The organism is Nonomuraea sp. NPDC005983, assembly GCF_040614375.1.
In the GTDB taxonomy this organism is placed as follows: Bacteria; Actinomycetota; Actinomycetes; order Streptosporangiales; family Streptosporangiaceae; genus Nonomuraea.
This window is the reverse complement of the sequence record NZ_JBEXUP010000082.1, coordinates 1-41239: the sequence shown is the minus strand read 5'-3', so window position 1 is coordinate 41239 and position 41239 is coordinate 1. Positions and strand designations below refer to the sequence as shown.

Sequence of the window (41239 nt, the reverse complement as noted above, 5' to 3'; positions counted from 1 at the left end):
CGGCGACCAACGGCTCGCCTCCGAAAGTGGCTCGGGTCGGTCATCGTGGTGGTGCGCGAGGCTGCCCGCGCTCGGGCCCCGAGGGCCGGGGACTCTAAGGTTCGGCCGGGCGTTCTTGCAGGATCCAGCCGTTTCCGTCGAGATCGCTGAAGAACACGAACGAGTTCCACGGGCCGCCCTTACCCTCGACCTGGCCGCCGTCCTTCTCGTAGTGCTGGATCGCGCTGACGGCGACGCCGCGCCCGGCCAGCTCCGCCCGCGCCGCCTCGATGTCGGGCACCACCAGGTGCACGCCCTGCACGGACCCGGGAGGCGTGCCGGCCGCCCCCAGCACGATCGAGCAGGCGGACCCGGACGGGGTCAGCTGCACGATCCGGGTGTCGGCGCTGACCTGGGTGTCGTGGTCCACCACGAACCCGACCTGTTCGCCGTAGAACTGCTTCGCCTTCTCCACGTCCGACACGGGAATGGGGATCACCTCGATCTTCCAGTCCATGATTCGCTTCCCTTCGCTCCGATACGGCTGTCTCTATGAGTAGCGTCGTCTGTCGGCACCCCGGATCGACACAGAAAGCAGGAATGTCGGGGGCATCGCGAGAGACATTCCGCCAGTGCCGCCGTAGTTGACCCAGAGTAAGGCTGTTCTGACTGTCGGTGGCCACGTTCCGTGACTCGGGTCCGATCGGGGAGGAGTCCGGCCTGGCACGTCGCTCCACGGTTTCGTGCGCCGCCAGGAGTCGCCGCCCTACGTGTGAGCGGAGGTTTCAGCATCTGCCGGAAACGATTACAGCATGTCCGAAAGTTCGGATAGCTGGATAATTTGCCCGATTCTTGCGACTTTGATCTCGACCGTTGCGCCGTAATTCGGAAGACCGGATTATCGTGATCATCAACATCTCGGCTGAAAGGCCGGAGAGGAGAGATCATGATCGGTCTCGTCGATCGTCTGCTGGCACGGGTCGCGCACAAGGCGACCGTGGAGGCGGGCTGCAGCAACGTCTACTACTGCTCTGGTGGTATTAAGTACCTCCGCCAGTGCTGCCTGGACCAGGGTTGCCAGACGGTCAAGGTCGGCAGGTGCTAACGCAGTCGATCTAGCATCCGGCGGGCGGTGGGCTGCCACCGCCCGCCGGCGGTGGAGGTAAACGGATGGACTACGTGCGGATCGGATGCGCCTGCCTGGCGGGCCTGGTCTTCGCGGTCACGGCGGTGTCGAAACTGCGAGACTTCGACGGATTCGCCCAGTCGCTTCCCGCGCTCGTCCCTGTGCCACGCCGAGCCCGCAGGCCGCTGGCGGCGCTGGTGGTGGCGCTGGAGGCGCTGGTCCCGATCCTGGTCGCGGTGCCGGCGGCCACGCCGTACGGGCTCGCGCTCGCCGGCGGGTTGCTGGTCGCGTTCACAGCGGCGATCGCCGTCGCGCTGGGACGTGGACAGCATGCTCCGTGCCGCTGCTTCGGCGTGTCCGCCGCGCCTCTGGGCGCCCGTCACCTTGTCCGCAACAGCCTGCTGATCGCCGCCGCCTCGCTCGGCGCGCTCCTACCGGACGGCTCGCCGGCGCTCGCCGGGACGGCCTTGGCGCTGGGCGCGGGCCTGATCGGGGCGATTCTGATCGTCTCTTTCGACGACATCGTCGATCTCTTCGCGAGGAACACCTGATGCCTTACCTGACCGCCGCGGTCGTGATCATCGGCTTGCTGTGCGTGTTCAACCTGCTGCTCACCCTCGCCCTCATCCGCCGGATGAGACAGACGGGCGCAGGCACCGCCCCGTCCGCCGGTCCCCCCATGGCGTTGAGCGCCGGCTCGCCCGTCGGCGAGTTCACCGCCGAGACCGTCAACGGTGAGACGATCTCCCACGACACGGTCACCGGTCTGGTCGGGTTCTTCTCTGCGGGGTGCGAACCCTGCCACAAGCTGCTCCCCCGCTTCGCCGAGCACGCCCGCACCCTCGGACGGGAGAACGTGCTGGCGGTGGTCGCAGGGGATGACCCGGAGGCGGTCACCGCGCTCGAACCGGTGGCCCGCGTGATCGTGGAGGACTACGACGGCCCGGTGGCCGGCGCGTTCCAGAACACCTGGACCCCGGCGCTCTACCTGCTCGGTTCCGATCACCGCGTCGTCGCCGCAGGCGGGCGCCTGGAGGACCTCTCCGTCGCGTCGCCGGCATGAGCGCCCCCGGGACGATCCGGCAGGGCGGGGTACGGGAGCTGGCCTCGGCCGCCGCGGCGGCCCTCTCGCTGACCTGGCGGTCGGCGCCGGGAGGGGTGGCCGGCCACGTCGTCGTGACGGTCGCAGAGGCTACGGCCCCTGTCGCCACCGCGTGGCTGACCAAATCCGTCCTCGACCGGTTGGCCTCGCCTGACGGCGCGGTCGCCGGGATCGCCCTCGGGCTGGCCGCGGCGGGTCTGGCCGCCGCGGCGCTGCCGGGGGTCGGCCGCTACCTGCGCGCAGAGACCGGGCGCCGCGCCGGAGCAGAGGCGACCGACAGGCTGTTCGCGGCGGCCGAGCGGCAGGTCGGTCTCCGGCGTTTCGAGGATCCGGTCTTCCTCGACCGCTTACGGCTGGCTCAGGAGGGGGCAGGGACCACCGGCGACCTCGTCAACGGCGTCTGCGGCGGCCTGCACGGCATCCTGGCACTCGCCGGATTCGTGGGCTCGCTGCTCATCCTCAGCCCCGCCATGACGGCGATCGTGCTGCTGGCAGCCGTCCCGGCGCTCGTCGCCGAACTGCTGCTCTCGCGGCGACGGGCCGCCATGCAGTGGGACACCGAACAGATCCACCGCCGCGAGTTCTTCTACAGCCGGCTGCTCACCGGCGTCCAGGCCGCCACAGAGATCCGGCTGTTCGGCATCGGCGCGTTCCTGCGCGCCCGGATGATGGCCGAGCGACGCGAATCGAACGCCGCAGAGACCCGGATGGACCGCCGCGAACTGGCCACCCAAGGCGGCCTCACCGTGCTGAGCGCGGTGGTCGCCGGCGCCGGGCTGTGGTGGGCGATCATGGTCGCCCGCCAGGGCTCGCTCAGCGTCGGCGACGTCGCCATGTTCGTCGCGGCCGTCGGCGGCGTGCAGGCCGCGCTGGACACGCTCATCTCCTCGATCGCATCCGCCCACCAGCGACTGCTCGCCTTCGCGCACTACGTCGCGGTGATCAGGGCCGAACCGGACCTGCCGAGCGCCGACGAGGGCACGGCACCCGCCCTGCGCCGGGGCATCGAGCTGCAGGACGTCTGGTTCCGCTACAGCGACGAGCACCCCTGGGTACTACGCGGGGTCGATCTGACGGTTCCGCACGGCCGATCGGTGGCCCTCGTGGGGCTGAACGGCGCGGGCAAGAGCACCCTCATCAGGCTGCTGTGCAGGATGTACGACCCGACGCGCGGCCGGATTCTGTGGGACGGCGTGGACCTGCGGGACATCCCTCCCGCCGCGCTGCGCGAGCGGATCAGCGCCGTATTCCAGGACCATATGAACTACGACATGTCCGCCGCCGAGAACATCGGACTCGGCGACCTGCCCGCTCTGGGCGACCTGGCCCGCATCAGGGAGGCGGCCGTCCGCGCCGGCGTGCACGAGACGCTCTCGGGGCTTCCCCGCGGGTACGACACACTGCTCACCCGCATCTTCTTCTCCGAGGCCGACAAGGGGGACGCAGAGACGGGAGTGGTGCTGTCCGGCGGGCAGTGGCAGCGCCTCGCGCTGGCCAGGGCCCTCGTCCGCGACGGCAGGGACCTGATGATCCTCGACGAGCCGAGCTCCGGCCTGGATCCGGAGGCCGAGCACGAGGTCCACACCCGCATCCGGGAGCACCGGGCGGGCCGTACGAGCCTGCTCATCTCCCACAGGCTCAGCGCCGTACGGGACGCCGACCTCATCGCCGTGCTGCACGAGGGGCGGATCGCCGAGCAGGGACCCCACGAGGCGCTGCTCGCGGCGGACGGTCACTATGCCCGCCTCTTCCGGCTCCAGGCCGCCGGATACCAGGAGGTCCGGTGAAGCGGGGCAAGCTGCTGCTCCCGGTGTACGGCGCGCTGGCGCTGGGAGCCTCGCTGTGGTGGATTCGCCGGAACTACCTGGTCGCCACCGTTGAGGGCCCCAGCATGGAGCCCACGTTCCACTCCGGCGACAGGCTGCTCGTCCGCAGGGCGAAGCGGGTCCGCACCGGCCAGATCGTGGTCGTCCGGATTCCCGACCCGCCCATGCTGTACGAGCCGCCACCGGGCCTCGAACCGGGCACCGAGGCGGGCACCGAACCGGGCACCAAGGCGGAGCTGCCGGAAAGGGACCATCTCGGCTGGCGGCTGCTCGTCAAGCGGGTGGCCGCGGCGCCCGGCGACCCCGTGCCGACAGAGCGCTTCCCGGCGCTGCGCGACGTCCTGGAGACCGTCGTGCCTCCGCGTGCTCTCGTCGTGCTGGGCGACAACCCGGACACCAGCTGGGACTCCCGGGCCTTCGGCTTCGTGCGGAGCGACCAGCTCGTCGGCGTCATGGTGCGCCGCCTGCCACCGTCGGCGTCGGTTCGTCGCAGCCCTGATCATCCGGCCCGCACCTGATCCGCGAGGGCCCGGGCGATCAGGAGGCCGTCAGGGCGGCGGCCCTGGCCCGCGTGGTCCTGGTGACCCCGTTCGCGGTCTCGGGCGCGCCGGTCACGGTCAGGTTCGCCACCCTGGCGTCCGACGGCCGTTGGGAGTCTCAGGGTTGGTAGGCGCCCGCGTCGGGGGTCGCGGGAACGGGGTCACCGCCGAACCACCCGGCGCTGAGCCGCGTTCCCCTCCCCCGGGCCGGGGAGGCGGGACGCAGGTGCAGGTCGGTGCGCGAGACGAACTTCGGGTCGGCCTTGACGGAGCCGGGGCCGAGCTTGAAGTGCGCGGTGCGGCTCTGGTAGACGCTGGACCCCTCGTCGGCCCCCTTGCCGTCCTCGTAGCCCGCGTCGCCGCCGACCTTGATGACGTTGTTGCGCAGCTTGAGGATCGCCGGGGAGCAGCCCGCGTGGCAGGACCAGCCGAGCGTGTCGCGGCCCGGCAGGTAGACGGAGTTGTTCACGGCGACCGTCCCCTTGACCGGGCCGACGACGTGCCGGGGCCCCCGGGTGATGAGGAAGGAGCCGCGGTTGAGCGAGGAGGTCACGACGTTGAACGCGAACACGTTGCCGGTGGCGCTCTCGCCGGCCCGGGCGCCGAGTTCGGTGAAGGTCTCGTTGTCGCGGGCGACGTTGTGCGTGATCCGGTTGCGGTCGCCGTTGAAGATCTCGACCGCGGCCCCGTCGACGCCGTAGTCGTAGCTGCGGGCGTGGCTGCCGGTGATGGTGTTGCCGGTGACGAGGTTGTCGTCGCCGTGCAGCAGGATGCCGAACGCGCCCGAGTCGTTGTCGCCTCCCTCGTCGTTGACGCTCATCCGGTTGTTGGCGGTCAGCCTGCTGTCGCGGATGGTGTTGCGGGAGCCCGACGGGGTGACCCACGCTCCGGCGACGTTCCCGTCGGCCTGGACGCCGACGAGTTCGTTGCCGTCGCCGTCGATCTCGAACCCGGCCCACTGGCAGCGGGAGGCGCGCAGCCCGCTGATGCGCCAGTGGTCGCCCTTGACGACGACGCAGTTGCCCGAGTCGCCGCTGATCGTGGCCAGCGGCCCGGTTCCGTACGGCTGGATGACGATGGGTTTGGACGCGGTGCCGTCGGCGGTGAGGGTGAGCGTGCCGGTGAAGCGGCTGCCCCGTTTGAAGCTGACCGCGTCACCCGGCTTCAGGTTGGCGCCGCTGACCTTCTCGAGCGACTTCCACGGCTTGGTGGCGCTGGTGCCCGCCGCCGCGTCGTCCCCCGACCTGGAGTCGACGTAGTAGGTGGTGCCCCCGAGGGCGGAGGCGGGGGCGGCGGGCAGGAGCCCGGCCATCACGGCGACGGAGAACAACCACATGCGAACGCACCACTGTCTGGTCGGGCCCCGAACCGGTGAGGCGCCAACGGTAGCGTGTCAGCGCGCGAGACGGAAGATCCGCAGCGAAGGTCCGTCGCCCGGCAGCACGTCCCCGTCGGAGGCGTTGTAGACGCCTTCTGCGCGGGCGCCGATGGGCAGCGGCGCACCGGGCGCCCGCCGCGCGCACACCAGCAGCGTCTCCTCGGCGCTCTCGCGGGCGAACACCAGGCAGTCGGCGTCGGCGTGCAGCCAGCGCAGGCCGCCGTGGCGCAGCGCGGGCTCGGCGCGGCGCAGGCCGAACAGCTCCCGGTAGGCCGCCAGCGTCGTCAGGTCCTGGTCGCCGGGGCGCTTCCACGGCATCGGGGTGCGGGAGTGCTCGCCGTTGACCCCCGTCAGGCCGAACTCGCTGCCCGCGAACACCATCGGCGTGCCGGGCAGGGTGGCCTGCAGGCCGAGCGCGACGAGGTGGCGTTCGCGCGAGCCCGTCACGGTGCGGACGCGCGGCGAGTCGTGGGAGTCGAGGAGCTGCCAGGAGTGGGTCAGCGAGCGCCACGACATGTGCGAGCCGAACGCGCGGAAGGTGGCCAGCGTGTCGAGCCCGTCTTTGGACGGCACGCCGCCCGGCACCCCGAGGAAGTGCTCCAGGTCCAGGTCGGGGCCGCGCAGCCAGGACCAGACCGGGCGGGTGAAGCCGCCGTAGTTCATCGTGCCGTGCCAGCCGTCGCCGTCGAGGTCGAGCGAGGCGTCGTGGTTGTGCTCCGCGATGAACGCGGCCTGCTCCGGCAGGGCGCGCCGGAGCAGGGCGGCGACCTCGTGGTTGTAGTCGTCGGCGCCGCGCCTGCCGGTCATGTTGGCGACGTCCACGCGCCAGCCGTCGAGCGGGCCGAGCCACCGGTTCAGCACGGCGGGCACGCGCTCGCGCACCAGGTCGCTGCCCCAGTTGAACTTGGGCAGCGTCTTGACCCCCCACCACGACTCGTAGTCGCCGGTGTCGGGGTCGAAGTAGAACATCTCCCGTTCCGGCGCGTGCACGTCGGAGACGGCGGCGGTGAACCATTCGTGGCTGTCGCCGCAGTGGTTGGAGGTGATGTCGCCGAGCAGCCGCATGCCGCGCTCGTGCAGCGCGCCGGACAACCGGTGCAGCGCCTCGTCGCCCCCGAGCAGCGGGTCGACCCGGTCGAAGCTTGCGGCGTCGTAGCGGTGGTTGGAGCGGGCGGGGAAGATCGGGGTGAGGTAGACGGTGTCGGCGCCGAGCGCCTGGACGTGGTCGAGGTGCTGGACGATGCCGTCGAGGTCGCCGCCGTAGAACTGCTCGGCGGTGCCGGGGCCGCTGGGGATGACCGGGTCGCGGTCCCAGTCGCGCGGCAGCGCCCAGCCGGGCAGCTCGCGCATGGGCCCGGAGCGGGCGAAGCGGTCGGGGAAGATCTGGTAGACGATCGCGTCGGACATCCAGGCAGGGGGCGCCTGGTGGGTGACCAGGCGGAAGTCGCTCGCGTCCGGCACGTCGTGGGTGACGGTCCCCGCCGCGGTCAGCCACGACGTGCCCCGGGAGGTGCGCAGCAGGAACCGGTAGCGGGTGACCGGGTTGACGGCGACGATCTCGGCCTGCCACCAGACGTCCGTCTCGCCGTACCCGCTGACCTGCCGCGACACCGGCGAGGCCGCCACGTAGCGGGGCTCGCCGTCGTGGACGGCCCGGACGTGCACCTCGGTGACGCCGGCGGCGCGGGGCGCCCGCATCCAGACCGTCACCCGCGAGCCGGGCGACGGGGTCTGGGTGGAGACGTAGAGAGGAGAGCCGTCGTGGTGCGGCTCGTCGGCGTAACGCAAATGACCTATCCCTTGACAGCTCCGGCGGTGAGCCCGGAGACGATGTACTTCTGCAACCACAGGAACACGCTCACCGTGGGTACCGCGGTGAGCAGGGTGGCCGCGGCGAACATGCCGAAGTTGGCGTTGCGCTGATCCCCCGCGATCATGCCGTACATACCCACGGCGAGCGTCTTGCTCCCGGAGTCGCGCAGGAACACGCTGGCCATGATGAACTCGCTCATGGTGCCGATGAACGCCAGCAGCGCGGTGACCGCGAGGATGGGCGTGACCAGCGGCATGATGATCCGCCAGAAGATCTGCGCGTGCGTGGCGCCGTCGACGGTGGCGGCCTCGTCCAGCTCCTTCGGGACGGTGTCGAGGAAGCCCTTCATCAGCCAGGTGTTCACGCCGAGCGCGCCGCCCAGGTAGAGCAGCATGAGCCCCCACACGGTGTCGAAGCCGAAGGCGGGGTACAGCTCTGTCACCCTGGTGAAGATCATGAAGATCGTCACGACGGCGAGGAACTGCGGGAACATCTGGATCAGCAGCAGCGCGAGCAGCCCGACCCGGCGCCCGCGGAAGCGCATCCGGCTGAAGGCGTAGGCCGCGCACATCGACAGCAGCAGGCTGGCGAACGACGCGGTCAGCGCGATGAACACGGAGTTGAAGAACCAGCGGGCGAACGGGTAGGTGTCGGAGGTGAACAGCTTGCCGAAGTTGTTCAGGCTCGCCCCGGTGGGCAGCAGGTCGGTGGAGGCCAGGGTGCCCAGCGGGTTGATCGCCGCGGAGAGCACGAACAGGATCGGGATCACCGCGAACGCGCACACGACGAGCACGAAGGCGTGCCTCAGCGCGAGCTTCATGCGTACACCTCCTCCTGCTTGCGGGTCCGCCTGAACGCCACCGCGGAGATGACGGCCACGATCGCGAAGATGAACACCGAGATCGCCGCGGCGAAGCCGAACTGCGCGCCGCCGGTGCCGAACGCCAGCCGGAACGTGTAGGTGATCAGCAGGTCGGTGGCGCCCACCTGCGTGCTCTCAGGGGGGAACGGGCCGCCCTCGGTGGTGAGGCCGATCGCGTTGAAGTTGTTGAAGTTGTACGCGAACGACGAGATCAGCAGCGGTGTCAGCGCCACCAGCAGCAGCGGCAGCGTCACCTTGCGGAACCCGGCCATCGGCGAGGCCCCGTCGATGGCGGCGGCCTCGGTCAGCTCGCGCGGGATCGCCTGCAACGCGCCGGTGGTCACCAGGAACATGTAGGGGAAGCCGAGCCAGAGGTTCACCAGGAGCACCGCCAGCCGGGCGGTCGTCGGCTGGCCCATCCAGTCGACGTCCAGGCCGAACAGCGAGTTGATCAGCCCGAAGTCGCGGTTGAACATGTCACGCCAGACCAGCAGCATCGCGAACGCGGGCATCGCGTAGGGCAGGATCAGCACGATCCGGTAGATCCGCGTCCCCTTCATGCGGGGGTGGTGCAGCGCCAGCGCGACCGCCATGCCGAGCGCGAACGTGCTCGCGACGGACACCAGCGCGAACACCACGTTCCACCCGAGCACCCCCAAGAAGTATCCGGAGATGGTGGGGTCGGTCAGCGTCCGGGTGAAGTTCTCGAACCCCACGTTGACCTGCCAGCCCTGCGCCAGCCGCGCGCCCTGGGCGTTGACGAAGTAGCCCTGCCCCTCGTCGGCGGTCCACCTGTCGCCCTCGCCCTGGACGCAGTCGCATCCGGCGTCGTAGACGAGCGTCGCCCGGCCCTCGACGGCGCGGCTCAGCCCGTTGGCCTTGATCAGCCCGCCGGAGGTGGGGACGGCCAGCGCCGAGATCTGCTGCGCCCTGGCCGCCGCCTCGGGCGCGGTGAGCACGGTGAACCCGGGCGCCCGCAGCACCTTGCCCGTGACGCCGACCTGGGCCCCGGCCAGCGGTGACAGCCCCTGTTCCGTGCCGACCCCGGCCTGCTTGGTCTTCGGGTCGACGAGCAGGAAGACCAGCTCGCCGTCCTTCAGCGCGGCCGTCAGGTTGTACTCGGGCGAGCCGGGCGCCTGCCGCACCGAGCCCGTCTCGATGGCCGTGATGGCCGCCTGCTTGTCGCCGCGGTGGCCGTCGCCGAAGTTGGTGAACGCCGTGCTCACCGTGTACAGGACGGGGAACACCTGGAACGCCAGCAGGAAGACGGTGCCGGGAACCAGGTACTTGGCGGGGATGAAACGGCGGGTCAGGTAGAGGTAGGCGATGAGCGCGGTGGCGGCGCACAGCAGCGCGAGGGCCGGCCACGATCCGGCCGCGACCAGCGGCGGCACGGCGTAGAGCAGGATCGCGGCGGCCACGGCCAGTACCGCGATCCTGCTCACCAGATAGCTCGTGGTGACCTGCCGGCTCCGCCGTGGAGGGCTTTCGGCCTCCGCGGCCTCGCGGACGTCCAGAGCCATGACGTCAGTTCTTGAGCGAGCTGTCGATGGCCTTCTGCGCGGCCTGCGCGGCCTTGGCCGGGTCGCCGCCCTTGACCACGGCCTCCTCGGCGATGCCGAACGGCTCCCAGACGGCCTGCATCTCGGGGATCGCGGGCATCGGGAAGCCGGACTTGCCCGCGTCCATGAACTTGCCCGCGTCGGCGTCGGTGGCCTTGACCGCGTCGAGGGCGACGGTCAGCGCCGGGGGACGCGGGTCGGCGGCGTAGAGCGCCTTGGCGACGTCGGCGTTGGTCACGTAGTTGGTGACGAACTCCTGGGCGAGGGTCTTGCTCTTGCCCTTGGACGCCACGAAGAACGACTGCACGCCGACGAACGGGGTGGCGGGCTTGCCGTCCTTGAACGACGGGACGGGCGTGACGTCGTAGCTGAAGCCGCCCTTCTTCACATCGCCCATCGCCCACGGGCCGGAGATCAGGAAGGCGCACTTGCCGCCCGCGAAGTTGGCGATGTAGTTCTCGTTGGTGATGGACGTCTTCAGCGCGCCGTCACCCTTCTCCCCCAGGTCCTTCAGCTTGCCGAACGCCTTGACCGACTCGTCGGAGCCGAGCAGCACCTTCTTCGGGTCGGGGTCGCCGGTCGCGGTGGCGCCGAACAGCGAGCCGCCGCCGGCGGCGAAGATCGGGTAGACGTGGAAGGCGTCGCCCTTCTGCCCGACGGGCAGGCAGAGCACCTCCTTGACCTTGCCCGCGGCCTTGAGCTCCTTGCCCTTCTTGACCAGGTCCTCCAGGGTCGCGGGGGCGTCGGGCGCGAGCTCGGTGTTGCGGATCAGCGCGATGTTCTCGACCGCGTACGGCGCGCCGTACACCTGGCCGTTGAAGGTGACCGCCTTGATGGCGATCTCGGAGAACCCGGCCTTCTGCTCGTCGGTGAGGTTGACGGGGTCGATGGCGCCGTTCTGCACCAGGTTGCCGATCCAGTCGTGCGCGCCGATCATGACGTCCGGGCCGCTGCCCTGCTGGGAGGCGGTGAGGAAGGTCGCCTGGTTGTCCTTGCTGATCTCCTTCACCTCGACGGTCACGCCGTTCTCGGTGCCGAACTGCTCGGCGAAGGGCTTGAGCGCCTTGACCCGGTTGGGGTCGGCCCAGATCACGAGCTTGCCGCTGCCCTTGTCGGCGGCGGGGGCGGACGCGGACCCGCTGGGGGCCGCCGAGGGGGTGGCGGGTTCGGAACCGCCACAGCCCGCGGCGGCGAACGCCAGGGTCGCTGCGGCGGCCACGCCCAGAGCTCGCATGCGCATGGGACCTCCTGAGGTCACGGAGGGAGCGGCGGCACGTCCACGCGCGGCCGCTCGAGAAGCCGTTATCGGCCGCTTTCGCGGCTTACGTCTCCGGGACGCTAGCGTTTCTTTGCAAGAATTGGAAGAACTTGCGCAAGAGCGTTACCTGATCCAGACCCTCCGGGTACGCCCTTGACCTCGTGAACCCGGTGACATCCCGGCTCATGGGCCGAACTGAAACTTTCCGCAACTTACACTTGACCATCCCCGAGCGGTCGCGCGATCCTGCACGGGACATCAGTGCACATCCCCGGAAAGGACCCCCATGCTCGGCAACGACGACTGGTGGCGGGACGCCGTCGTGTACCAGGTCTATCCCCGCAGCTTCGCGGACGCGAACGGCGACGGCATGGGCGACCTGCCCGGTGTGCGCAGCCGCCTGGGATACCTGAGCGAGCTGGGCGTCGACGCGATCTGGCTGAGCCCCTTCTACACCTCCCCGATGGCCGACGGCGGCTACGACGTGTCCGACTACCGCGACGTCGACCCGATGTTCGGCAACCTCGCCGACTTCGACGCGCTGATCGAGGACGCGCACGCGCTGGGCATCAGGGTGATCGTGGATGTGGTGCCGAACCACTCCTCCGACCGCCACCCCTGGTTCCAGGCCGGGCTGCGCGACCGCTACATCTTCCGCGACCGGCCCAACGACTGGGAGTCCATCTTCGGCGGCTCCGCCTGGACCCAGGTGGCCGACGGCCAGTGGTACCTGCACCTGTTCGCGCCCGAGCAGCCCGACCTGAACTGGGACCACCCCGAGGTCCGCGCCGAGTTCCGCGACATCCTGCGGTTCTGGCTGGACCGGGGCGTCGACGGGTTCCGCATCGACGTGGCGCACGGCATGGTCAAGGCCGCCGGGCTGCCGGACGTCGGCCCGAAGGAGGGCCGCCAGGCGGAGATGCTGGGCGACGAGCAGCTGCCGTACTTCGACCAGGACGGCGTGCACGACATCTACCGCGAGTGGCGGCCGATCCTCGACTCCTACCCGGGCGGCCGGATGGCGGTGGCCGAGGCGTGGGTGTCGTCGGCCGAGCGGCTGGCCCGCTACATCGGGCCCGACGAGCTGCACCAGGCGTTCAACTTCGAGTTCATGATGGCGGACTTCCACGCCAAGTCGTTCCGGGCCGTGATCGAGAAGTCGCTGGCGGAGGCGGAGCTGGTCGGCGCCCCGACCACCTGGGTGCTGTCGAACCACGACAAGCCCCGCCACGTCACCCGGCACGGCGGCCTGGCCCGCGCGCGGGCGGCCACCCTGCTCATGCTCTCCCTGCCCGGCTCCGCCTACCTCTACAACGGCGAGGAGCTCGGCCTGCCGGAGGTCCTCGACCTGCCCGACGAGCTGCGCCAGGACCCTGCGTTCCGGCGGATCGGCGAGAGCCGCGACGGCTGCCGCGTCCCGATCCCGTGGACCAGCGCGCCCGGCTGCGGCTGGCAGGACCCGTGGCTGCCGATCCCCGGCTCATGGGCGGAGCTGTCGGCCGAGGCGCAGCAGGACGACCCCGGCTCGACGCTGAACCTCTACCGGGCCGCGCTCGCGGCCCGCAGGTCCCACCCGGCGCTCGGCGGCGGAGCGCTCACCTGGCTGGACTCCCCCGGCGACGTCCTGGCGCTCGAACGCTCCTCGGGCGACGGCGACACGCTGGCCGTGGTGCTGAACGCCGGCGACGAGCCCGTCACCCTGGGCGAGCTGGGCCTGTCGGGCGAGGTGCTGCTGTCGAGCGGCCCCCTGCCCGAGGACGGCTCGGTCCCGCCCGACACCGCGATCTGGCTCCAGCCGCGCTGACGCGCCGGCGTGCCGGCGTGCTGGCGCGCTGGCGTGCTGGCGTGCTGGCGTGCTGACGGCGGCCTGAGCGCGCGACCATCCCGGGCGCCGGTAGGCCCTTCGCGGGAGGGCTCACCGGCGCTGTCGCCTTTGGAACAAACTTTCCTTTCAGCCGACTTTTGGCGGCTATCGCGGTTAGTAGCCTTCGGTGCGTGGTACGCCTGTGGGCGAAGTCCCTTCGCGGCCGCGTCACGCTCATCGCCACGATCGTCGCCGTCCTCGTGCTGATCCCTGCGGGGATCGGCGGTGTCGTCGTGTCCAGATCCATCATCACGAACAACGTCTGGAAGAGCACCTCGCACACCGCCACCCAGGTGGTGGCCGAGGCCCGCAACGGGCAGCTGCCGCTCGGCTCCGCGATCCCGGTGCCCGACCCCGACGTCGACCTGATCCAGATCGTCGCGCCCGACGGCCAGGTCCTCGCCGCCAGCGACGCGGCGCGCAACCTGCCGCGGCTCAGCGACGTCCAGCCGCCGCCGGACAACCCGATGAGCAACACCACGAACTGCCTGCCCACCGAGTGCGTCCATCTGACGGCCGCCAGGATGACCTCCGCGGGCGACTCCTCCACCGTCTACGCGGGTTTCAGCACGCCGGCCGTGCTCTCCACCCGGGTGCTGGAAGTGGTGGTGTTCTCACAGATCGCGGTGCTGATCGCGCTGGCGGCCTGGGCGACGTGGCTGGTCACCGGGCGGGCGCTGCGGCCCGTCGCGGAGATGCGCAGCGAGCTGGACGAGATCACCGCCAGCGATCTGAGCCGCCGCGTGACCCAGCCCCAAGGCGCGGACGAGGTCGCCGAGCTCGCCAGGTCGATCAACGGCACCCTGGCCAGGCTGGAGCTTTCGACCCGGCAGCAGCGCCAGTTCGCCTCCGACGCCTCGCACGAACTGCGCACCCCGATCGCCGGGCTGCGCGCCCAACTGGAGAGCGCCCAGCTCTACCCGCACGACACCGACCTCGACGCCCTGGTGAAGAGCGCGCTGCGCGACACCGACCGGCTGGAGGCGATCATCACCGACCTGCTCCTGCTGGCCAGGATCGGCTCGGGGATGGACGCGGTCAAGGAGCGCGTCGAGTTGTCGGATCTGGTCAGGGAGGAGCTGAGCGTCCGCTCCGACAGACTGCCCGTGCGGGTGCAGGCACAGGACGACGTGGCGGTCTGCGGGATCCGGCTGCAGCTCGCCAGGGTGCTGACGAACCTGCTGGACAACGCCCAGCGGCACGCGGAGAGCTACGTCATGATCGTGGTGGCGCGGGAGGGCGACGACGCCGTCCTGGCGGTGGAGAATGACGGGGTGGAGATCGCGGAGAGCGACCGCGAGCACATCTTCGAGCGCTTCACCCGCCTGGACGCGGCGCGCAGCCGCGACCTGGGCGGCACCGGCCTGGGCCTGGCCATCGCGCGGGACGTGGCGCTGGCGCACCGCGGGAGCGTCGAGGTGGACGACTTCGAGGGCGGGGCGCGATTCGTGCTGAGAATTCCGGCCGTTTGACCCGCAAGACGGCGAAATCGGGAATCATGGGGCCCATGACCGAGCAGGCTCCCAGTGGTGTGGACCCTCACGTTCCGAACGCCGCGCGCATGTACGACTACTTTCTCGGCGGCAAGGACAACTTCCGCGCTGACAGGGAGCTCGCTGAACGGGTGCTGAGCGTGCTGCCCGAGACGCGCGACGGCACCAGGCAGAACCGCGCGCTGATCGGCCGGTTCGTGGAGTACCTGTGCCGGCAGGGCATCACGCAGTTCCTCGACCTGGGGTCCGGGCTTCCCGCGCAGGAGAACGTGCACGAGGTGGCCCACCGTTTCACGCCCGACGCCAAGGTGGTGTACGTCGACAACGACCCGGTGGTCTGCGCCCACGGCCGGGCGATGCTCGCCAGCCCCGAGCGGGTGGCGATGGTGGAGGGCGACGTCCGCAGGCCGGACGAGATCCTCGCCGACCCGGACGTGCGCGGGCTGCTCGACTTCGACCGGCCGGTCGCGGTGCTGATGATGTTCCTGCTGCACCTGATCCCCGACGAGGAGCGGCCCGGCCAGTTCGTCGCCGCCTACCGCGACGCCCTGGCACCGGGCAGCTACCTGGCGATCTCGCATGTCGGCAGCGACGTCCTGCCTGAGCGCATCGCCCCGATCGTGCAGTACTACCGCCAGGCCAACTCGCCGTTCTGCCCCAGGCCCGGCAGGGAGATCGAAGCCTTCTTCGGCGACTTCGAGCTGATCCCGCCGGGCCTGGCGAACGGCAGAGGGCCGGAGGTGGTGTGGCCGTTCACCGACCCCGACGCGGTCGTCTTCCTCGACGCCGAGCTCGCCCGCCTGGGTTACGCGGGCATCGGCCGCAAGCCCTGACGCCCGCCCGCTAGGCCGGAGCCAGTTCCTTCTCGGTTCCCGGGGCGGGCGGCTCCGCCTCCTCGGGCTCGTCGAGCAGCGTGGCCTCGTCGAACGGCACGCGTCCCGCCAGCACCTCGGCGGCCCGCTCGCGGTCGAAGTCGCCCGTCCACTTGCCGATGAGGATGGTGGCGACCGCGTTGCCCGCGAAGTTGGTCAGCGCCCTGGCCTCGGACATGAACCGGTCGATGCCGACGATCAATCCGACGCCGTCGACCAGTTCCGGCCGGTGTGACTGCAGCCCGGCCGCCAGCGTGGCGAGGCCGGCGCCGCTCACGCCCGCCGCGCCCTTCGAGGCGATCATCATGAACAGCAGGAGCGTCACCTGCTCGCCGACCTGGAGCGGCGCCCCGGTGGCCGAGGCGACGAAGAGCGTCGCCATGGTCAGGTAGATGGCGGTGCCGTCGAGGTTGAAGGAGTAGCCGGTGGGCACCGTGATGCCCGCCACGGTGCGGCTGACGCCCAGGTGCTCCATCTTGGCGATCAGCCGGGGCAGCGCCGTCTCCGACGACGACGTCGACAGGATCAGCAGGAACTCGCGGCCGAGGTAGCGCAGCAGCGACCAGAGGTTGATCCGGGCGAACACCCACAGGACCGTGCCGAGCACCACGCCGACGAAGAGCAGGCAGGTGAGGTAGAAGGCGCCCATGATGATGCCCAGGCTCTTGAGCGCCTCCAGGCCGGTGGCGCCGACGAGGGCGGCGATCGCGCCGAACGCGCCGACGGGTGCCGCCCACATGACCATCGACAGGATGCGGAACACGAGCCGTTGGATGTGCTCGACGCCGCGCAGGATGGGCTCGCCCTTGGCGCCCATGGCCTGCACGGCGAACCCGGTGAGCAGCGCCACCAGCAGCGTCTGCAGCACCTGCGACGAGGTGAAGGCCGAGACCAGGGTGGCCGGAATGATGCCGAGGACGAAGTCCACCAGGCTGCTCTCGCCGCCCTTGGCGGCCTCCGCCTCGGCGGCCTGCTTGCCCGCGTCGGTCAGGTGCAGGCCGGCTCCCGGGTCGATCAGGTTGCCGACCAGCAGGCCGATGAGCAGCGCGAACGTCGACATGACGATGAAGTAGCCGAGAGCCAGCCCGCCGACCTTGCCGACCTTGGCGGCCTTGTTCACCGAGCCGATACCGAGCACGATCGTGCAGAAGATGATCGGGCTGATCACCATCTTGATCAGCGCGACGAAGCCGGTGCCGATGGGTTTGAGTTCCTTGCCCACGTCCGGCCAGAGGTATCCGACGAGGATCCCGAGCACGACCGCCACGATGACGGCCAGGTAGAGGTAACGGGTGCGATCACGCATGGGGGGCACTCTCCGGCTTTGAGAACAGTGCTGACAGTGCAAATATGCGGACCATAGTGATCCAGGTCACTATTGCGTAAGTTTCGTTCATGGAGAGGCGCACATGCGACGCTGGAGCCTGGCCGGACAGATGTTGGTCCTGCAGCTGCTGGTGGTCGCCGTCACGCTCGCCGGCGCCACCGTGGCCGTCTCGGTCCTGGCGAACCAGCTGGTCGAGGCCGAGGCGATGGCCTCGGCCAGGGCGGCGGCGGCCAGCGTGGCGGCCTCGCCCGACGTGCAGACCGCACTCGACGACCCGTCGCCCACGCTGCGGCTGCAGCCGTTCGCCGAGCGGGTGCGGGTCGACGCCGGCGTCGACTTCGTCACCATCATGAAGCCCGACGGCACCCGCTACACCCATCCCAACCCGGCCGAGATCGGCAGGCCGTTCCTCGGCCACATCCAGCCGGCGCTGGAAGGCCGCACGTTCACCGAGATCTACACGGGCACGCTCGGCCCGTCCGTGCGTGCGGTCGCCCCCGTGCGCGCCGGCGAGAGGGTGCGGGCGCTGGTCAGCGCCGGCATCAAAGTCGACAGGGTGAGCGCCAGGATGCGCGGGCAGCTCGCCTGGACCGGGCTCATCGCGCTGCTCGGGCTGGGCCTCGGCGCGGCGGGCACGTGGCTGGTGACGGCGCGGCTGCGCCGCCAGACCCACGGGCTGGGCCCGGTCGAGCTGGGCCGCATCCACGAACACCACGACGCGGTGCTGCACGCCGTCAGAGAGGGCCTGCTGCTGGTCGGCAGAGACGGCGAGCTGACCCTGTGCAACGACGCCGCCCGGCTGCTGCTCGACCTGCCCGCCGACGCCGAGGGGCGGCACGTGGCCGAGCTGGGCCTGGCCGAGGTGCTGTCGGCGAGCGAGGAGCGGATCCACCTGGTCGGCGACCGGGTGCTGGCCGTCAACAGCGCCGCGAGCAGGCTCGGCACCGTGGTGACCGTGCGCGACCACACCGAGCTGCAGGCGCTGGCCGGTCAGCTCGACGCCGAGCGCGGCTTCGCCGAGTCGCTGCGCTCGGCCGCGCACGAGGCGGCGAACCGCCTGCACACCGTGATCACCCTGGTGGAGCTCGGACGCGCCGAACAGGCCGTGGCGTTCGGCACCGCCGAGCTGCGCGCAGCCCAGGAGCTGACCGACCGGGTGATGGGCTCGGTGCGCGAACCGGTGCTGGCGGCGCTGCTGCTGGGCAAGAGCGCCGAGGCGGCCGAGCGTGGCAGCGAGCTGGTGATCAGCCAGGACAGCGAGCTCGACGACGAGCTGGCCGAGCTGGGGCTCGACGCGCGGGAGCTGGTGACCATCGTCGGCAACCTGATCGACAACGCCATCGACGCGGCCTCGCGGGTCGAGGTGCACCTGCGAGGCGACTCCTCCGGGCTGGTGCTGCGGGTGGCCGACAACGGGCCCGGCCTGACCGGCGCCGACGCGTTCGCGAGAGGCTGGACCACCAAGGGCGACGGGCACGGCCTCGGCCTGGCGCTGGTGGGGCAGGCGGTGCGCCGGCTGGGCGGCACCATCGAGGTCGACGGTTCTGAGTTCACCGTGCGGCTGCCCGTCCCGGAGCCGGCCCGATGATCTCGGTGCTCGTCGTCGAGGACGAGGAGATCATGGCCGAGGCCCACCGCATCTACGTGGAGCGGGTGCCGGGCTTCGCGGTGGCGGGGGTGGCGCGGACCGGCGGGGAGGCACTGCGGTTTCTGCGGCACACGCCGGTCGATCTCATCCTGCTCGACCTGTACCTGCCCGACATGCCGGGGCTGGAGGTGTGCCGGGCGGCGCGGGCCGGGGGGCTGCTCTGCGACGTGATCGCGGTGACGTCCGCGCGCGACCTGGCGATGGTGCGCTCGGCGGTCTCGCTCGGCGTCTCGCAGTACCTGCTCAAGCCGTTCACCTTCGCCACGCTGCGGGAGAAGCTGAACCGCTACGCCCGCTTCAGGGAGGAGGCGGGCGAGATCGTCGCCCAGCGGGACGTCGACCGGGTCCTCGGCACCCTGCGCGGCAGCTCGGAGCTGCCCAAGGGGATGTCGCGCGACACGCTCGACACGGTCGCGGCGCACCTTCGGGGGCATCCGCAGGGCGTGTCGGCGCAGGCGGTGGGGGCGGCGGCAGGGGTGTCGCGGGTGACCGCGCGACGGTACCTGGAATATCTGGTGGAACTGGGGCTGGCGGCGAGGTTCCCGCAGTACGGCGGGGTGGGGCGGCCAGAGTTGCTCTACCGGATGCCCATGGAAAGTTAATGGGGGTGACGCTGCCAGTTCAACAGGGGCCTTTAGCTTCTGGGGACACCCCGAAGCATGGAGGAGTCACCTTGCGAGTCCTGGCCGTAGTTCCCGCCCGCGGAGGTTCAGCGGGCGTTCCCCTGAAGAACCTCGCCCTCGTGGGCGGCGTCCCGCTGGTCACCCGCGCGGTGCGGGCCTGCCGGCAGGCCGAACTGGTGGACCAGGTGGTGGTGAGCACCGACCACGCCGGTATCGCGGACGTCGCCCGTGAGGCGGGGGCGATCGTCGTGGACCGGCCCGAGGAGCTGAGCGGCGCGACCGCGTCCAGCGAGTCCGCCGTGCTGCACGCCCTCGACACTCTCGAGCAGGACCCCGAGGTGGTCGTGCTCGTGCAGTGCACGAGCGCGTTCATCGACCCGGAGAACCTGTCGTCCGCGGTGCGCATGGTCCTCGACGGCGAGGCCGACTCGGTCGTGTCCGGGCTGGCGACGCACGAGTTCCTCTGGACGGCCGCCGGCGCGGGCGTCAACCACGACCCCGCCGTCAGGCTGCGCAGGCAGGACCGCGAGGCCGAGTTCCGCGAGAACGGCGCGTTCTACGTGATGCGCACCTCCGGCCTGCGCGAGCACGGGCACCGCTTCTTCGGCACGATCGCCGTGCAGCCGGTGCCCGCGCAGCACGCCGTCGAGGTCGACAACCCTGAAGACCTGGACCTGGTCCGCGCGCTCGCCCCGTTCATCGACAAGCCCGAGCCGATCGACGTCGACGCGGTCATCACCGACTTCGACGGCGTCCACACCGACGACCGCGCCTACGTCGACTCCGAGGGCCGCGAGATGGTCCTCGTCAGCCGCTCCGACGGGATGGGCGTGGCGCTGCTGCGCAGGGCGGGCGTCAAGGTGCTGGTGATGTCCACCGAGCACAACCCGGTGGTCGCCGCCCGTGCCCGCAAGCTGGGCGTGCCCGTGCTGCAGGGCCTGGCCGAGAAGCGGACGGTGCTGCGCGACTGGCTGACCATCGAGGGCCTGGACCCGGCCCGCGTCGCCTACGTCGGCAACGACGTCAACGACCTGGGCCCGATGGCCGAGGTGGGCTGGCCGATCGCGGTGCCCGACGCGCACCCGAAGGTGCGCGCCGCCGCCCGGGTGGTGCTGACCAAGAACGGCGGCGACGGCGCCGTGCGCGAGCTGTGCGACCGGGTCGTGGCGGCCCGGCCCGAGCCCGCCGCACCCGAGGTGAAGGAGCGGCCCAGGTTCGGCCCGGTGGCGATCGGGGACGTGCTGGTGGGCGACGGCGAGCCGGTCTATGTGATCGGCGAGATCGGCATCAACCACAACGGCGACCTCGACCTGGCCCGCCGGCTGATCGACGTGGCCGCCGACGCGGGCTGCCAGGCGGTCAAGTTCCAGAAGCGTACCCCGTCCATCTGCGTGCCCGTCGAGCAGCGCGACCAGATCAGGCAGACGCCGTGGGGCGAGATGACCTATCTGGAGTACAAGGAGCGGACCGAGTTCGGGCACGACGAGTACCGGCAGATCGCCAAGTACTGCGCCGAGCGCGGCCTGCACTGGTTCGCCTCCCCGTGGGACGCCCCGTCCGTGGAGTTCCTGGAGGAGATGGACGTCCTCGTGCACAAGGTGGCCTCGGCCAGCGTCGCCGACCACGAGCTGCTGCGGGCGCTGGCCCTGACCGGCAAGCCGATCATCCTGTCGACCGGCATGTCCACGCTGTCGGAGATCGACAAGGCGGTCGAGATCCTCGGCACCGACAAGCTGATCATGATGCACGCCACGTCCACCTACCCGCTGCCTCCGGAGGAGGCGAACCTGCGCACCATCACCACGCTCAAGGAGCGGTACGGCGTGCCGGTGGGCTACTCCGGGCACGAGCGCGGGCTGCAGATCTCGCTGGCCGCCGTCACGCTCGGCGCGGTCTGCGTGGAGCGGCACATCACGCTCGACCGCACCATGTGGGGCTCCGACCACGCGGCCTCGCTGGAGCCCGCCGGGCTGGAGCACCTGGTACGCGACATCCGGATCATCGAGCAGGCCATGGGCGACGGCGTGAAGCGCGTCTTCCCTGGCGAGGAGGCGCCCAAGGCCCGCCTGCGCCGCGTGACCGTCTGAGAGAGGCACGTTGATCACACTCTCGGTCGTCGTGCCGGTCAGGGACGGCGAGCGCTTCATCGCCGACGCGCTCGCCTCCCTGTGCCGCAACGCACGGCACGACTTCGAGTTCATCGTGGTGGACGACGGGTCCGTCGACGCCACCGGCGCCATCGCCGAGGACTTCCTCGCCGACCTGCCGGGCCTGGCCGTCCTGCGCAACCCCACGCCCGTCGGCCTGGCCGACGCGCGCAACACCGGGCTGTCGGCGGCGTCCGGCCGGTTCGTCACGTTCATGGACGGCGACGACTGGCTCGCCCCCGGCTACCTGCCCCAGCTCGTCGAGGCCATCGACGGGCTCGGCTGCGACTTCGTCCGCGCCGACCACGTGCAGGTCGAGGGCCGCAAGCGGGTCGTGCACCGCGCCCCGCTGGCGCGGCGTGGCGCGGTCTTGCCCCCGCGTGAGGCGATCCTGCCCGCCGGGGTGCGGACCATGGTGGACTACCCGTACGCGTGGGCGGGCGTCTACCGCCGCTCGCTGCACGACCTGCTGCACTTCCCCGGCTCGCTGCACACGGCCGAGGACCGGCCGTGGATCTGGCGGCTGCACAGGGAGGCCACCACGTTCGCGGTGGTCTCGCTGGCCGGGGTGTTCTACCGGCGGCAGGTGGCCGGGTCGCTGACGCAGGTCGGCGACGAGCGGCAGCTGCACTTCTTCGACGCCTTCGACCTGGTGTTCAAGGATCTGGAGGAGGAGTTCCTGCCCAAGGCGGTGCGGAACTTCTGCGCGCTGCTCGCCCACCACCTGGAGATCGCCGACCGGTTCACCCCGCAGCTGCGGGCCCGCTTCGAGGAACGCGGCGCGCAGGCGGTTCGCGCGCTGCCCACCGACGTGGTGGTGGACGCCGTGTCACGGATGTCCGTCGATCGCGAGGCGACACTGCGGGCGCTGCTGCCCGACCTGCCCCCCAGCCCCCATGTCCGGCTGCGCCGGGATCGGGAGGATTGATGACGACGGTCTTCTACGCCTCGACGCTGTTCGGGGCGATGTCGCTGGCGGCCGCGATCGACGACGGCCGCTTCGGCGACGGCCGCCGGGTCCTGATCGTGTCGACGAACGCGGCGATCCCCGAGGTGGCCGTGCCGCTCGACAGGACGCCCGGCTTCGCCGTCCTGCGGTCCCGGTTCGACGAGGTGCACTCGTGGAACGACGTCATCGCGCCGCTGCACCCGTCGGACTGGAAGGCCCGGGTGATCGAGGTGCCGATGATGGAGCGGCTGATCCGCTCCTACCTGGACCTCGGCCAGGTGGACGAGCTGGTGCTCGAGTCGATCGCGGTGGCGCCGGCGCGGACGATCGCCGGGCTGGTGCGCGACTGCCCGATCACCGTCTACTCCGACGGGCTGATGAGCTACGGGCCCACCCGCGACCCGATGCCCGCCGAGATCTTCCGCCGGATCACCCGCCTGCTCCACCTGGACCTGGTGCCGGGGCTGACGCCGCTGCTGCTCAGCGAGTACGATGTGCCCCCCGTGGTCCTGCCCGACGCGGCCTTCCTGGCGGTCGTGAGGGAGGTGACGGCGACAGCGCCCGACATGATGGCCGGACAGGCGATGATCCTCGGCCAGTACCTGTCGGCGCTGGACATCGTCACGCCGGCCGAGGAGGCGGCGCTGCACGAGACCATGCTGCGCGCCCTGGCCGCCCGCGGGTACCGGACGGTCGTCTTCAAGCCGCACCCGTCCGCCGGGCGCAGGCACTCCCAGCTGCTGCGCATCGCCGCCGACGCTCTCGGGGTGCGGCTGATCGTGGCGGGCGAGAGCGTGCCGGCCGAGGTGTGCTTCGCCGCGCTCAGGCCGGAGCTGGTGGTGGGCTGCTTCTCGACCGGGCTGGTGACGGCCCAGCGGTACTTCAGCCTGCCGGTCGCCTCGTACGGCACCGAGCTGGTGCTGGACCGGCTGACCCCGTACGAGAACAGCAACCGGGTGCCGGTCACCGTCGTGAACGCGCTGCTCCCCCGGCTGTCGGAGGGCGGCGAGGTGAGCGCGGCCCCGCGGGTGGACCTGCAGGAGCTGGTGCGCGCGGTCGGCTACTGCATGCAGCCCGAGGCGTACCCGGAGCTGCGTCCGGCTCCGGGGTTCGGCTTCGACCCGCGCTACTTCAAGCGCAAGCGCCTGGAGACGCTCGCCCTGACGGCCAGGCCCACCGCGCTGACCCGGCTGCGCAGGAAGATCAGATCGGCGCTGTGACGCGAACCGCCCGGCGCGGAGCCCCCACGCCCGGCGCCTTCGGCGGACCCGCGTTCACCAGGGACGACTGAGCGCCCGGCGTGATGACTCCCGAACACCGGGAGCCATCACGCCGGGCGCTTTCGGCGTCGTCAGCTGAGCGCCTTGAGGTAGCGGCGCACCCGCCGCTTCGCCCGGTAGCCGGCCCGCAGAACCGTGGGCGGCACCTCGACCCGCAGCCTGGCCCGGCGGCGGGCGGCGGCGTGCGCCGGGCCGTCGAGCAGCGAGCGGGCCGGGGTGCGCGGGCCGGCGACCAGCCCGGTCAGCAGGCCCGCCCAGTCGTCGCGCTCCCGGGGGTGGAAGTAGTTGGCGGCGCACCACGCTGGGGAGGCCGCCCGGAAGTCGCCCTGGGTCAGCTCGTCGAGCGTCCCGAGGACGCCGCTGCCCTCGAACACCACATTGATCATCTCGGCGTTCACGCCGAAGTCGCTCAGAACCAGCAGCGGCACGTCCTGGGCGATGGCCTCCAGCGCCGCCGTGGAGCTGACGGTGACGAACCCGGCGGCCTGTTCAAGCTGCTCGGCCATCGAGCCCGCCGCGAACGACAGCCTGCCCGGCTCGCCGAGCTCCCGCCAGAGCCGCTGGTAGTGGTGGCGCTCGCGGTGCGTCTGCTGCTCGTCCTCCAGGGCGCGCATCTTGACCACCACGTCCAGGTCGGGGCGGCGCGCGGCCAGCTCGGCCAGCGACAGCAGGACGCGCTCCCGCTGCTCGCGCTCCTTGGGCACCTTGGCCTGGGTGGCGAACACCACCCGGTCGCGGCCGGCTCCGCGAGCGTCGCGCGCTCCGGCCCGCTGCGGCCGCAGGAACGGCAGCCGAGCCAGCCCGACCGCCCCTCCCCCGCCCAGCCGCGCGGCGATGGCGGAGAACTCGGCCACCTCGCGCTCGCTGTGCACCACGAACAGGTCGCAGCCGCTGCGGAACTCCCACGCCTTCTCGGTGGCCGGCACCGAGATGCCGGGCAGCCCCGTCGCGAACACCGGACGCGGGCGCAGCCCGTGCAGCACCTCCGCCACCAGCACGTCCACCACCGGGCCCGTGCAGGCGACGAGGATCACGTCGGGCCGCTCGCGCTCCGCCATCCGGCGCAGGGCCCGCGCCGACAGCACGGGCGGCGTGGCGCGCCCGCCCACGGCGGCGGCGATCTGCTCGGGCGACGGCGCGATCGGCGTGCGCACCACCACCAGGTCCGTCACGCAGCCGGGCGGCAGGTCGTCCAGCAGGCAGGCCGCCCACTTCAGGTACGAGTCGGAGTCGGCCACTGCCAGCACCCTCACCCGGTCACTCCTGTCAAATGAGAGCGCAGCGCGGGAGCCGCCCTGCTGGTCCACCAGTCATCGGGAACGTCCACGGGTTCGACGGCGACGCCGCGCGGGCTGAGCAGCACCCGCAGCGAGGCGATCGCGGTCGAGGGCAGGCTGAGCACCCGCTGGCCGGGGTCGAGCCCGCGCAGGGTCAGCTCGGCGGGCGCCCCGGCGTCGTGCACGGTGATGCCGGGACGCTCGCGGATCACCGCGACGTCCTGCGGGTCCTCGCGGCGGTGCGGGTAGTAGGCGAGCGGCTCCTGCTCGGCGAGCGCGGTCAGCCAGCGCAGGTAGTGGTCGCGGTGGACCAGCCCGTTCCTGACCAGCGCGGTGCCGAGCACGACCGTCCGCTCGACGGGCCCGTGCTTGCTCGGCGGCTGGTCGCGCAGCCAGTCGAAGCCGTGGCGGACCAGCTCGACGCCCGCCCTCCTGACGCCCGCCTCCAGCTCCTCGTCCACGGGCAGCGCGGTGAAGACGGACACGCGGCTCGCGCGCAGCCTGAGCGCGGCGGCCAGCCCGAGCGCCGTACGCAGCGGGCCCGGCTCGGCGCGTGCCCGAAGCAGCGGCCGGAACGGCCCCGCGGCCAGCAATTCGAGCAGGCGGAGCGTGGCCAGCCCGTCGTCGACGATGACGATGTGGCCCGGGTTGGATGTCAGCCAGCGCAGCTGCACCTTGCCGGAGAAGGCGTCTCCGACGGCCTGCATCCTGCGCGGCATCTGCTCGCGCGGCTCCGTCAGCTCCAGCCCGTCGGGCAGGTCGAGCCGGTTCAGCTCCTTGCGGGTGGCCCGCAGCGCCCGCAGGCCCGCCCGCGGCACGACCGCGGTCTCGGGGCCGAGCAGCCCGGCATGGTGGGCCTCGACGGCGCACAGCATCTGCAGGGGAGATTCCACCCAGGCCGACGCCTGCTTGCCCACTCTGTCTCCCAGTCTGTTCTCCCAGCCGGGTGATGGCCCGTTCACGACCGCTTCAAGCTAGCCCCGCCGACTTACGCCGCGAAAAACGCCACGTGAACAGTGACTCCTCCGCTCTTTGACGGGAACGACCGCATCCACCACGCTTAAGGATCTTGTAGGGTCCGTTCATGATCCGAGCTTCCTCGGTGGGCGATGCGCCCGCCATCGGCCGTCTCAAGGTCCGCGCCTGGCGTTCGGCGTACGCCGGCTTCATGTCGGAGGCGTTCCTCGACGCCCTGGACCCGGCCGAGGACGCGGCGGACTGGGCAGAGTACCTGGCGGCCATGCCGCAAGACCATCGGCTGTGGGTGGCCGAGCACGACGGAACCGTCGTCGGTTTCTGCCGCACCGGACCGGCGGACGACGACGCCGACCTCGGGGCCGGCGCCGCAGAGGTGTACGGCCTGTACATCGAACCGGACCTCATCGGCACGGGCCTGGGCCGCGATCTGTTCGCCCATGCCCTCACCGACCTCGAAACCCGGGGCCACGACCCGATCTGCGTCTACGCCTACACCCCCAACGCCACCGCCCTGAGGTTCTACGAGAAGGCCGGATTCACCAAGGACGGCGTCACCCGCCTCGACGAAGAGGACGGCACGGGAGTACCGGAAGCACGCCTGATCAGACGCCTGGGGACGCGAACCGGCAGCGTGCCCCTCACGTAGACGGGCCCGGGACCGCCGCAGCCTCACCACGTCCGGCTTTTTTCCTGGCGGGGCCCGGATACCTCCCGGCCCCAAAGGACCGGACTTCCTCCGGAGGTCATGGTGAACGCACGTGTCACCCATTGCGCCACGCACGCAAGCTACTACGCTCAGCAATGCGTCGAGCACGTGTTCGACAGGAAGCAGGCGACACCATGCCGCGCTCCTCTCCCGCCCGAAGGCGGGGCGGGAGTCACCATACTCAAGGAGTTTCGATGAACTCGCTCATGCTCAACATGGACGGCGTGCAGATCCCGCAGCTCGGCTTCGGGGTCTGGCAGGTCCCCGACGACGAGGCCGAACAGGCCGTGAAGACCGCGTTCCAGGCCGGCTACCGCCATGTCGACACCGCGCAGGCCTACGGCAACGAGGCGGGCGTCGGGCGTGCGGTCCGCGACTCGGGCGTCCCGCGCAGGAAGCTGTTCATCACCACGAAGCTGTGGAATGCCGACCACGACCAGGCCGAGCGCGCCTTCGAGGGGAGCCTGTCCAGGCTCGGGCTCGACTACGTGGACCTGTACCTCATCCACTGGCCAGTGCCCGAACAGGACAAGTACGTCGAAGCCTGGCGGGCGCTGGAGAGGATCTACCGTGACGGCCGGGCCAAGGCGATCGGCGTGTCCAACTTCGCCGTCGAGCACCTCACGCGGCTGCTGAACGAGACGGACATCTCTCCTTCTCTCAACCAGATCGAGCTGCATCCCTACTTCCAGCAGAAGCAGCTGCGCGACTTCCACGAGGCCAACGGCATCCTGACCGAGGCGTGGAGCCCCCTCGGGCAGGGCAGGGAGCTGCTGGACGACCCAGCGCTGGCCGTGCTGGCCGGCAAGCACGCCAAGACCCCCGCCCAGATCGTGCTCCGCTGGCACGTGCAGCTCGGCCACGTGGCGATCCCCAAGTCGGTCACACCGTCGCGGATCAAGGAGAACGTCCAGGTGTTCGACTTCACCCTGGACGTCGAGGACATGGCCGCCATCGGCGCGATGAACCGCGGTCTCCGGATCGGGCCGGATCCGGACACCTTCAACTTTCTGGGGTAGATCCTTTACGCTCTCTCCATGAGAGATCTCGCCTGGGGTATCGCCGCCACCGGTGGCATCGCGCAGACCGTGGGCGCGGTCATCGCGGCGGAGCCGGGGATGCGTGTGGCGGCCGTCGGCTCGCGTGACCTCGGCAGGGCGGCGGCGCTGGCGTCCACGCTGGGCGCCGAGTCGGCCTACGGGTCGTACGCGGAGCTGTGCGCCGATCCGGCCGTCGACGCCGTGTACGTGGCCACGCCGCACGCCCAGCACCTGGAGGTGGCCGAGGCCGCGATCGCGGCGGGCAAGGCGGTGCTGTGCGAGAAGCCGCTCGCGGCCTCCGTCGCCGACGCCGAGCGGATGGTGCGGCTGGCCCGGGAGGCCGGGGTCTTCCTGATGGAAGCGATGTGGATGCGGTTCAACCCGCTCATCCAGCGGATCGCCGGCGACCCCCGGTTCGGCGAGATCCGGTCGGTGCAGGCGTCGTTCGGGTTCGCCTTGCCCTATGACCGGGCGCACCGGCTGTGGGCGCCAGAGCTGGGCGGGGGTGCGCTGCTCGACCTGGGGATCTACCCGTTCGGGCTGGCCCAGCTGCTGCTGGGGATGCCGTCGGAGCTGCAGGTGACGGGGTCGCTGGCGCCCTCGGGCGTCGACGCGGAGGTCGGCGGGGTGCTGCTGTACCCGGGCGGCAGGCGGGCGCTGGTGGAGGCGTCGCTCCTGGGGTCGTACCCGAACGAGGCCTACGTCGTGGGCACCGGGATGCGGGCGCAGATCGACGCGCCGTTCTGGGCGCCGCGCCGGGTGGTGCTGTCGGGGCCGTCGATGGAGGACGAGGTCCACGTCCTGGAGCCGGGCGAGAGCGGCTACGTCGGAGAGCTGCGCGAGGTGCGGGCGGCGCTGGCCGAGGGACGCACTGAGAGCCAAGTCATAACCCTTGACGATTCCCTTGCCATGATGGGGCTTCTGACGGACGCTAGGCGGCAACTCTCCTAGCTGGGCATTTATGCACTTGTAATCCGCTTGCCCGATGTATTACCTTCTAAGTCATTCGAGGCGTAACGTCCGGTTTGTCCGGTTCGTCGCCTGTCCATCGCAAGACACATCACAGGACTACCTGTGACCGCTGAATCCGCCTCGCGCGGAACCGGGGACCCACGTTCCTTGGGGTGAATCGGCACGTCAGTGCCGTAGGACAGCTTCCATGTCCGAACCCGTCAGCTAACCCGGTAAGCGGCATGGAAGCAAGGAGTATCCCCGAACGATGGCCATGCACCGACTTGCTCGTGCCCCGAAGTTCAGCTACGCCCGCGCCGCCCTCGGCGCGACCGTCATCGCCGCCGCGATCGCCGCACCCACGGCAGCCAACGCCCAGACCACCCCCTCCGCCGCGCTGACCCACCCGCAGCACTCGCAGGTGCGCCCGGCCGACCACGAGCGGAGCGCCAAGGTCAAGGTCACGGCCGCGCAGGTGATCGCCCTCGCCAAGGCGCAGATCGGCACCTCCGAGAACGCCCTGGGCGGCGGCACCAAGTTCCAGAAGTGGTACGCCGACTCGGCCCGCGCCGCCGAGACCATCCAGCGCGACGGCGGCACCAGGGCCGACTACATCAACGCCGCCTGGTGCTCGATGTTCGTCTCCTGGATCGGCGACAAGACCGGCCTCAGCGGCTCCATCGGCTCCGACGCCTACACCGTCGAGCACGCCAAGTGGTTCAAGCACAACGACCACTGGGGCACCGCGCCCAAGCCCGGCGCCGTCGTCTTCTTCGCCTGGAGCGGCAGCAAGAGCCTGGACGACATCAACCACGTCGGCTTCGTCGTCAAGGACAACGGCGACGGCACGATCTCGACCGTCGAGGGCAACACCGGCAACGGCGTCGTCGAGCAGCGGGTCCGTCCCACGTCTCAGGTCGTCGGCTACGGCTACCCCGACTACGCGGGCTGAGCCCCCCTCTCCCCCGCCATCCCCCAACTCCCCCTCCCCCTCTCCCTCACCATCCCCCTGCCTGCGAAGCGCGCGCCCGCTCCCCTCGGGTGCGCGCTTCGCAGGCTTTCGCGGTTGCCCGGGTCGAGAGGTCTCGGAAAGACTTCGACTCCGCTGTCGATTCGCGCCGCGCGCGTTCGACGCTGCCATGAGGCCGGACGCTCGACCGAAGGAGACGCGTAGTGAAGTTCATGATCGTGGGCAAGGCGAACGAGCAGACCGAGGCCGGGGCGCTGCCCAGCAGGGAGTTCGTCGACAAGATGATCGAGTACAACGAGGCCCTGGCCAAGGCCGGGGTCCTGCTGGCCGCCGAGGGCCTCTACCCGAGCTCGCACGGCGCGCAGATCTCCTACAGCGACGGCAAGGCCACCGTGATCGACGGCCCGTTCGCCGAGGCCAAGGAGCTCATCGCGGGCATCTGGCTGATCCAGGTGAAGTCCCGCGAGGAGGCCCTGGAGTGGGCGCTGCGCCTGCCCGTCCCGCCCGGCAGCAACGGTGTCGGGCTGGACGTCTGGCAGGTGTTCGACCCGTCCGACCTGCCGGAGGAGTCCATGACCCCCGAGACCGCCCAGCGGGAGGCGGACCTGCGCGAACTCCTGAGAGACAGGCGCGAGTTCTGACCTGCGGCCGTTGCGGCGCTCGGCCGCGGGCTGCTCTGATAGGCGGGTGACGGGTTCTGACACGCACCGCGCCATCGAGGCGGTCTGGCGGATCGAGGCCGCCCGGCTGATAGCCGGGCTGGCCCGGATGATGCGCGACGTCGGGGTCGCTGAGGAACTCGCCCAGGACGCGCTGGTCGCGGCGCTGGAGCAGTGGCCCGCGTCGGGCGTGCCGCGCAATCCCGGCGCGTGGCTGATGACCGTCGCCAAGCGCCGGGCCGTCGACATGGTGCGGCGGAACGAGCGGTTCGAGCGCAAACTCGTCGAGCTGGGGCGGGAACTGGAGGACGAGCAGCCGCCGTCCGACCCCGACGAGATCGAGGACGACCTGCTGCGGCTGGTGTTCACGGCCTGCCATCCGGTGCTGTCGACCGAGGCCCGGGTGGCGATGACGCTCCGGGTGCTCGGGGGGCTGACCACCGACGAGATCGCCCGGGCGTTCCTCGTCGCCGAGCCGACGGTGGCCCAGCGGATCGTCCGGGCCAAGCGGACCCTGGCCGACAAGCAGATCCCGTTCGAGGTGCCGCAGGGAGACGAACTGGCGGGGCGGCTGTCGTCCGTCCTGGAGGTCATCTACCTGATCTTCAACGAGGGGTACTCGGCCACGGCGGGCGACGACTGGATGCGTCCCGGCCTGTGCGAGGACGCCCTGCGGCTGGGGCGGGTGCTGGCCGGGCTGATGCCCAAGGAGCCCGAGGTGCACGGGCTCGTCGCGCTGATGGAGATCCAGGCCTCGCGGGCCGGCGCGCGTGTCGGCCCGTCCGGCGAGCCGATCCTGCTGCTGGAGCAGAACCGGGCGCGCTGGGACAGGCTCCTCATCGGCCGCGGCCTGGCCGCGCTGGATCGGGCCGAAGAGCTCGGCGGCGCGCTCGGCCCGTACGCCCTGCAGGCCGCCATCGCCGCCTGCCACGCCAGGGCCCTCACCCCTGAGGAGACCGACTGGGCACGCCTCGCCGCGCTCTACGAGGCGCTGGCCAGGCTCTCCCGGTCGCCCGTCGTCGAGCTGAACCGGGCGGTCGCCCTCTCGATGGCGTACGGCCCGGCGGTGGGGCTCGAACTGGCGGACCAGCTCGTCTCCGAGCCCGCGCTCAAGGGGTACCACCTGCTGCCGAGCGTCCGCGGCGACCTGCTGGCCAAGCTGGGCAGGACGGCCGAGGCCCGCGAGGAGTTCGAGCGCGCGGCGGCGCTGACGCGCAACGAGCGCGAACGCGCGCTCCTCCTGGAGCGCGCCGCCGCCTGCTGAGCGCGCTCTCTGTCACCACGTGGCCTGCCCGGGAGGCGTCACGAAAGACACCTGTTGTGATGGGAGCGCTCCCATACAGCCGTCTGGGGCATCTGCGATGCGAAATCCGATTTCACCACGACGGTTCGTGCGGTTGGTAACGGTTACGTTGCGGTGGATTGACGAGGTCATGCGGCACGGGCACCCTTTGTGGGAGCGCTCCCAAATCATCCCATCGCGGCCGGCAGCACCGGGCCGCCCCGCACCTCCCACATCCACCCGAGAGGGGTTCCCCCATGATGATCAGCAAGCGGCGCGGCGGCCTGGCCGCGGCCTCCGCGCTGGCCGCGACGGCGCTGGCCGTCACCTCCTGCGGCTCCAGCGGAAGCCCTTCTGCCGGCGCGCCCGCCTCCTCCGCGGCGGCGCAACCGGTCACGATCAGGGTGCAGACCTTCGGCGGCGGCACGAACTTCGGCTACAAGAACGCGATCGCCAAGTGGAACGCCGAGCACAAGGACGTCCAGATCAAGGAAGAGCACCTCACCGACCAGTTCGAGCAGCAGTACTGGCCGCAGATGATCCAGTGGCTGCAGGCGGGCAACGGCGCGGGCGACGTGGTCGGCATCGACGAGGGCGGCATGGGCCTGGCCAAGGCGCACCCCGAGTGGTGGGCCGATCTGAAAGAGTTCGGCCTGGACTCCCGCAAGGCCGACTTCCCCGCCTGGAAGTGGGAGAACGGCGTCACCCCCGACGGCAAGGTGTTCGGCCTGGGCACCGACATCGGCGGCATGAGCCTGTGCTACCGCACGGACCTGTTCAAGAAGGCCGGCCTGCCCACGGAACGGGACAAGGTCAGCGCCCTGTGGGCCAGCTGGGACGACTTCGTCAAGGTCGGCCAGCAGTTCCAGGCCAAGGTGAAGGACACCAAGTTCACCGACGGCACCAACACCCTCTATCAGGTCGTCCTGTACCAGGAGGCGGCCAAGAACGGCAACGTCTCCTACTTCGACAAGGACAACAACCTCATCGTCGACAAGAACCCGGCGGTGAAGACGGCCTTCGACTTCGCCACGAAGATGAGCCGGCTCGGCCTGACCGCCAAGCTGCGCAACTTCACCGACGAGTGGGCGGCGGGCACCCAGAAGGGCGCGTTCGCCACGGTCGGCTGCCCGTCCTGGATGCTCGGCGTGGTCAAGGGCAACGCCGGCGACGGCGGCAAGGGCGAGTGGGACGTGGCCGCGGTGCCCGGCGGCGGCGGCAACTGGGGCGGCTCCTGGCTCGCGGTGCCCAAGCAGAGCAAGCACCCGAAGGAGGCCGCGGCGGTCGCCGACTACCTGACCCAGGCGCAGACCGAGGCGAGCATCTTCACCGACTTCGGCAACATGCCGAGCAACACCAAGGCGCAGCAGGACTCCGCCGTGCAGAGCGCCAAGAACGAGTTCTTCAACGACGCGCCCATCGGTGAGATCTTCGCCAAGTCGGCGGCGAGCCTCCAGCCCGTCTTCCTCGGCGTCAAGCACGCCCAGGTCAAGAACGCCATCGAGTCGGTGATCCAGGGCATGGACGACGGCTCCGTCGCCTACGACAAGGCCTGGCAGCAACTGGTGGACGACGCGGTCAAGGCCGCGGGCTGATCTCCGCGTCCGGCCCGCCACGGGGGCGGGCCGGGCCCACTGCCGGCGAAAGGTCTGTTATGAGCCTCGACACCCTTCCGCGGACGCAGCGGCGCGATCGCCGCCTCCGTCCCGGCCGTCCCTGGCGATCCACCCTGGACGTCAAGGCGATGCCGTACGCCCTGGTATCGCCGTATTTCCTGCTGTTCGCCGCCTTCGGGCTGTTCCCGCTGGCCTTCACACTCTGGTACTCGCTCTACGACTACGACCTGGCCGGCACCGTCGAGTGGGCCGGCCTGGGCAACTACGCCAAGCTGCTGACCGACGAGGACTTCTGGAACGCCGTGGCCAACACGGTCGGCATCTTCCTGCTGGCCACCATCCCGCAGCTGCTGCTGGCCCTGCTGCTGGCCAACGCGCTCAACAAGCGGTTCAAGCTGCGCCTGGCGATCCGGATGAGCGTGCTGTTGCCGCTGGTCACCTCGGTGGTCGCGGTAGCGGTGGTGTTCACCCAGCTCTACGCCCGCGACTGGGGGCTGGTCAACTGGGTCCTCGGCTGGTTCGGCGTCGACCATGTCAACTGGCGGGCCGAGCGGTTCCCGTCCTGGATCGCCATCGCCACGATGGTCGACTGGCGCTGGACCGGCTACAACGCGATCATCTTCCTGGCCGGGATGCAGACGATCCCGCGCGACCTGTACGAGGCGGCGGCGATCGACGGCGCGTCGCGGCGGCGGCAGTTCTGGCAGATCACCCTGCCGCTGCTGCGCCCGACCATGGTCTTCGTCGTGCTCAACTCCACGATCGGCGGGCTCACGCTGTTCTCCGAGCCGACGACCTTCTACAACGGCAACGTCGACGGCGGGTCGCAGGGCCAGTTCCAGACGGTCGCGATGTTCATCGTCAAGCAGGGCTTCCGGGAGTTCGACTACGGCTACGCCGCGGCGGCCGCCTGGCTGCTGTTCCTGCTCATCCTCATCGGCGCGCTGATCAACTTCCTGCTCGTGCGCAGGATCGGGGGCACGACATGACCCAATGGTCACCGACCCTCATCACCAGGGTCATGCTGGGAGTGGCCGTCCTGCTGTCGGCCTTCCCCCTCTACTGGATGCTCGTCATCGCCTCGCGCACCAACGCCGACGCGGTGGCGGTGCCGCCGCCGTTCCTGCCCGGCGGGAACCTGGGCGAGAACATCCTCGGCGTCCTGCGCAACGAGGACGCGCACTTCCTGCTCGGCCTGACCAACTCCGTCATCGTGGCGACCGTCGTGACGGTCTCCGTGGTGGTCATCTCCACGCTCGCCGGGTTCTCCTTCGCCAGCCTGTCGTTCAGGGGCAGGAACGTGCTGCTGCTGGCCGTGCTGCTGACGATGGCGGTGCCGCTGCAGCAGATGGGCGTGGTGCCGCTCTACCGGCTGATGGTGACGCTGGGCTGGACGGGCACCCTCAAGGCGGTCATCCTGCCGTTCCTGCTCAACGGGTTCGGCGTGTTCCTGATGACCCAGTACACCCGGCAGGCCGTCCCGCACGAGCTGGTGGAGGCGGCCAGGGTCGACGGCGCCGCCACGCTGCGCATCTGGTGGAACGTGGTGCTGCCGGCGGTGCGCCCGGGGATGGCGGTGCTCGGCATCAACACGTTCATGCTGCTGTGGAACGACTTCATGTGGCCGCTGATCGTGCTGACCCCGGACAACCCCACCGTGCAGATCGCGATCACCTCGCTCAACGCCCGGTACGCGACCAACTACACGTTGATCTTCGCGGGGACGGCGCTGTCCATCATTCCGCTCATTGCTGTTTTCGTGGCGTTCGGCCGCCAGATCGTCGGCGGCCTCATGGAAGGTGCGGTCAAGGCGTGACGACACAGGAGGAGCAGACACGCTCCGAGCTGCGGTTCCCTGCCGGTTTCTCGTTCGGCGCGGCGACCTCCGCCTACCAGATCGAGGGCGCGGTGGCCGAGGACGGGCGCGGCACGTCCATCTGGGACACGTTCACCAGGACGCCGGGCCGCGTGCTCGGCGGCCACCACGCGAACGTGGCGATCGACCACTACCACCGCTACCGCGACGACATCGCGATCATGGCGGACCTCGGCCTGACCGCCTACCGGTTCTCGGTGTCGTGGCCGCGCGTCCAGCCGGACGGGGCCGGAGCGATCAACCAGAAGGGCCTGGACTTCTACAGGCGGCTCTGCGACGAGCTGCGCGGCCACGGCATCGACCCGTGGCTGACCCTCTACCACTGGGACCTCCCCCAGCCCCTGGAGGACCGGGGCGGCTGGCCGAACCGCGACACGGCGTACCGTTTCGCCGACTACGCCGCCGCCGTGCACGAGGCGCTGAAGGACCACGTCCACACGTTCAGCACGGTCAACGAGCCGTGGTGCGCGGCGTTCCTCGGCTACGCCTCCGGCGAGCACGCGCCGGGGCGGCGCGAGCCGGCGAACGCGGTCAGGGCGGCGCACCACCTGAACCTGGCGCACGGGCTGGCCGTCCAGGCGATGAACGCCAGGCGGGTCGGCGGCTGCGTGAACCTGTACGCGGTCACGCCCGCCACGTCCAGCGAGGCCGACCTGGACGCGGCGCGCCGCATCGACGGCCTGCAGAACCGCTTCTTCCTCGACGCGCTGCTGACGGGCCGCTACCCCGAGGACGTCCTGGAGGACCTGGGAGCGGGCACCGCGTTCACCGAGCCGGGGTTCATCCGGCCGGGCGACATGCAGACCATCAACGCCCCGATCGACGTGCTGCTGGTCAACTACTACAGCCGCTTCACCGTCTCGGGCGCGCCCGGCGGCAGGGCGTCCGCCGCCGCCGCGCCGACGGACACGGCCTCGCCGTGGGTGGGCAGCCAGCACGTGTCGTTCGTCAGCGGCGGCCACCCGGTCACCGCGATGGGCTGGGAGATCGACGAGAGCGGCCTGGTGGAGATCCTCACCAGGGTGGCGCGCGACTACCCGCCGATCGCGATGGTCGTCTCGGAGAACGGCTCCGCGTTCGACGACGTGCTGGAGGACGGCCGGGTGCACGACGCCGACCGGCTCGGCTACCTGGAGGCGCACCTGCGCGCCTGCCGCCAGGCGATCGAGGCGGGCGTGCCGCTGGAGGGCTACTTCGCCTGGTCGCTGATGGACAACTTCGAGTGGGCCTGGGGCTACGGCAAGCGGTTCGGTCTGGTGCATGTGGACTTCGACACCCAGCAGCGCGTGCTGAAGGACAGCGCGCTCGGGTATGCCCAGATCATCCGGCAGAATAGGCGTCATGAACCGACCGACTCTTGAGGCAGTCGCGGCCCGAGCCGGGGTAGGCCGGGGCACGGTGTCCAGAGTCATCAACGGCTCGCCGAACGTGAGCGAGAAGGCGCGCGAGGCCGTCCGGCAGGCGATCCAGGAGCTGGGCTACGTGCCCAACCGGGCGGCGCGGGCGCTGGTCACGCGGCGCACCGACACCGTGGCGCTGGTCGTGTCGGAGTCGGAGCTGCGCGTGTTCGACGAGCCGTACTTCGCCGGCACCATCCGCGGCATCGGCTCGGCGCTGTCCGAGACGGGCCTCCAGCTCATCCTGGCGATGGCGCAGTCGCGGGAGGAGCACGAGCGGCTGGAGACCTACCTGACGGGGCAGCACGTCGACGGCGTACTGCTGCTGTCGCTGCACGGCGCCGACCCGCTGCCGGGCCGGCTGGAGGCGATGGGCGTGCCGACCGTGCTGGGCGGCAGGCCGGTCGGCCCCGCCCCGCACAGTTACGTGGACATGGACAACAGGGCAGGGGCCCGGCAGGCGGTCAAGCACCTGCTGGGCCTCGGCCGCGCCGAGATCGCCACCATCGCCGGCCCACAGGACATGGGCGTGGGCGTCGACCGCCTGGCGGGCTACCGCGACGCGCTGCTCCCGCGCGGGCTGCGCGAGCTGGTGGCCTACGGCGACTTCTCCGAGGAGAGCGGGGCGTCGGCGATGCGCGAGCTGCTGGCGCAGCATCCGCGGCTCGACGCGGTGTTCGCCGCCTCCGACCTGATGGCGGTGGGTGCGATGCGGGTGCTCAAGGCCGAGGGCAGGGCCATCCCCGCGGACGTCGCGGTCGTCGGCTTCGAGGATTCCAAGGCGGCCATGCACACCGATCCGCCGCTGACCACAGTCCACCAGCCGACGGAGGCGATGGGCCGCCAGATGGCGCAACTGCTGGTGGCTCGCATCAACGGCGAGGAGCTGCACCAGCCCGTGGTCATCCTCGACACCCATCTGGTGCGGCGAGAGTCGGCTTGACCAGGAGATATCCTGCTCTTGACGATGACGAAAGGATACCCCCCGTGCCCCAGCTCGCCGGTGGCGGTTACATCGCGCAGGTCAGCCCGCGCGGCGCCGCGCTCAGAACGCTCAGGCACGGCGGGCGCGACCTGATCACCACCTGGCCCGCCGACGGGCCCGTGCCGTACTTCGCGGGCACGATCCTGGCCCCCTGGCCGAACCGGGTGGGCGGTGCCCGCTACGCCTTCGACGGCGAGAGCCACGAGCTGCCGGTGACCGAGCCGGAGCGCGGCCACGCCCTGCACGGGCTGGTGTCCGACGTCGACTGGCAGGTCGTGGAGCTGCTGTCGGTCGAGGACGAGCACGCGTTCGTCCGGCTGGCGCACACGATCACGCCCACGCCCGGTTACCCGTTCACGCTGCGCCTCCAGGTCGTCCACCGCCTCGACTCCCACGGCCTGACCACCACGGTCACCGCGCGCAACGAGGGCGAGCGGCCGGCCCCCTACGGCTGCGGCCCGCACCCCTGGCTGGTCGGCGGCGACGAGCTGCACCTGCCCGCGTCCAGGGTGCTGCTGACCGGCCCGGCCCTGCTGCCCGAGAGCCTGGCCGACGTGGCGGCCACGCCGTACGACTTCCGCGAGGCCCGCCCGCTCGACGGCACGGTCCTCGACCACGCCTTCACCGGCCTGTCGGCGGGCGAGGCGCGGGTCGGCGGCGTCCGCGTCACCTGGGATCCCGCCGTGCTGCCGTGGGTGCAGGTGTGCACCGGCCGCCAGCTCGACTACGAGGGCGTGGCGGTCGAGCCGATGACCTGCCCGCCCGACGCGTTCAACTCCGGCACCGACCTGGTGGTGCTCGCACCGGGCGACGAGCACGAGGCGAGCTGGACGATCAGCGCCGCCTGACTCCACAATCAGATCCCGTGGACAGCAGGACGAAACGCCGCGTATCCCCCGGCGATCTCGACTCCCTGACCCGGCGCGCACTCGGCCTCGGCGTCACACGGAGCACCGAACTGACCGACGGCTTCGCCAACGCCGTGTGGCGGCTCGCCCTCGACGACGGGCGTGAGGTGGTGCTCAAGCTGGCTCCGCCGCCCGAGCTCGACCAGCTCAGCTACGAACGCCACCTGCTACGCATGGAGGCCGCGGTCTGCGAACTGGCCGCCGGGGCGGGCGTGCCCGTGGCGACCCTGCTGCACGCGGGCTTCGACGACCCGGTGCTGGGCGGCGACTACCTGCTGCTCGGCGCGCTCGACGGCGTCCCGTGGAACCGGGCGCGCCCCGACGGCGAGGACGACCTCCGCCGCGAGCTGGGCCGTCACCTGGCCGCGCTGAACGGGATCACCGGCGAGGTGTTCGGCTACCCGCACGCCGGGATCATCGGCTCGACCTGGCGGGAGGCGTACCTGGCGATGGTGGGGGCGCTGCTCGGCGACACCGAGCGCTACCCGACCCCGCTCCCGCTGCCGGCGGTGGAGATCATGGCGGTCGTCGCCGCCGTGTCGCCCGTCCTGGACGAGGTGACGACGCCGCACCTGGTCCACTTCGACGTCTGGCAGGGCAACGTCTTCCTCGACCTGACGGGGCCGCCGCGCATCCAGGCCATCATCGACCACGAGCGGGCCTTCTGGGGCGACCCGCTGGCCGAGTTCGCCACGCCGACCATCTTCGGCGAGCTGCGCGAGGAGGATCCGCTGCTGGCCGGGTACCGGGAGGTCACTCCGCTCGACCTCACCGCCGCCGCGCGCACGCGGCTGGATCTGTATCGGGCCTACCTGTACCTGATCCTGCTGGTCGAGAACGGGCCGCGGCAGTACCCGGAGTCGGAGTACGCCCGCTACCGCACCCTCGCCACCGCGGGCCTGTCGGAGGCGCTCGACCGGCTGCGCTAGGGCGCGTATCGGATTGTGAGCAATCTGCGTGATTCGCCCGGATAGCGAGACCGCGCGCCTAGTCGTTTCCGCGTGCGCGGATGCGCGCTCAGTGTTTATGTGGGCCGCCGAGGTGCTCACACTCCGTTGAGTTCGGATGTGGGCTTGTGTTCGGGTGCGGGCGTGGCGGGTGTGGCGGCGCGGCGGATTCCGCACAACAGCAGGACGGCGGCGACCACCAGCACCGGCGCCGGGGTCGGCTCGGCGATGACGGCGAGCACGACAGACCAGGCCAGCACCGTCCAGGCAAGGAAGGCGGGCGGGGTCAGGCCGCGTCGGTCCATCCATAGCACGAGCAGGCCGACGAGTAGCAACGGCAGGCCGAAACCGGCCGGGTTGCCCCAGAAGTGATGGGCCGCCGGTGTGTCGTCCCGCCAGTGGCCCCACAGCTGCAACGACAGCCAGTCCCCATAGGAGGCCCGGCTGAACCACATCCCGAGGGTGAGGTGTCCGCCGCCGATGATGGCGAGGATGCGGCCGGCCCATTTGATCATGTGGATCACGCTCCTATCGTGGAAATGCCAGTGGTGGGGTTGCCGGCCTGCGACTGCCAGCCGCGGCCGATCTTCCGGGTCAGTGCCGGGGACACCACCAGCCGGCGAACCGGCGTGATCCCGGCCAGGTAGGCCTTGCCGAGCAGGCCGTTGGGCTTGACCAGCGTGGCCATCTGGCCTCGATAGCCGCCGGCCTGATCAGGCACCCAGCCCAGGTGCATCAGCGCGTGCACGGTCCCGTTAGCGGTCTCGGCGACGAACTCTGTGTCCGTCAGATACACCGCGGTGAACGGCACCCCGCGAAAGTCCGGGCCGCGCGGCCCGTCGCGCAGGTCCGCCGGCAGCCGATTGCGTAGCGACCGCACCCGCTCGCCGACGCCTTGGTCGCTCTTGTCCCAGCCCAGCAGGTCGCCCAGCTTCCAGCGGACCTCGAACAGCAGGTCATACAGCCGGGAGGAGTGCTCGCCGTTGCTGCCAGAGGTCATCTGTTGCACCAGTCTCGACAGGTCGTCGGGGCCGCCGGGGGTCGGCAGTTCCCAGACGTCCTCGAGCGTGAAATCGGGGGCGATCTCGTGGATGCGCCAGGGACGGGTGGTGTACGCGATGTTCGGGAGTCGCATCGTAGCCTCCTTCAATTATTCCATACAGTGGTGTACTGTATGGATAGAGGCTAGAGGCCACGAGACGGCGAAGACAAGATGCCGTGTCGCAGATCACACCGGCAGGAGAAATCGATGGCGGCCACAGCCCGCACCCCACGCGACACCTGGATCGAGGAGGGGCTGCGCGCCCTTGCCGCAGGTGGCCCGGACGCCGTCCGGGTCGACGTGCTGGCCAAGACGCTCGGAGTCACCCGAGGCAGCTTCTACTGGCACTTCAAGAACCGGGAAGCACTCCTGGAGGCGCTGCTGGACACCTGGGAGCAGAAAGGCGCCGACCAGATCATCGCGCGCATCGAGGCCGAAGGCACAGACGCCCGGGACAAAATACGACTGCTGGGCACCGTGGTCCCCCCCTCTCCACTGATGCCCGTCGAGCTGGCAATCCGCGACTGGGCCCGCCGGGACCTAACGGTCGCCGAACGCCTCCGCCGCGTCGACAACCGGCGCATGGGCTACCTCCGCACGCTGTTCAGCTCCTTCTGCCCCGACCCAGACGATGCCGAGGCTCGCAGCATGCTCCTCTTCTCCCTCGCCATCGCCAACCAGTCACTGGCCGCCGTCCACAGCACACACAGCCGCGCCGAGGTCCTCGCCCTGGCCACCCAGCACCTCCTGACCTGAACCGCCATCAGGCTGAGGTCGGATCAGGTGGAGGGCAGGTCGGCGAGCAGGACCGGAGAGGTCGTCGGGCGTCCGGAGCCGCCCGACGGCTCGACCGACCGGCCGGATCGTCGAGGGGCGGCGGCGAGGGAGCGGTCCCGGCCGCGGTGAGGACGCGGGCGCGGAGAGATAGGATGCTGGGGGTGTGGGGTAAGAGGTGTG

At 70.7% G+C, this 41239-nt stretch carries 38 protein-coding genes and 1 riboswitch; of the genes, 27 read left to right on the top strand and 11 right to left on the bottom strand.

The window, feature by feature from the left end; genetic code table 11:
• Positions 1–94: 94 nt before the first annotated feature.
• A complete protein-coding gene (locus ABZ297_RS30085; protein WP_355352784.1) occupies positions 95–496 on the bottom strand; it encodes a VOC family protein in 402 nt (133 codons plus the stop codon).
• Between the two features lie 429 nt (positions 497–925).
• Between ABZ297_RS30085 and ABZ297_RS30080 the strand changes: the two genes are divergently transcribed.
• The 5 genes from ABZ297_RS30080 to ABZ297_RS30060 all read left to right on the top strand — a co-directional run bounded on the left by ABZ297_RS30080 (position 926) and on the right by ABZ297_RS30060 (position 4551).
• Positions 926–1084: a hypothetical protein gene (locus ABZ297_RS30080; protein WP_355352781.1), complete on the top strand. Its 159-nt coding sequence runs from the start codon at positions 926–928 to the stop codon at positions 1082–1084.
• Positions 1085–1149: 65 nt separating this feature from the next.
• Positions 1150–1656 (top strand): MauE/DoxX family redox-associated membrane protein, encoded by a 507-nt coding sequence (locus ABZ297_RS30075; RefSeq protein WP_355352778.1) that lies wholly within the window; start codon positions 1150–1152, stop codon positions 1654–1656.
• Positions 1656–2168, top strand: a complete 513-nt coding sequence (locus tag ABZ297_RS30070) for a hypothetical protein (RefSeq protein ID WP_355352775.1) — start codon at positions 1656–1658, stop codon at positions 2166–2168. The genes ABZ297_RS30075 and ABZ297_RS30070 overlap by 1 nt, the downstream gene beginning before the upstream one ends.
• Entirely contained in the window at positions 2165–3994 is a 1830-nt protein-coding gene (locus tag ABZ297_RS30065) for an ABC transporter ATP-binding protein (protein WP_355352772.1), read from the top strand. The genes ABZ297_RS30070 and ABZ297_RS30065 overlap by 4 nt, the downstream gene beginning before the upstream one ends.
• Positions 3991–4551: a S26 family signal peptidase gene (locus ABZ297_RS30060; protein ID WP_355352769.1), complete on the top strand. Its 561-nt coding sequence runs from the start codon at positions 3991–3993 to the stop codon at positions 4549–4551. The genes ABZ297_RS30065 and ABZ297_RS30060 overlap by 4 nt, the downstream gene beginning before the upstream one ends.
• A gap of 139 nt (positions 4552–4690) precedes the next feature.
• Here ABZ297_RS30060 and ABZ297_RS30055 read toward each other — a convergent pair whose 3' ends face one another.
• The 5 genes from ABZ297_RS30055 to ABZ297_RS30035 are packed head-to-tail and all read right to left on the bottom strand — an operon-like array spanning position 4691 to position 11427.
• Positions 4691–5908, bottom strand: a complete 1218-nt coding sequence (locus tag ABZ297_RS30055) for a right-handed parallel beta-helix repeat-containing protein (protein ID WP_355352766.1) — start codon at positions 5906–5908, stop codon at positions 4691–4693.
• A 57-nt stretch (positions 5909–5965) separates the two neighbouring features.
• On the bottom strand, positions 5966–7738 hold the full coding sequence (locus tag ABZ297_RS30050; protein ID WP_355352763.1) for a glycoside hydrolase family 13 protein: 1773 nt from the start codon (positions 7736–7738) through the stop codon (positions 5966–5968).
• Between the two features lie 5 nt (positions 7739–7743).
• On the bottom strand, positions 7744–8583 hold the full coding sequence (locus tag ABZ297_RS30045; protein ID WP_355352760.1) for a sugar ABC transporter permease: 840 nt from the start codon (positions 8581–8583) through the stop codon (positions 7744–7746).
• Positions 8580–10148: an ABC transporter permease subunit gene (locus ABZ297_RS30040; protein WP_355352757.1), complete on the bottom strand. Its 1569-nt coding sequence runs from the start codon at positions 10146–10148 to the stop codon at positions 8580–8582. The genes ABZ297_RS30045 and ABZ297_RS30040 overlap by 4 nt, the downstream gene beginning before the upstream one ends.
• Before the next feature lie 4 nt (positions 10149–10152).
• Positions 10153–11427 (bottom strand): maltose ABC transporter substrate-binding protein, encoded by a 1275-nt coding sequence (locus ABZ297_RS30035; RefSeq protein ID WP_355352754.1) that lies wholly within the window; start codon positions 11425–11427, stop codon positions 10153–10155.
• Between the two features lie 304 nt (positions 11428–11731).
• On the opposite strand from ABZ297_RS30035, the gene ABZ297_RS30030 reads away from it, so the two are divergent.
• From ABZ297_RS30030 to ABZ297_RS30020, 3 genes are all read left to right on the top strand, one after another.
• The gene (locus tag ABZ297_RS30030; RefSeq protein ID WP_355352751.1) at positions 11732–13249 is read left to right on the top strand and encodes a glycoside hydrolase family 13 protein; all 1518 of its coding nucleotides are present in this window, start codon (positions 11732–11734) and stop codon (positions 13247–13249) included.
• A 191-nt stretch (positions 13250–13440) separates the two neighbouring features.
• Positions 13441–14781 carry an ATP-binding protein gene (locus ABZ297_RS30025; protein WP_355352748.1) on the top strand — a complete coding sequence of 447 codons (1341 nt, stop codon included), beginning with the start codon at positions 13441–13443 and terminating at the stop codon, positions 14779–14781.
• Positions 14782–14816: 35 nt separating this feature from the next.
• Complete coding sequence (locus ABZ297_RS30020) at positions 14817–15635, top strand: SAM-dependent methyltransferase (protein ID WP_355352745.1); 819 nt, start codon at positions 14817–14819, stop codon at positions 15633–15635.
• A 10-nt stretch (positions 15636–15645) separates the two neighbouring features.
• On the opposite strand, the gene ABZ297_RS30015 is transcribed toward ABZ297_RS30020, so the two are convergent.
• Entirely contained in the window at positions 15646–16980 is a 1335-nt protein-coding gene (locus ABZ297_RS30015) for a cation:dicarboxylase symporter family transporter (protein WP_355352742.1), read from the bottom strand.
• Positions 16981–17083: 103 nt separating this feature from the next.
• Here ABZ297_RS30015 and ABZ297_RS30010 point away from each other — a divergent pair, with 103 nt between their 5' ends.
• From ABZ297_RS30010 to ABZ297_RS29990, 5 genes are all read left to right on the top strand, one after another.
• On the top strand, positions 17084–18589 hold the full coding sequence (locus ABZ297_RS30010) for an ATP-binding protein (RefSeq protein WP_355352740.1): 1506 nt from the start codon (positions 17084–17086) through the stop codon (positions 18587–18589).
• On the top strand, positions 18586–19251 hold the full coding sequence (locus ABZ297_RS30005) for a response regulator (protein WP_355352738.1): 666 nt from the start codon (positions 18586–18588) through the stop codon (positions 19249–19251). The genes ABZ297_RS30010 and ABZ297_RS30005 overlap by 4 nt, the downstream gene beginning before the upstream one ends.
• Before the next feature lie 71 nt (positions 19252–19322).
• Positions 19323–21359 carry an N-acetylneuraminate synthase family protein gene (locus ABZ297_RS30000; RefSeq protein ID WP_355352736.1) on the top strand — a complete coding sequence of 679 codons (2037 nt, stop codon included), beginning with the start codon at positions 19323–19325 and terminating at the stop codon, positions 21357–21359.
• A gap of 10 nt (positions 21360–21369) precedes the next feature.
• Positions 21370–22347, top strand: a complete 978-nt coding sequence (locus ABZ297_RS29995; protein WP_355352733.1) for a glycosyltransferase family 2 protein — start codon at positions 21370–21372, stop codon at positions 22345–22347.
• Positions 22347–23588 carry an alpha-2,8-polysialyltransferase family protein gene (locus ABZ297_RS29990; protein ID WP_355352730.1) on the top strand — a complete coding sequence of 414 codons (1242 nt, stop codon included), beginning with the start codon at positions 22347–22349 and terminating at the stop codon, positions 23586–23588. The genes ABZ297_RS29995 and ABZ297_RS29990 overlap by 1 nt, the downstream gene beginning before the upstream one ends.
• A 131-nt stretch (positions 23589–23719) precedes the next feature.
• Here the strand turns inward: ABZ297_RS29990 and ABZ297_RS29985 are convergent, their stop codons facing one another.
• Together ABZ297_RS29985 and ABZ297_RS29980 are read right to left on the bottom strand one after the other, a co-directional pair.
• The gene (locus ABZ297_RS29985; protein WP_355352727.1) at positions 23720–24901 is read right to left on the bottom strand and encodes a DUF6716 putative glycosyltransferase; all 1182 of its coding nucleotides are present in this window, start codon (positions 24899–24901) and stop codon (positions 23720–23722) included.
• A complete protein-coding gene (locus ABZ297_RS29980; RefSeq protein WP_355352724.1) occupies positions 24898–25842 on the bottom strand; it encodes a hypothetical protein in 945 nt (314 codons plus the stop codon). The genes ABZ297_RS29985 and ABZ297_RS29980 overlap by 4 nt, the downstream gene beginning before the upstream one ends.
• Before the next feature lie 167 nt (positions 25843–26009).
• Between ABZ297_RS29980 and ABZ297_RS29975 the strand changes: the two genes are divergently transcribed.
• The 13 genes from ABZ297_RS29975 to ABZ297_RS29915 all read left to right on the top strand — a co-directional run bounded on the left by ABZ297_RS29975 (position 26010) and on the right by ABZ297_RS29915 (position 39222).
• Entirely contained in the window at positions 26010–26549 is a 540-nt protein-coding gene (locus tag ABZ297_RS29975) for a GNAT family N-acetyltransferase (RefSeq protein ID WP_355352721.1), read from the top strand.
• 254 nt (positions 26550–26803) lie between these two features.
• The gene (locus ABZ297_RS29970; protein WP_355352718.1) at positions 26804–27628 is read left to right on the top strand and encodes an aldo/keto reductase; all 825 of its coding nucleotides are present in this window, start codon (positions 26804–26806) and stop codon (positions 27626–27628) included.
• 18 nt (positions 27629–27646) lie between these two features.
• Positions 27647–28600 (top strand): Gfo/Idh/MocA family oxidoreductase, encoded by a 954-nt coding sequence (locus ABZ297_RS29965; RefSeq protein ID WP_355352715.1) that lies wholly within the window; start codon positions 27647–27649, stop codon positions 28598–28600.
• A 118-nt stretch (positions 28601–28718) separates the two neighbouring features.
• Positions 28719–28855: riboswitch (cyclic di-AMP (ydaO/yuaA leader) on the top strand.
• Positions 28856–28868: 13 nt separating this feature from the next.
• On the top strand, positions 28869–29552 hold the full coding sequence (locus tag ABZ297_RS29960) for a CHAP domain-containing protein (protein WP_355352712.1): 684 nt from the start codon (positions 28869–28871) through the stop codon (positions 29550–29552).
• 230 nt (positions 29553–29782) lie between these two features.
• Positions 29783–30211: a YciI family protein gene (locus tag ABZ297_RS29955; protein WP_355352787.1), complete on the top strand. Its 429-nt coding sequence runs from the start codon at positions 29783–29785 to the stop codon at positions 30209–30211.
• 46 nt (positions 30212–30257) lie between these two features.
• Positions 30258–31493 carry an RNA polymerase sigma factor gene (locus ABZ297_RS29950; protein ID WP_355352709.1) on the top strand — a complete coding sequence of 412 codons (1236 nt, stop codon included), beginning with the start codon at positions 30258–30260 and terminating at the stop codon, positions 31491–31493.
• A gap of 275 nt (positions 31494–31768) precedes the next feature.
• Positions 31769–33106 (top strand): extracellular solute-binding protein, encoded by a 1338-nt coding sequence (locus tag ABZ297_RS29945; RefSeq protein WP_355352706.1) that lies wholly within the window; start codon positions 31769–31771, stop codon positions 33104–33106.
• Positions 33107–33165: 59 nt separating this feature from the next.
• On the top strand, positions 33166–34116 hold the full coding sequence (locus tag ABZ297_RS29940; RefSeq protein WP_355352703.1) for a sugar ABC transporter permease: 951 nt from the start codon (positions 33166–33168) through the stop codon (positions 34114–34116).
• Entirely contained in the window at positions 34113–34943 is an 831-nt protein-coding gene (locus ABZ297_RS29935) for a carbohydrate ABC transporter permease (RefSeq protein WP_355352700.1), read from the top strand. The genes ABZ297_RS29940 and ABZ297_RS29935 overlap by 4 nt, the downstream gene beginning before the upstream one ends.
• Entirely contained in the window at positions 34940–36364 is a 1425-nt protein-coding gene (locus ABZ297_RS29930; protein ID WP_355352698.1) for a GH1 family beta-glucosidase, read from the top strand. Before ABZ297_RS29935 ends, ABZ297_RS29930 begins: the two co-directional genes overlap by 4 nt.
• Positions 36345–37343, top strand: a complete 999-nt coding sequence (locus ABZ297_RS29925) for a LacI family DNA-binding transcriptional regulator (protein WP_355352695.1) — start codon at positions 36345–36347, stop codon at positions 37341–37343. Before ABZ297_RS29930 ends, ABZ297_RS29925 begins: the two co-directional genes overlap by 20 nt.
• Before the next feature lie 44 nt (positions 37344–37387).
• Positions 37388–38233, top strand: a complete 846-nt coding sequence (locus tag ABZ297_RS29920) for an aldose 1-epimerase family protein (protein WP_355352692.1) — start codon at positions 37388–37390, stop codon at positions 38231–38233.
• A 17-nt stretch (positions 38234–38250) separates the two neighbouring features.
• Positions 38251–39222 (top strand): aminoglycoside phosphotransferase family protein, encoded by a 972-nt coding sequence (locus ABZ297_RS29915; protein ID WP_355352689.1) that lies wholly within the window; start codon positions 38251–38253, stop codon positions 39220–39222.
• Positions 39223–39338: 116 nt separating this feature from the next.
• On the opposite strand, the gene ABZ297_RS29910 is transcribed toward ABZ297_RS29915, so the two are convergent.
• The gene (locus tag ABZ297_RS29910; protein WP_355352686.1) at positions 39339–39755 is read right to left on the bottom strand and encodes a DUF6463 family protein; all 417 of its coding nucleotides are present in this window, start codon (positions 39753–39755) and stop codon (positions 39339–39341) included.
• 5 nt (positions 39756–39760) lie between these two features.
• Positions 39761–40375 (bottom strand): DUF2867 domain-containing protein, encoded by a 615-nt coding sequence (locus tag ABZ297_RS29905; RefSeq protein WP_355352683.1) that lies wholly within the window; start codon positions 40373–40375, stop codon positions 39761–39763.
• Positions 40376–40489: 114 nt separating this feature from the next.
• Between ABZ297_RS29905 and ABZ297_RS29900 the strand changes: the two genes are divergently transcribed.
• Positions 40490–41038 (top strand): TetR/AcrR family transcriptional regulator, encoded by a 549-nt coding sequence (locus tag ABZ297_RS29900; protein ID WP_355352680.1) that lies wholly within the window; start codon positions 40490–40492, stop codon positions 41036–41038.
• The last annotated feature ends 201 nt before the right edge of the window (positions 41039–41239 follow it).

Bases quoted from the DNA above. Each gene is read 5' to 3' on its own strand.
- ABZ297_RS30085 (WP_355352784.1), bottom strand. From the start codon at position 496: ATGGACTGGAAGATCGAGGTGATCCCCATTCCCGTGTCGGACGTGGAG.
- ABZ297_RS30080 (WP_355352781.1), top strand. From the start codon at position 926: ATGATCGGTCTCGTCGATCGTCTGCTGGCACGGGTCGCGCACAAGGCG.
- ABZ297_RS30075 (WP_355352778.1), top strand. From the start codon at position 1,150: ATGGACTACGTGCGGATCGGATGCGCCTGCCTGGCGGGCCTGGTCTTC.
- ABZ297_RS30070 (WP_355352775.1), top strand. From the start codon at position 1,656: ATGCCTTACCTGACCGCCGCGGTCGTGATCATCGGCTTGCTGTGCGTG.
- ABZ297_RS30065 (WP_355352772.1), top strand. From the start codon at position 2,165: ATGAGCGCCCCCGGGACGATCCGGCAGGGCGGGGTACGGGAGCTGGCC.
- ABZ297_RS30055 (WP_355352766.1), bottom strand. From the start codon at position 5,908: ATGTGGTTGTTCTCCGTCGCCGTGATGGCCGGGCTCCTGCCCGCCGCC.
- ABZ297_RS30045 (WP_355352760.1), bottom strand. From the start codon at position 8,583: ATGAAGCTCGCGCTGAGGCACGCCTTCGTGCTCGTCGTGTGCGCGTTC.
- ABZ297_RS30040 (WP_355352757.1), bottom strand. From the start codon at position 10,148: ATGGCTCTGGACGTCCGCGAGGCCGCGGAGGCCGAAAGCCCTCCACGG.
- ABZ297_RS30035 (WP_355352754.1), bottom strand. From the start codon at position 11,427: ATGCGCATGCGAGCTCTGGGCGTGGCCGCCGCAGCGACCCTGGCGTTC.
- ABZ297_RS30030 (WP_355352751.1), top strand. From the start codon at position 11,732: ATGCTCGGCAACGACGACTGGTGGCGGGACGCCGTCGTGTACCAGGTC.
- ABZ297_RS30020 (WP_355352745.1), top strand. From the start codon at position 14,817: ATGACCGAGCAGGCTCCCAGTGGTGTGGACCCTCACGTTCCGAACGCC.
- ABZ297_RS30015 (WP_355352742.1), bottom strand. From the start codon at position 16,980: ATGCGTGATCGCACCCGTTACCTCTACCTGGCCGTCATCGTGGCGGTC.
- ABZ297_RS30010 (WP_355352740.1), top strand. From the start codon at position 17,084: ATGCGACGCTGGAGCCTGGCCGGACAGATGTTGGTCCTGCAGCTGCTG.
- ABZ297_RS30005 (WP_355352738.1), top strand. From the start codon at position 18,586: ATGATCTCGGTGCTCGTCGTCGAGGACGAGGAGATCATGGCCGAGGCC.
- ABZ297_RS29990 (WP_355352730.1), top strand. From the start codon at position 22,347: ATGACGACGGTCTTCTACGCCTCGACGCTGTTCGGGGCGATGTCGCTG.
- ABZ297_RS29975 (WP_355352721.1), top strand. From the start codon at position 26,010: ATGATCCGAGCTTCCTCGGTGGGCGATGCGCCCGCCATCGGCCGTCTC.
- ABZ297_RS29970 (WP_355352718.1), top strand. From the start codon at position 26,804: ATGAACTCGCTCATGCTCAACATGGACGGCGTGCAGATCCCGCAGCTC.
- ABZ297_RS29965 (WP_355352715.1), top strand. From the start codon at position 27,647: ATGAGAGATCTCGCCTGGGGTATCGCCGCCACCGGTGGCATCGCGCAG.
- ABZ297_RS29960 (WP_355352712.1), top strand. From the start codon at position 28,869: ATGGCCATGCACCGACTTGCTCGTGCCCCGAAGTTCAGCTACGCCCGC.
- ABZ297_RS29955 (WP_355352787.1), top strand. From the start codon at position 29,783: ATGATCGTGGGCAAGGCGAACGAGCAGACCGAGGCCGGGGCGCTGCCC.
- ABZ297_RS29945 (WP_355352706.1), top strand. From the start codon at position 31,769: ATGATGATCAGCAAGCGGCGCGGCGGCCTGGCCGCGGCCTCCGCGCTG.
- ABZ297_RS29940 (WP_355352703.1), top strand. From the start codon at position 33,166: ATGAGCCTCGACACCCTTCCGCGGACGCAGCGGCGCGATCGCCGCCTC.
- ABZ297_RS29935 (WP_355352700.1), top strand. From the start codon at position 34,113: ATGACCCAATGGTCACCGACCCTCATCACCAGGGTCATGCTGGGAGTG.
- ABZ297_RS29925 (WP_355352695.1), top strand. From the start codon at position 36,345: ATGAACCGACCGACTCTTGAGGCAGTCGCGGCCCGAGCCGGGGTAGGC.
- ABZ297_RS29910 (WP_355352686.1), bottom strand. From the start codon at position 39,755: ATGATCAAATGGGCCGGCCGCATCCTCGCCATCATCGGCGGCGGACAC.
- ABZ297_RS29905 (WP_355352683.1), bottom strand. From the start codon at position 40,375: ATGCGACTCCCGAACATCGCGTACACCACCCGTCCCTGGCGCATCCAC.
- ABZ297_RS29900 (WP_355352680.1), top strand. From the start codon at position 40,490: ATGGCGGCCACAGCCCGCACCCCACGCGACACCTGGATCGAGGAGGGG.